Consider the following 56,244-nt stretch of genomic DNA (forward strand, 5'->3'; position numbering starts at 1 on the left):
CGGCCATGCCGCCAGCGCCGGCTGCCGCGCAGCGCCCGCCGGCCCAACCCTTGCGCGCGCCCGGCGCCGCAGCCGTGAGCCGCCCGCCGGCACCGGTTGCGAAGGCGCCCATGCAGCCGCCAGTCCAGTCTCCGGCAGCGCCGGCACGGCCCGCCGCGCAGCCCGCGGCGCGCCAGGTGGAGCCGGAATCCGTGCCGCCCTGGGAGTTGGCGGGTGGCAGCGACGTGCCGCCGTGGGAAGAGCTGCCGCCTGACCTGCCGGTCATAGGCCCCTATGACAGCGATCCTGGCTACCGCGACAGCGGTTTCAACGAACCGGCACCGCCTGCCGCCGCGCCGCGTAACGGCCCGGCCCGGCCGGGCCGGGCACCCGCGCGCGAGGCCGAGCCGGCGCGCGAGGCCGCTCCCGTGCCGTCAGCCACGGCGCCGGCAGAGTCCGCCAAATTCGTCGCCCCGCGACCGCCTGCGGCGGGCGAGGATGGCACCCCGCCGGCCTTCACCGGCGAATGGCCGGTGCTGGCCGCTGGCCTGCCCTTGAAGGGCCTGGCACAGCAGCTGGCCTACCAGAGCGAACTGACCCAGGTGGTCGGGCGCACCTTCCACCTGCGCATCCCGGTCGCGGCCCTGGGCGAGAACGGCGTGTCCGAGCGGCTGCAGCAGGCGCTGTGCGACCACTTTGGCGTGCCGGTGCGCGTGGTCTGCGAGGTGGGCGGGGTTTCCATCACCGCGGCGGCCGCCGATGCCGAGGCGCGCGCCGAGCGCCAGCGCCAGGCCGAGGCAGTGATCGAGGCCGATCCCTTTGTACAGGGCCTGCTGCGCGATTTTGGCGGCCAGATCGTGCCGGGCTCGATCCAGCCGCGCGCCGCCTGATCCGCGGCCTGCGTTTGCTTTACCGAACTACTTTGCCGAATTTCTTACCGAATCCAGGAGCATTCCATCATGATGAAAGGTCAACTCGCCGGGCTGATGAAGCAAGCCCAGCAGATGCAGGAAAACATGAAGAAGATGCAGGAGCAGCTGGCCCTGATCGAGGTCGAGGGCCAGTCCGGCGCCGGTCTCGTCAAGGTGGTCATGACCTGCAAGAACGACGTCAAGCGCGTCACCATCGACCCTAGCCTGCTGGCCGAGGGCGAAGACAAGGACCTGCTGGAAGACCTGGTCGCCGCCGCCTTCAATGACGCCGTGCGCAAGGCCGAAGCCACCTCGCAGGAAAAGATGGGCTCGATGACCTCGGGCCTGCCGCTGCCCCCGGGCTTCAAGCTGCCGTTCTGAACGCCACTGTGAAGGCATCGTCCCCGACCTCGCTGCAGGCACTGGTCGAAGCGCTGCGGGTGCTGCCCGGCGTCGGGCCCAAGTCCGCCCAGCGCATGGCCTACCACCTGCTGCAGCACGACCGCGAGGGCGCGCGCAAGCTGGGCGATGCACTGCGCGGCGCGGCGGACCATATCCGCCATTGCCAGCGCTGCAACACCTTCACCGAGCAGGAGATCTGCGCGACCTGCCTGGACGACCGCCGCGACGCCTCGCTGCTGTGCGTGGTGGAAACCCCGGCCGACCAGGTCATGATCGAGCAGACCCTGACCTACCGCGGCAAGTACTTCGTGCTGATGGGCCGGCTCTCGCCGCTGGATGGCATCGGCCCGCGCGAGATCCACCTGGACAGGCTGCTCGCGCGCGCCACCGAGCCTGAGCTGGGCGGCCCGGTCGGCGAGGTCATCGTCGCCACCAACTTCACCAGCGAAGGCGAGGCCACCGCGCACTACATCGGCGAAATGCTCAAGGCGCGCGGCCTCAAGGTGTCGCGCCTGGCGCGCGGCGTGCCGGTGGGCGGCGAGCTGGAATACGTCGATGCCGGCACCATCGCCCGCGCGGTGATGGACCGCCGCAACCTCTGAGCCCGATCGCGCGGGGCCGGAACGCCCACGTGCCCGCGCGCCGATCACCGGATTCCTCCGCCTACCTGCCTGCCCCATGAACCTGGCCCGCTTCGATCTCGTCACGCTTGGCTTGTTCGTCGCCGTGGCCCGGCAGGGCAGCATCTCGGCCGGCGCGCGCCAGTCGCACCTGGCCGTGGCCGCCGCCAGCAAGCGCATCTCAGACCTGGAAACCGCGGTCGGCGCGCCGCTGTTCTTCCGCCATGCCGCCGGCGTGCAGCTGACCGAGGCCGGCCAGGCCTGCTTCCACCATGCGCTGACCATCCTGCAGGACGTCGAACGCATGGCCGGCGTGATGTCGGACTACGCCTCGGGCGTGCGCGGGCAGGTGCGGGTGTGCGCCAACACTTCGGCGATCACGCAGTTCCTGCCCGACGACCTGGCGTCGTTCATGCAGCGCCATCCCACCATCCGCATCGAGCTGGAAGAACAGAACAGCCGCGACATCGTCGCCGCGCTGATCGAGAACCGCGCCGACGTGGGCATCTTTGCCGACCGCACCCCCGCGGCCGGGCTGATGACGATCGAGTACCGGCAGGACGAGCTGGTCATCATCACGCCGCCCAACCATCCGCTGGCCGCGCGCGGCCCGGTGCACTACGCCGATACGCTGGAATTCGACTTCGTCAGCCTGCCGCAGGAAACCTCGCTGGCCGCCCGCCTGCTGGAAGAGAGCAGCCGGCTGGACCGGCCGTTCCGGCTGCGCATCCAGGTGCGCAGCTTCGATGCCATGTGCCGCATGGTGATGGCCGGCCTGGGCGTGGGCGTGCTGCCGCGCATCGCGGCCGAGCCGCATGTCAAGTCGATGGGGCTGTCGCTGGTGTCGCTGCAGGACGCCTGGGCGCGCCGCTCGCTGCTGATCGGGCTGCGCGACCCGGCCGGGCTGACGGTGTCGGCGCGGCTGCTGATCAGCCACCTGTGCGGGGACCGGGCGCCGTTCTGACGCCCCTGTGCTGAGGCGCCTCCGGAGCCTTTCGCGTTCCGAGAAAGCCCGCTTCTCCGATTGCCGATTCCTGGCGGGCCCCTGCTGGGGCACACTCCGTTCGAACGCAATGTATGACAAGCCAGTCATTGGGCTTGCCGCACTGCAACAAAACACCGCATCGCACGGAGACACCCCATGGCGCAACAGATCCTCGAGGGCATTCGCGTCCTCGAACTCGGACAACTCATCGCCGGCCCCTTTGCCGCCAAGACCCTGGCCGACTTTGGTGCCCACATCATCAAGGTGGAGCCGCCGGGGCAGGGCGACCCGCTGCGCAAATGGCGCATGCTGCATGAAGGCACCTCGGTCTGGTGGGAGGCCCAGTCGCGCAACAAGGAGTCGATCTGCATCGACCTGCGCCAGCCGGAAGGCCAGGCACTGGTGCGCAAGCTGGCCGCCGAGGCCGACGTGCTGATCGAGAACTTCCGCCCTGGCACCATGGAGAAGTGGGGCCTGGGCTGGGATGTGCTGCATGCCGACAACCCGCGCCTGATCATGCTGCGCGTGTCGGGCTACGGCCAGACCGGCCCGAAGAAGGATGAGCCCGGCTTTGCCGCCGTGGCCGAAGCCATGGCCGGCCTGCGCCACCTGACCGGCGAGCCTGGCCGCGCGCCGGTGCGCGCCGGGCTGTCGCTGGGCGACACCATCGCCGGCCTGCACGGCGCCATGGGCGTGCTGCTGGCGCTGTATCAGCGCGACGCGCGCGGCGGCGAAGGCCAGGTCATCGACGTGGCGCTGTACGAGTCGCTGTTCAACCTGAGCGAAAGCCTGCTGCCGGAATACTCGGCCTTCGGCGCGGTGCGCCAGCCCGCTGGCGGCGCGTTGCCGGGGATCGCGCCGTCCAATGCCTACCCCTGCGCCAGCGGCGAATACGTGCTGGTGGCGGCCAATGGCGACGCCATCTTCAAGCGCATGATGCTGGCCATCGGCCGGCCCGACCTGGCCGACGATCCGGCGCTGGCGCAGAACGATGGCCGCGTGAAGCGCGTGGACGAAATCGATGCCGCCATCGCGGACTGGACCCGCACGCAGACGGTGGACTCGGCGCTGGCGGTGCTGCGCGACGCGCAGGTGCCGTCTGGCCGTATCTATACCGTCAAGGACATCGCCGAAGACCCGCACTACCGCGCCCGTGGCGTGATCGAGTCGGTGACCTCGGCCGGCGGGCTCACGGTGGAAGTGCCGGGCGTAGTGCCCAAGCTGTCGGCCAGCCCGGGGGAAATCCATGACCGCGCGCCGACGCTGGGCGAGCATACCGATGCGGTGCTGAAGCAGGCTGGCTTCGATGACGCCGCCATCGCCGACCTGCGCGCGCGCAAGGTGATCGCATGAGCGCCGCCGCCAACCTGCGCGGCCCGGCACGCGTCGAGATCAATGAAGTCGCGCCGCGCGACGGCCTGCAGATCGAGCCGGTGGTGGTGCCGACCGACGCCAAGGTCGCCTTCCTCGACGCGCTGTCGGCCTGCGGCTTTGCCCGCATCGAAGCCACCTCGTTCACCTCGGCCCGCGCCATCCCGGCGCTGGCCGACGCCGAGACACTGATGCACCGCATGCGGCGCCACCCGGGCGTGCGCTATACCGCGCTGGTGCCCAACCTGCGCGGGCTGGAGCGTGCGCTGTCGTGCCAGCCGGATGAGGTCAACCTGGTGATGTCGGCCAGCGAGACGCACAATCGCGCCAACCTGCGCATGACGCGCGAGCAGTCGCAAGCGCAATTGCTGGCGATGATCGAGGCGGCGGGCGCCGCCGGTGTGCCGGTCAACGTGTCGCTGTCGACGGTGTTCGGCTGCCCGTTCGAGGGCGAGGTCGATACCGGCGCGGTGATGGCACTGGCCACCCGCTTTGCCGAGGCCGGCGCGGCCGGCATCACGCTGTGCGACACCACCGGCATGGCCTACCCGAACCAGGTCGCGGCGCTGTGCGAGGCCTTCCAGGCCACGCTGCCCGATACCGGCCTGACCATCCACCTGCACAACACCCGCGGCATGGGCCTGGCCAATGCCCTGGCAGCCTGGCAGACCGGCGTGACGCGCTTCGACGCGGCCGCCGGCGGCCTGGGCGGCTGCCCTTACGCCCCCGGTGCCAGCGGCAACGTCAGCACCGAAGACCTGGTCCATATGTTCGACTGCATGGGCGTCGAGACCGGCGTCGACCTGGGCGCGCTGCTCGACGTGGTGGCCGGCATGCCGGCGCTGGTCGGGCGCGACATCCACAGCCAGCTGCTGAGCGCCGGCCCGCGCCTGCGCACGCACCAGCCGCCGGCCTGGATGGCAGAGCATTTCGCCGGGCAGGCATAGCCGGCACCCAGACAAAAACAACACATCCAACAGATAACGGAGACCCTCATGAAGCAAGCCCTTCAACGCAAGTCCGCCATGCCCGCACGGCGCAAGGCCGTAGCCGCCACGCTGGCGGCACTCGGTGTGGCATGGTTCGCGCCTGTCGCCCTGGCGCAGGACGGTACCTATCCCACCCGTCCGGTGACGCTGGTGGTATCGGCCGCGGCCGGTGGCACCACCGACATCGCGGCGCGCATGATTGCGGAACCGCTGTCCAAGGCGCTCGGCCAGCCGGTGGTGGTGGACAACCGTCCCGGCGGCAACGGCAGCATCGCCGCGCAACTGGTGGCGCGGGCCAAGCCGGACGGCTACACGCTGATGCTGCAGTACTCGGGCTTCCACGTGATCACGCCGCTGCTGGTCAAGAACCTGTCGTGGGACCCGGTCAAGGACTTTGCGCCGGTGGCTAATATCCTGTCGGCGCCGCAGGTGCTGGTGGTGCGTCCGAGCCTGCCGGTCAAGTCGCTGAAGGAACTGGTGGCCTACGCCAAGGCCAATCCGGACAAGCTCAACTACGCCTCGTCGGGCAACGGCTCGCTGCAGCACGTCTCGACCGAGCTGCTGAACCAGATGGCCGGCACGAAAATCACGCACGTGCCCTACAAGGGCACCGGCCCGGCCATGACCGACCTGCTGGGCGGCTCGGTGGACCTGACCATCACCACGCCGCCGCCGCTGATGGCCCATATCGCCGCCGGCAAGCTGCGTCCGCTGGTAGTGACCAGCAAGACCCGCCTGCCCAGCCTGAAGGACGTGCCGTCGGCGCCCGAGGCTGGCTACCCCGACCTGGACGTGTCGTCGTGGTTTGCGATGTACGCGCCGGCCGGCACGCCCAAGCCGGTGATCGACAAGCTGACCGGCGAGATCGAGAAGATCATGCGCACCGAAGCCTTCCGCAAGAAGGCCGAGGACCTGGGCGCCGAGGCCAAGTACATGAACCCGCAGCAACTGGGGCAGTACCAGAAGGCGGAGCTGGCGCGCTGGGGCAAGGTGATCAAGTCCGCCGACATCCACGCGGAATGATGGCGAGGGCTGAGGCAAGGTGATCGAAAGGTAAGGGCGCTAAGCTGGCGGGTTTGCTAGGTGTTGATACCGATGCGGTGCATCGCACCGTCCGGTAGCATCGCAATTTGCCGCACCGCGGCGCGCCCCCTTCGAGCGCATGTTGCCGCAGCGCCAGTCCACACGGGTAGGAGATCTCGCATGTATAACAAAAAATTCTGGAAGCAATTCCTGATCGCGCTGGCGCTGTTCCTGGCCGGCTGGTTCACCTTCGGCCAGGCGCAGGCGCAGGGCAAGCCCGAGAAGACCAAGGTCACCATCGCGGTGGGCGGCAAGAACCTGTTCTACTACCTGCCGCTGACCATTGCCGAGCGCCTCGGCTACTTCAAGGAAGAAGGGCTGGACGTCGAGATTGTCGACTTCGCCGGCGGCGCCAAGGCGCTGCAGGCCGTGGTGGGCGGCAGCGCCGACGTGGTCTCGGGCGCCTACGAGCACACCATCAACCTGCAGGCCAAGGGCCAGCGCTACCAGGAATTCGTGCTGCAGGGCCGCGCCCCGCAGATCGTGCTGGTGGTGTCGAACAAGACCATGCCCAACTTCAAGTCGATCGCCGACCTGAAGGGCAAGAAGATCGGCGTGACCGCGCCGGGCTCGTCGACCAACATGATGGCCAACTTCGTGCTGGCCAAGGCCGGACTGAAGCCGTCCGACGTGTCGTTCATCGGTGTGGGCGCCAGCGCCGGCGCGGTGGCGGCGATGCGTTCGGGCCAGATCGATGCGATGGCCAACCTGGACCCGGTGGTGTCGATGCTGACGCAGAAGAACGAAGTGCGCATCGCCTCGGACACCCGTACGCTCAAGGACACCCAGGCCGTGTTCGGCGGCAACATGCCGTCGGGCTGCCTGTATGCGTCGCAGGCGTTTATCCAGCAGAACCCCAACACCACGCAGGCGCTGACCAATGCCATGGTGCGCGCGCTCAAGTGGCTGCAGAAGGCGGGCCCGTCGGACATCGTCAAGACCGTGCCGGAAAGCTACCTGCTGGGTGACCGCGCGCTGTACCTGGCCGCGTGGGACAAGGTCAAGGAAGCGATCTCGCCGGACGGCACCATGCCGGCCGACGGCCCGCGCACCGCGTTCAACGCGCTGAGCCAGTTCGACGCCGAGCTCAAGGGCAAGCCGGTCAAGCTGGAAGAGACCTACACCAACGCTTTCGTGCAGAAGGCCAACGCCAAGTACAAGTAAGACCCTCGCCGTCGATGCCATCGGCCCGCTGTCCGCAGCGGGCCTTTGCTTTGAAACCTTGACGGCCAATCCATCATCACCCGCCCGCACCGCGCCCCCCGGCGCCGCCACGGCGGGACCGAGACGGTTCACCATGAGCACTCCCGCACTTTCCCTCGACAAGGTCACCTGCACCTTTGTCTCGCGCGATGACCGCAGCCAGCGCTATACCGCGGTCCAGGACGTCACGCTGTCGATCCAGCCCGGCGAATTCGTCTCCGTGGTCGGCCCCACCGGCTGCGGCAAGTCCACGTTGCTGAACGTTGGCGCCGGCCTGCTGGAACCCTCCAGCGGCGAGGTGCGCGTGTTCGGCGAACCCCTGCGCGGCATCAACCGGCGCGCCGGCTATATGTTCCAGACCGAGGCGCTGATGCCCTGGCGCAGCGCGCTGGATAACGTCGTCGCCGGCCTGGAGTTCCGCGGCGTGGCGCGCGCCGAGGCCGTGCAGCAGGGCGAGGAATGGCTGCGCCGCGTGGGCCTCGGCGGCTTTGGCGACCGCTACCCGCACCAGCTCTCGGGCGGCATGCGTAAGCGTGTCGCGCTGGCGCAGACGCTGGTGCTGGACCCGGACATCATCCTGATGGACGAACCGTTCTCGGCGCTGGATATCCAGACCCGCCAGCTGATGGAGAACGAGGTGCTGGAGCTGTGGGCCGCCAAGCGCAAGGCCGTGCTCTTCATCACCCACGACCTGGACGAGGCCATTGCCATGAGCGACCGCGTGGTGGTGCTGTCGGCCGGCCCGGGCACACACCCGATCGGCGAGTTTGCCATCGACCTGCCGCGCCCGCGCGACGTGGCCGAGATCCGCAACCATCCGCGCTTTGTCGAACTGCACGCCGCGATCTGGGACGTGCTGCGCGAAGAAGTGCTCAAGGGCTATGCCCAGCAGCTCAAGGTGGCCTGAGCCTTCCCATCACAACAAGACCTGAATTCACGATGGCATTCCGTAACGACTCCAAGGGCATGCTGCGCGTCTGGCAGCTGCTCGTCCTAGTAGTGATCCTCGGCGTGTGGCATATGGCCACGCGCTCGCAGCAGGTTGCCTTTTTCTTTGGTGAGCCGCTGATGGTGGCGCAGCGCATCTGGAGCTGGTTTATCGTCGATCGCGATATCTACCTGCACCTGGGCGTAACGCTGATCGAAACCGTGCTGGCCTTCGGCATCGGCACGGTGGCGGGGCTGGGCGTGGGCCTGTGGCTGGCGCTGAGCCCGCTGACCTCCGCCATCCTCGACCCCTACGTCAAGGCCATGAATTCGATGCCGCGCGTGATCCTGGCACCGATCTTCGCGGTCTGGTTCGGCCTGGGCATCTGGTCGAAGGTGGCGCTGGCGGTGACGCTGGTGTTCTTTATCGTCTTCTTCAACGTCTACCAGGGCGTCAAGGAAGTGAGCCCGGTGGTGCTGGCCAACGCGCGCATGCTGGGCGCCAACCAGAAGCAGCTGCTGCGCCATGTCTACCTGCCCAGCGCCACCAGCTGGGTGTTCTCGTCGTTGCATACCTCGGTGGGCCTGGCCTTCGTGGGCGCGGTGGTGGGCGAATACCTGGGCTCGGCGCGCGGCGTTGGCTACCTGATCCTGCAGGCCGAAGGCACCTTCGACATCAATACCGTGTTTGCCGGCATCGTGGTGCTGACGGCGTTTGCGCTGGTGCTGGACTGGATGGTCGGCAGGGGTGAGAAGCGGCTGATGAAGTGGCAGCCGCAGAGCGGGGAGACGGAGAAGCTTTGAACTGAAGTGCCGAAGCGAAGGGAAGGGCGGCTGCGGCCGCCCTTTTGCTTTGCCGGCAGCGCTCAGTCTGCGGCGCCTGCCTCAGGCGTATCAAAGCAGACCGATACGGTCAGCCCGCCTCCCGGCGTATCCCCCAGCACCACCGCTGCACCATGCAGCCGCGCGATCTCGCGCACGATCGACAGCCCCAGCCCGGTGCCTTCCACGGCCCGCCCGCTCTCGCCGCGATAGAAGCGCCGGAACACCGCATCGCGCTCTGCCGGCGCGATGCCGGGGCCGTTATCGATCACCTGCAGCCACGGCACGCCGCCGTCCAGCGCCACGCGCACCGTGACCACTGCGCCATGTCCCGCATAGCGGATCGCATTGTCGATCAGGTTGCCCGTCAATTCCTGCAGCAGCTCGGCCTGCCCGGCGACCTCCACCGGCTCTTCCTGCTCGAAGCCCAGGTCGACCTCGCTGCCACGCGCCACCGGCGCCCAGTCCAGTGCCACGCCTTGCGCCAGCGCATCGAGTCGCAGCGGCCTGAGCTTGGGCATATAACCCGCATCAGGCTCCAGTCGCGACAGCGACAGCAGCTGCTGCACGCCCTTGGAGGCATGGCGCACGGTGCCGTGCAGCACCCGCATATGCTCGCGCACGCGTTCGCCGTCGCGCTCGCGCAGCGCCAGCTCGGACTGCGCCTGGATGATCGCCAGCGGCGTCTTGAGCTGGTGCGCGGCATCGGCGAAGAAGCGCTTGCGCGCCTGCACCATGCCGTGGAGCCGGTCCATGTACTGGTTCAGCGCCTGCACCAGCGGTTTCATCTCGGCGGGCAGGTCCTTCTGCTCGATCGGGTCGAGCTGCGTGCCGCGTCGCGCCACCGTGTCCGACAGCCGGTTCAGCGGCCGCAGCCCGCGCCGCACGCCGAGCCAGACGATGCCCAGCGCCAGCGTCACCAGCATCAGTTCCTGCAGCAGCGAGCCGATCAGGATGTCGCGCGCCAGCAGCTGGCGCGGCTCGATGGTCTCGCCCACCAGCACCCACACCAGCCGCGTGCGTGCCGAGCCCACGTCGTGCACCGGCAGCGCCTGGGCCGCCATGCGCAGCGGGTGCTCGCGGAAGACGGTGTCGTAGAACTCGGTGCGGTACAGCCGCAGCGGTGCCTCGGCCGGCATCGGCAGGTCGTCGTAGCCGGTCACGGTGGCACCGTCCTCGTCGCGGATGCGGTAGAAGATGCGCGGGCCGGCCTGGTCGTCGAAGAGTTCCAGTGCCAGGTTGGGCACGTCGACCTGGAGCCGCCCCTCGCGCAGGCGGATGCCTTCGCGCATCGCGCGCAGCGACGCCTCCAGCGTGCGGTCGAAGGCGATATGCGCGGCCGACATGGCGCGCTCATAGGTCAGCCACGCATCGAAGGCGAGCAGGCCCATCAGCGGCAGCAGCAGCCATAGCGACAGCTGCAGGCGCAGGCTGGGCGCCTGTCGTGGGCGCTTCATGCCACCGGCCGCGCTTCGAGCAGGTAGCCCAGCCCGCGCAGCGTGACGATGGCCACGCCGCTGCCGTCGAGCTTCTTGCGCAGCCGGTGCACGTAGATCTCGATCGCATCCGGGTTGACCGATTCGTCGATGCCGAAGATCTTCTCCGACAGCGCCGCCTTGTTCACCGCGCGGCCATCGCGCAGCAGCAGCACCTCCAACACGGCGCGCTCGCGCCCGGTCAGCGGGAGCAGCTCGCCGTGCAGCAGGACGGCACGGCTGACGCTGTCGTAGTGCAGCGGGCCGCAGGCGATCTGCGTGCTCTCATGCCCGTGGGCACGGCGGATCAGCGCGCGGGCGCGCGCTTCCAGTTCGGACAGGTCGAAGGGCTTGGCCAGGTAGTCGTCGGCGCCCAGGTCCAGGCCGCGCACGCGGTCTTCGACTGAGCCGTGCGCGGTCAGGATCAGCACCGGCAGCGGGTTGCGGCGCTGGCGCAGGCGGCGCAGCACTTCCAGGCCATCCAGTCCGGGCAGGCCCAGGTCCAGGATCAGCAGCGCGTAGTCCTGCGTGCTGAGCAGGTTGTCGGCGCTGCGGCCGTCGTGCATGCAGTCGACCGTGAAGCCGGCCTGGCCCAGGGCCTGGCTCAGGGAATTGGCCAGCATCACATTGTCTTCGGCAAGCAGGATACGCATGGGGCAGGGCAGTCAGGCGGCAATACGGAAAAACGGCCGGAACGGCCGAGGCCAGACAGATACAGGGAAGTGTGCCGGCTTAGAAGCTAGGGAAACCACCAACCCCGCTGCGGCGCCGCGCCTGCGAAAAGCCTGCATTCCGAAAGCGAACTGAAAGTGCGCGTCCCCTACCATCCGGCCGGCTAACGATTCACACAACAAGCACAAGCAAGGAGATAGCATGAAGCGTACGGCAATGGCATTTGCAGCGATGGGTCTGGCTGCAGCCGGGTCGGCATCCGCCCAATCGAGCGTGACCATGTATGGCCTGGTGGACGCCGGCATCGAATATGTCAGCCACGCGGGCCCGGACGGCTCGGCGGTCAAGCTGACCTCGGGCGGCAAGAACACCTCGCGCTGGGGCATCCGCGGCAGCGAAGACCTGGGCGGCGGCCTGAAGGCGATCTTCGCCCTGGAAAGCGGCATCGCCATCGACACCGGCAAGCTGGACACCGACAACACGCTGTTCGACCGCCGTGCCACGGTGGGCCTGGCAAGCCGCTACGGCCAGGTGGTGCTGGGCCGCACCTTCACCACGACCTACGACTTCATGCTGCCGTTCGACCCGATGGGCTACGCGCCAGCCTATTCGTGGGCCACCTCATCGACCGCGACCGGCGGCCGCAAGGACGGCCTGTTCTCGCGCGCCTCGAACGCGGTCCGCTATGACGGCAGCTTCGGCGGCCTGAAGCTGGGCGCGACCGTGGCCATGGGCGAAGTGGCGGGGGACTTCAAGAGCTCGTCCAAGTACGCGCTGGGGGTGGGCTACAGCGCCGGCAACTTTGCCGCGGCCGCCACCTGGGACCGCCAGAACGGCGCCGGCAGCAGCACCACGCCGGCCGACAGCACCGACTACATCCAGGGCATCCATGCCGGCGCCAGCTATGATTTCGGCGACCTGAAGCTGTTTGCCGGCTACCGCAACTACAAGCGCACCTTCACCACCGGCGCGGCAACGGACCGCAGCGACATGTACTGGGGCGGCGCCAGCTATGACTTCACGCCGGCCTTCACGCTGTACGGTGCGGTCTACAAGCAGAACATCAAGGGCGGCAACAATGCCGACCCGATCCTGTTCTCGCTGCGCGGCCAGTACGCGCTGTCCAAGCGCACGGCGGCCTACCTGTCGGTGGGCTATGCCGATGCGCGCAACGGGCAGAACGTCAGCGTCTCGCGCGACCTGGTCGGCTTCGCCAACAACCAGACCGGCGTCATGGCCGGCCTGCAGCATCGCTTCTGAGGAAGGGGCGGCCTGAGTGGCCTGAATGGCCGCACCGGCCTGTTGGGAACTGCCCGCCGCCTGGCGCATGGGTGTGCGCCATCCAGGGCGGCTGGCAGCTTGAGGCGCGTTGCCTCAGCCGGGCGCAGGGCGTAGCCGCACGCCTTGCGCCCCTCTTTTACCGACGGGCAGGGCGCGCCGCCGGCGTGCGTGCCGCTCAGGGCACGATCACGATCTTGCCAGTGACCTTGCGCGCTTCCATGTCCTTGAGCGCCTGCGGGGCCTGCTCCAGCGGATAGCGCGCCGAGATATGCGGGCGGATCTTGCCTTCCTTCATCCAGCCCAGCATCTGCGCCATATTGGCCTGGTTGGCCTTGGGCTCGCGCCGAACGAAGTCGCCCCAGAACACGCCCACCAGCGACGCACCCTTGAGCAGCGCCAGGTTCAGCGGCAGCTTTGGGATCTCGCCATTGGCAAATCCCACCACCAGGTAGCGGCCGCGCCAGCCGATCGAACGGAAGGCCGGTTCGGCATAGATGCCGCCCACCGGGTCGTAGATCACGTCCGGGCCCTTGCCGTCGGTCAGTGCCTTGATGCGCTCGCGCAGGTCTTCGGTGCTGTAGTTGATCAGCGCATCGGCGCCATGCTCCTTGCACACCGCCAGTTTCTCGTCGGTCGAGGCGGCGGCGATCACGCGCGCGCCGATGGCCTTGCCGATCTCGATCGCCGCCAGGCCCACGCCGCCGGCCGCGCCCAGCACCAGCATGGTCTGGCCGGCCTTCAGCTCGCCCCGGTCGATGACCGCGTGGTGCGAGGTGCCGTAGGTCAGCGTGAAAGCCGCCGCGGTCTCGAAGTCGATGCCGGGCGGCATCGGCACCACCGACGCCGCCGGCGCCTTGGCCTGGCTGGCGAACGCGCCGTTGCCCAGGTAGGCGATCACCTTATCGCCCGGCTTGACGTGGGTGACGCCTTCGCCTACCGCATTGACCACGCCGGCCAGCTCCGAGCCCGGGCTGAAGGGCAGGGCAGGCTTGGCCTGGTATTTGTTCTGGATGATGAGCACATCCGGGAAGTTGACGGCGGCCGCCTTGACGTCGATGACCACTTCGCCCTTGGCCGGCACCAGGTCGGGCAGGGTTTCGATGGTCAGCGAATCGGGCGGGCCCCAGGCTTTGCACAGTACGGCTTTCATCTTGTCTCCGGTGATGTTGGTGGCATTTCACGCCAGTCAAGCTTATGCGGGCGGGCAGGGCAAGTGTAGCGCAGAAATAGCACGGTCGTTCTGTTCCATGCCCAAGCGATGGAGGTGGTTATTTGCGGCCTGCATACAGCGCCAGAAACGTGCTTTCAGGGCGGCGCGCGGGCCGCTTGCGCGCGCGCGCTCAGGTACAATCGCGCCATGCATATCCTTCTCGCCAACGACGACGGTTATCTCGCGCCGGGACTGGCCGTTTTGCATGCCGCGCTCGCGCCGCTGGGCCGGATCACGGTCATCGCGCCGGAGCAGAACCATAGCGGTGCCTCCAATTCCCTGACCCTGCAGCGGCCGCTGTCGATCTACGAAGCGCGCGAAGGCGTGCAAAAAGGTTTTCGCTTCGTCAACGGAACGCCGACCGATTGCGTGCATATCGCGCTGACGGGCCTGCTGGAAGAAAAACCCGACCTGGTGGTGTCCGGCATCAACCAGGGACAGAACATGGGCGAAGACGTGCTGTACTCCGGCACCGTCGCCGCCGCCATCGAGGGCTACCTGCTGGGCATTCCGTCGATCGCCTTCTCGCAGGTGGACAAGGGCTGGGAGCACCTGGACGCCGCGGCACGCGTGGCGCGCACCGTGGTGGAGCGCATCATCGGCACGCCGCCGGCCGAGCCGTTCCTGCTCAACGTCAATATCCCGAACCTGCCGTTCGAACATATCAAGGGCTACCGCGCCACGCGCCTGGGCAAGCGTCATCCGTCGCAGCCGGTGATCACGCAGGTCAATCCGCGCGGCGACACCAACTACTGGATCGGCCCGGCGGGCGATGCGCGCGATGCCAGCGAGGGCACCGATTTCCATGCAACTGCGGCGGGCTACGTCTCGCTCACGCCGTTGCAGCTCGACCTGACGCACCGCGGGCAGCTCGACGCGCTCGACCAGTGGTTGAAGTAGGCCACCGATCCGCAGTGTCGCGCCCCCGATGAGTTCCACGCCCCGTCGCAACAAGTTTCCGCTGCCGCTCGATGCCGTAGTCGAGCGCAAGCCCGCACCGGCCCGCACTGCCGGCATGCCTGCCGTGGGCACGCCGCGGCAGGCCGCGCCCACGCCCACGCCAGCCAAGCCGCGCCTGCCACGCACCGCCGCACCGGCGCCCGCGCCGGTGCCTGCAAGTGCGGTCGAGCAACGCGCCTCGGCGGCCACCGCAGGCGGCGGCGGCATGGCCTCGGCGCGCGCGCGCGTGGCGCTGGCGGCGCGGCTGCGTGCCGCGGGCATCCGCGACGAGCGCGTGCTGTCGGCCATCGCCACCGTGCCACGCCACCTGTTCGTCGAGCCGGGACTGGCATCGCAGGCGTATGAGGACGCCGCGCTGCCGATCGGCCATCAGCAGACCATTTCCAAGCCGTCGGTGGTGGCGCGCATGATCGAGCTGCTGCGTGAGGGCCTGGCCGCCGACGCGCCGCTGGAGCGCGTGCTCGAGATCGGCACCGGCTGCGGCTATCAGGCCGCGGTGCTGAGCCAGGTGGCGCGCGAAGTCTTCTCGATCGAGCGCATCCGCCCGCTGCACGAGCAGGCCAAGGCGAACCTGCGGCCGCTGCGCGTGCCCAACCTGCGCCTGCACTACGGCGACGGCATGTTGGGGCTGCCCCAGGCGGCGCCGTTTTCGGCCATCATCCTGGCCGCGGCCGGCATGGAGGTGCCCGAGGCGCTGCTTGAGCAACTGGCCATCGGCGGGCGCCTGATCGCCCCGGTGGCGGTGATGCCGCCGGCGGGCGTGCCGGGCCAGACCGTCACGCAGCAGCTGTTGCTGATCGAGCGGCGCAACCGCCATCGCTTTCACAGAACCGCGCTTGAAGCCGTTTTCTTTGTGCCCTTAAAATCGGGCACCATCTGAGTCGAACTATGCACAACATCGTGAAATCGCAATATTTCGCACGCGCCGGACAACTTTTTGCGGCCTCGGCGCTGACGGCCCTGCTGGCCGCCTGCGCCAATTCGCCGATGCCGGCACCCGTGGTTGACCGTACCTCCACTTCCGGTACCACGGCCGCGACGCTGGAACCGGCGCCCCCCGGATACTATCGGGTCAAGCGAGGTGATACCCTTTACCGTATCGCGCTGGAGAACGGCCAGTCGTATCGCGATGTGGCAACGTGGAACAATCTGAGCAATGTGAACCAGATCGAGGTCGGCCAGCTGCTGCGCATCGTGCCGCCGGGTGCCGACGTCAACACTGCGCCTGGCGTGGCCACCATGCCGGTGGCGCCGGGCACGGTGCAGGCGCAGCCGATAGACCAGGCCCGCCCGGCCGCCACGCCGGTGGCCCCGGCTGCGGCCGCTTCGGCGCCCGCGGCAACGCCCGCCGCGCCCGCCGCGGCCGCGGCACCAGTCGCCGATGGCGCGATGAAGCTGGCCTGGCCGGCAACCGGCCAGACGGTCGGGAAATTCGACGACAAGGGCAATAAAGGCATCGATATTGCGGGCAAGAAGGGCGATGCGGTGCTGGCCGCGGACGATGGCCGGGTGATTCACGTTGGCCCCTTGCGCGGCTACGGGAATCTTGTCATCATCAAACACAATGAGACATTTCTTACTGCTTACGGGCACAACGACAAGGTGCTCGTGGCTGAGCAATCCGCGGTCCGAAAGGGCCAGAAGATTGCGGAGATGGGCAACAGCGATACCGACCGGGTAAAGCTTCACTTCGAAGTTCGCAAGAACGGAAAACCGGTTGATCCGATGCGGTACCTGCCGCCACAGTGAGGGTTCATGCCACGCCAGAAAACTGTCTCCTCCGGAACCGTCAGCAGGGCTCGCCGTCCCAAGCAGCCGGAAGTGAAGGCTGGTGTGGCACATCCCGACGCGCGCGCCGATGCCGAAGGCTTCGAGCCTGATCTCGCCGCCGAACTGATTCCCGTGACCGACGAGCCCATCGCCACGTCCGCTTCGGTGGGCCTGCGCGAGGCCGACCTGCTCGCCGACGACAACGAGCGCATCGTGCGCGACGACGAAGAGGACGAGTCGGAAGACGAGGAAGAAGAGAGCGCGGAAAATGGCACCGACGGCGCCGCCCCCGAGCATGATGATTTCCGCACCGTGCTGCATACCGAGCTGGCCGCGGATACCGTCCAGCACTACCTGAACCGCATCAGCATCAAGCCGCTCTTGTCCGCGCCGGAAGAACTGCATTTCTCCACGCTGGCCAAGGACGGCGACTTTGCCGCGCGCCAGGTCATGATCGAGCGCAACCTGCGGCTGGTGGTCAGCATCGCCAAGGGCTACCTCAATCGCGGCGTGCCGCTGCTCGACCTGATCGAGGAAGGCAACCTGGGCCTGATGCACGCGATTGAAAAATTCGATCCGTCGCGCGGTTTCCGCTTCTCGACGTACGCGACCTGGTGGATCCGCCAGAGCATCGAGCGCGCCATCATGAACCAGGCGCGCACGGTCCGCCTGCCGGTTCACGTGATCCGCGAACTCAACCAGGTGCTGCGCGCCAAGCGCCATCTGGAGAAGGGCGGCACCGACGGGCGCGACGCCAGCCTGGAAGACATCGCCCACCTGCTGGGCAAGACGCCGGACGAAGTGCAGGACGTCCTGGCACTCAACGAACATACCACCTCGCTCGATACGCCGTTCGATCTCGATCCCGGCTCGAGCCTCCTGGATTTCCTCTCCGACGAGCACAACGCCGCCCCCGACCAGGAGGTGGCCCACCGCGAGCTGGAAGGGCTGATGAAGCTCTGGCTGGCGCGCCTGTCGGAAAAGCATCGCTATGTGGTGGAGCGCCGCTTCGGCCTCAACCATATCGAGCCCGCCACGCTGGAAGAGCTCGCCGAGGAAATGGGCCTCACGCGCGAGCGCGTGCGCCAGATCCAGCAGGAGGCGCTGGTCAAGCTCAAGCGGCATTTCGCTTCGCAAGGTGTCAGGAAGGACGCCGTTCTATGACCCCTGTGCTGGTATTCGACATCGAGACCATTCCCGATGTTGCCGGCCTGCGCCGTTTGCATGACCATCCCGATGCGATGAGCGACGCCGAAGTCGCCGAGCATGCGTTTGCCGCCCGCCGCGAAAAGACCGGCAGCGATTTTCTCCCGCACTACCTGCAACGCATCGCCGCGATTTCCTGCGTGCTGCGCCGCACGCACCGCGATGGCTCGGCGGTGTTCCACGTCGGCTCGCTGGGTACGCCGGAAGACGGCGAGGCCACGCTGATCCAGAAGTTCTATGAACTGATCGCGCGCTACAGTCCGCAACTGGTTTCATGGAACGGCGGCGGCTTCGACCTGCCGGTGCTGCACTACCGCGGCCTGGTCAACGGTGTCACCGCGCCGCGCTACTGGGAAATGGGCGAGGGCCGCGACGACGACAGCCGCGACTTCAAGTGGAACAACTACATCAGCCGCTACCACATGCGGCACCTGGACCTGATGGACCTGCTGGCCATGTACCAGCCCCGCGCCAGCGCGCCGCTGGATGACCTAGCCAAGCTGTGCGGCTTCCCAGGCAAGATGGGGATGGACGGCAGCAAGGTCTGGCAGGCGTTCCAGGCCGGCCAGCTCGACGAGATCCGCGCCTACTGCGAGACCGACGTCGTCAACACCTACCTGATGTACTGCCGCTTCCAGCTGATGCGCGGCGGCATGTCGCCGCGCGAGTTCGACGTCGAGATGGAATTCGTCCAGGAATCATTGGCCGAGCTGCCCGGCGAGCAGTGGATGGAATACCTGCAGGCATTCCGGCTGCAGCGTCTCACGCCCGAAGCCGAAGACCTCGAAGACTGAGGACGCCGCAGACGCGCCGACACGGATTCACAGATCCAGCGACAGCAGGATCGGCTGGTGGTCCGAGTCGGCCGTATCGGCATCGACCTCGCAGCGCCGGATACGCCCGGCGAGATTCTCCGTCACGAACATGAAATCGCAGGCGAACGGCGCCTCCGGCCATTGCTCCTTGTCGTACAGGGCGCAGGTCGGCGCGTGCGGCTGGCCTGGGTGCATGTGAAGCCAGGCATCGCGCCAGGGCGGCGTGGCATCGTCAAAGGGCTCGAGCACGCGGCGGTAGGCGATATCGTCGGGTTTGCTGTTGAAGTCGCCGCACAGGACGGCCTCGGCCGGGCGCGGCTCGGGCGTGAACGGGCCCGGCCATTTCTCGCTGCGGCCGGGGCGGCGCGCATGGTCGCAGGCTTCGGCGTGCCAGGTGCGCAAGGCTTCGGCCTGCGCGGCGCGCTGGTGTGATGAGTAATACTCCAGGTGCGTGCAGATCACGCGCAGCGGCCGGGTGCCCCCGACTTCGACGGTGGCTTCCAGCGCCACGCGCGGCATCGAGGCGACCTGCGGGTCCGCCGGCCAGGGCAAGGCATGGCGGAAGACTTCGCGCACCGGCAGGCGCGTGGCGATCAGGTTGCCGAACTGCTTGCGCCCTCCGGTGGCGGTGCGGCGGTCGACACCTGGCGCGTAGAGCAGGTGGTAGCCGGGCAGCAAGGCGGTCAACTCCGCCACCTGGTCTTCACCCGGGCTGCCGCGCAGTTCGCCGAACCCGCGCGTGACCTCCTGCAGGCAGATGACGTCGGCGTCGGCAATGCCGCGCAAGGTGTTGACCTGGCGCCCCAGGTCGACATGACCGTCGGCGCCTCGGCCCCACTGGATATTCCAGGAAATCAGTTCCATTTGCTGTCTCCGTTGTATCGTCAGGCTGCTGCCACCGGTGCGGGCCCGGTCTGGCATACAATCCCGCTTTCGCAAAACAATACGTCAGGTTTCGTCTGGTGTCCCAAGCCGTGTCCTCCCCACAAGAAACGCCGGCAGCCCCGGCCGCTGTTGCCGATCAAGGTGCTGCTCCCGCCGCAAAAGAGTCCCGTGTCCGCGCCGACGCTGGTGCCCCCGCGGCCGATCCCGTGGTGTCGATCGACAGCCTCGACATGGAGGCCCGCGGCGTTGGCCGCCTGGTGAACGAGGACGGCACGCCCGGCAAGGTGATCTTCGTCGAGGGCGCGCTGCCCGGCGAGACCGTCAGCTACCGCAGCTTTCGCCGCAAGCCCAGCTACGAGCAGGCCCATCTGGTCGAGGTCCGGCAGGAATCGGTGATGCGCGTGAAGCCCGGCTGCCAGCATTTCGGGGTCTGCGGCGGGTGCTCGATGCAGCATCTGGATTCCCGCGCCCAGCTGGCGATCAAGCAGCGCGTGCTGGAAGACAACCTGTGGCACCTGTCCAAGGTGAAGCCCGACGTGGTGTTCCGCCCGATCGCCGGCCCGGACTGGGGCTATCGCTACCGCGCGCGCCTGACCGTGCGCTACGTGGCCAAGAAGGGCGGGGTGCTGGTCGGCTTCCATGAGCGCAAGAGCAGCTATGTGGCCGACATGACCCGTTGCGAGATCCTGCCGCCGCATGTGTCGGCCATGCTGGTGCCGCTGCGCGAGCTGGTTGGCGGCCTGTCGATCCGCGACCGCATGCCGCAGATCGAGCTGGCCGTGGGGCAGGAAGTCACCGCGCTGGTGCTGCGCATCCTGGAGCCGCTGACCGATGCCGACAAGGACCTGCTGCGCGCCTTCGCCGACCAGCACCAGGTGCAGTTCTGGCTCCAGCCCAAGGGCCCGGATACGGTCTATCCGTTCTACCCGGCCGATGCCGAGCTGGCCTATACGCTGCCGGAATTCGGCATCCGCATGCCGTTCAAGCCGACCGACTTCACCCAGGTGAACCACCAGATCAACCGCGTGCTGATCGGCCGCGCGCTGCGTTTGCTGGACGCGCAGCCGCAGGACCGCCTGCTCGACCTGTTCTGCGGCATCGGCAACTTCACGCTGCCGCTGGCCACGCAGGGCAAGTCGGTGATGGGCATCGAAGGCAGCGAGGTGCTGACTACGCGTGCGCTGGCCAACGCCGAATACAACGGGCTGGCGGCCAGGACCGAGTTTGCATGCCGCAACCTGTTTGAAGTCACGGCCGAGGACATTGCCGCGCTGGGCCGCTTCGACCGCTGGCTGGTCGATCCGCCGCGCGAAGGCGCGCTGGCCGTGTGCAAGGCGCTGGGCGAACTGGCGCAGCAGGGCAGCGATGTGCTGCCGCAGCGCATCGTCTATGTCTCGTGCAGTCCCGCCACACTGGCGCGCGACGCCGGCCTGCTGGTGCACGAGGCGGGCTACCGGCTCGCTGGCGCGGGCGTGGTCAACATGTTCCCGCATACCTCGCACGTGGAGTCGATCGCGGTGTTCGATCGCGGCTGATCGCGGCGGGCGCACCAAAGAAAAACCGGCCATCAGGCCGGTTTTTTCATGCTGCAGGGGAGGTTGCCGTCAGTCGCGGCTGCCGCCGAAGATGCCCAGCAGCGCCAGCAGGTTGACGAAGACGTTGTACACGTCCAGGTAGATCGCCAGCGTGGCGGTGATGTAGTTGGTTTCGCCGCCGTTCACCACGCGCTGCACATCGAACAGGATGTACGCCGAGAAGATGCCGATGGCGATCACCGACACCGTGATCATCAGCGAGGGCAGTTGCAGCCAGATATTGGCGACGCTGGCCAGGATCAGCAGGACCACGCCGACGAACAGGAATTTGCCCAGGCCGGAGAAATCACGCTTGCTGACCGTGGCGATGGTGGCCATCGTGCCGAACACCGCCGCCGTGCCGCCAAAGGCATACATGATCAGCGCCGGCCCGTTCGAGAACTGCAGCGTCGCGCCGATCAGGCGCGACAGCATCAGGCCCATGAAGAAGGTGAAGGCCAGCAGCAGAACCACGCCCATGCTGCTGTTCTTGGTCTTCTCGATGCCGTAGAAGAACCCGAACGCGATGCCCAGGAACAGGATCAGCGACAGGCCGGGACTGCCCGCCATGAAGCTGAAGCCGGTGGCCACGCCGATCCACGCGCCGAGCACGGTGGGGATCATCGAGAGGGCCAGCAGCCAGTAAGTGTTGCGCAAGACCCGGTTGCGAACGACGACGTCAGTGACGGTCGACGCACTGTTGCCGAAACCGTAGGTGTTCAGCTTGTTATCCATGGTGACTCCTGTCTCAAAACGGTGAGGCGCCGGGGCTGCGAGGCTTCGGATGCGAAGATTCGTATGGAACCCGGACGGAACCATCGTCAATGTGGCACCTGGGAGATCGAATTGCAAGGGCGGGGTAACCCAGGAGTCACCTCGCACATGCTTTGCGCCCGTTCGGTGCCGCTCACATTGGATGTTAGCCGGGGCGGCGTGTTCCTGGCATGACAAGGTTGTAATGTGCCCTTTGATCTACTTGGTGCCGGGTTGTGCGGCAAGGGTGGCTCGACACACGCCAGAGCAGGGAAGACCCTCGAAAGGGTCATAGTCTTCGTGCTAGAATCCCACGTTTAATCCATTTGTAACCCCTTCATTTTTCGGAGTTTTTCATGGCGATCGAACGCACCCTGTCGATTATCAAGCCGGATGCCGTGGCCAAGAACGTGATTGGCCAGATCTACGCCCGTTTCGAGGCCGCCGGCCTGAAGATCGTTGCTGCCAAGATGGTGCACCTGTCGCGCGGCGAAGCCGAGCAGTTCTACGCTGTCCACAAGGAGCGTCCGTTCTTCAAGGACCTGGTGGACTTCATGATTTCCGGCCCGGTCATTATCCAGGCCCTGGAAGGCGAGAACGCCATCGCCAAGCACCGCGACCTGATGGGCGCCACCGACCCGAAGAAGGCCGAGAAGGGCACCATCCGTGCCGATTTCGCCGACAGCATCGACGCCAACGCCGTGCACGGCTCGGACGCTGTTGAAACGGCTGCCGTGGAAGTGGCATTCTTCTTCCCGGGCATGAACGTCTACAGCCGCTGATTGTCCGGCGCTGCTGCCAGGACTAGACTGACACCGAAGCTGAGTTTGCCGTCATGAACGCTCTCGTCAACCTGCTCGACCTCGACGCGGACGCGCTCACCGCTTATTGCGGCGAGCTCGGCGAGAAGCCGTTCCGTGCGCGGCAACTACAACGCTGGATCCACCACTACGGTGCCAGCCGCTTCGACGCCATGTCGGATCTCGCCAAGTCGCTGCGCGAAAAGCTCGCGACGCGGGCCGAGATCCGCGCGCCTGCCGCCATCACCGACAACCTGTCGGCCGACGGCACGCGCAAGTGGCTGCTCGACGTCGGCCAGGGCAACGCGGTGGAAACGGTCTACATCCCCGAGGAAACGCGTGGCACGCTGTGCGTTTCCTCGCAGGCAGGATGCGCCGTCAACTGCCGGTTCTGTTCCACCGGCAAGCAAGGTTTTTCGCGCAACCTCAGCACCGGTGAAATCATCGGCCAGCTGTGGATGGCAGAGTTCGCCATGCGCGAACAACTGGGCCGCGGCCCCAAGGATGATCGCGTCATCTCCAACGTGGTGATGATGGGCATGGGCGAGCCGCTGCTGAACTACGACGCCGTCGTGCCGGCCATGCGCCTGATGCTCGACGACAACGCATACGGCCTGTCGCGCCGCCGCGTGACGCTGTCCACCTCCGGCGTGGTGCCGATGATGGACCGACTGTCCAAGGATCTCCCGGTGGCTCTCGCCGTGTCGCTGCACGCGTCCAACGACGCCCTGCGCGACGTGCTGGTGCCGCTGAACAAGAAGTACCCGCTGGCCGAACTGATGGCGGCATGCCGCCGCTATCTGGAATTCGCGCCGCGCGATTTCATTACTTTCGAATACTGCATGCTGGATGGCGTCAACGACGGCGTCGAGCATGCGCGGGAACTGCTGAAGCTTGTGGCCGACGTGCCGTGCAAGTTCAACCTGATCCCGTTTAATCCGTTCCCCGAATCGGGCCTGAAGCGTTCCAACAACGATCAGATCCGGCGCTTTGCGCAGGTGCTGATGGATGCAGGCATCGTGACCACCATCCGCAAGACCCGCGGCGACGATATCGACGCCGCCTGCGGCCAGTTGGCCGGGGAAGTCAAGGACCGCACCCGCCTGGCCGAGCGCGGCAAGTTCGGCAAGATCACGCCACTGGTGCCGGTCACTGCTTCCGGCCAGCCTCGGGAGGTTCGCCCTGCATGATCCGTCTGATCGCTGCGGCCCTGCTGGGGCTGCTGATGTTGTCCGGCTGCCAGTTGCCGCATGCGCCGGCGCAGGATCCCCAGACCGCTTCCGACCAGACCGATGCAAGGCGCCGCGCCGGCATCCGGCTGCAGCTGGCCACCAACTATCTGGAGGCCGGCCAGAACACGGTCGCCCTTGACGAGATCAAGCAGGCCATTGCCATCGATCCGGCGCTCGCCGACGCCTACCATGTGCGCGCGCTGATCTACATGAATATGAATGAGCGGACGCTGGCTGATGACAGCTTCCGCACGGCAGTGTCGATGCGTGCCAACGACGGCGACCTGCTCAACAACTACGGCTGGTTCCTGTGCCAGGAAGGGCGCTACGGCGAGGCCGTGCCGATGCTGCAGCGCGCGATGTCGGCGCCGTCCGCAGGCGGCCCCGCCAAGCCGCTGATCAGCCTGGGTGCGTGCGAGCTGCGCCAGGGCCACAGCGCCGAAGCGGAAAAGAACCTGAAGGCCGCGCTCGGCTACGACCGCAACAACCCGGTGGCCAACACCAACCTCGCGCTGGTCTTCTACCGGCGCGGCGACTTCGCGCAGGCCCGGCAGTATGTCCAGCGCGTCAACAGCAGCCAATTTGTCAATGCGCAATCCCTCTGGCTGGGAGCGCGCATTGCCCACCGTCAGGGCGACAGCCGCACGCAGGATGCGCTTGGGGCGCAACTGCGCAGCCGCTTCCCCGACTCGCGTGAGTTGACCGCCTACGAACAAGGAGCATGGGATGAGTGAGCACGACCGCGCCGCAGGCCAGGCCGTACCGACGCAACAAGTCGGCGGGGGCGCGCACGAAGGAGAACGCGAAGCCGCCGCACGCGAGATCGGCGCAGCGCTGGCGCGCGAGCGCGAGGCGCAGCGGATGTCGGTGGAAGACGTCAGCGCACGGCTGAAGGTGGCTGCAGGCAAGCTGCGCGCGATCGAAGCCGGCAACCTGCAGGCACTGCCCGACGTGACCTTCGCCAAGGGCGTGATGCGTGCCTATGCCCGCATGCTGCATGTCGACATCGACCCGCTGCTGGCACGCTTCCAGCCGCGCCCGGTGGCGCAGGTGGCGGAAATTGCCCGGCAGCGCGAGGGTGGCATCAATGCGGCCTTCGACGACCGCAACCGCTTCCGCTCGGGCGGCAGCGGCGGCCGCTGGGTCTGGCTGGCGCTGGTGGCCGTGTTGGTGGCCGCGGGCGGCTGGTTCGGGCTTGACCATATCCGCGCATGGATCGAAGCGCGCAGCAGCGCTGCCGAGACCGTAACGGCTGAAGCGCCTGCCGTGATCCAGAGCACGGAAGCCGGCACCGTGACGGCGGCGCTGCCGCCGGTCATGGCCGCCAGCGACTCGCCGGCGCCGTCTGCCGAAACCGCTCCGGCCAGTGCCGCGGCAGCCCCCGCGGCTGCGGTGTTGCCCGCAGCCGCCGCCGCTTCCGCGCCTGCCGCTGCCACGGCACCGGCTGCGCCAGCAGGCGAGGGCGAACTGCAGATCCGCTTTGCCGCCGATACCTGGTATGAGATCCGGGACAATAGCGGCAAGATCGTCATGGGCGGTACCGCCAAGGCTGGCCAGACCATGGCCGGTGGCGGCACGGCCCCGTACAAGGTGGTGATCGGCAACGTCAAGGGCGTCGAGTCGCTGACGCGCAATGGCACGCCGGTCGACCTGAAGGCAGCCAACCGCAACAACGTGGCGCGCCTGACGCTGCCCTGACGCGGGCGCAAGGTGCGGCAAGATGCGTCTTTGCAAGGTGGTAACGCTATGAACCAACAGCTCTGTCTCCCGGTCCTGCCCGGTCCGCTGCCGCGCCGCCAGACGCGCCAGGCGCGCGTCGCGTGGGGCGACAATGTCGTGACCATTGGCGGCGGTGCGCCGGTGCGCGTGCAGTCGATGACCAATACGGATACGGTCGATGCCATCGGCACCGCGATCCAGGTCAAGGAACTGGCGCGCGCGGGTTCGGAAATCGTGCGCATCACGGTGAACACGCCCGAGGCGGCCGCCGCGGTGCCGTCGATCCGCGAGCAGCTCGACCGCATGGGCGTGGATGTGCCGCTGGTGGGCGACTTCCACTACAACGGCCACAAGCTGCTGCAGGACTATCCGGCCTGTGCCGAGGCGCTGTCCAAGTACCGGATCAACCCCGGCAATGTCGGCCAGGGCGCCAAGCGCGACACGCAGTTCGCGCAGATGATCGAGATGGCGTGCCGCTACAGCAAGCCGGTGCGCATCGGTGTGAACTGGGGCAGCCTGGACCAGGACCTGCTGGCACGGATCATGGACGAAAACGCCGGGCGCGCCGAGCCGTGGCCGGCGCAGAGCGTGATGATCGAGGCGTTGATCACCTCGGCCATCGATTCGGCGAAGAAGGCCGAGGAAATCGGCCTGCCGGGCGACCAGATCATCCTGTCGTGCAAGGTGTCGCAGGTGCAGGAACTGGTCGCGGTCTACCGCGAGCTGGCACGCCGCTGCGACTACGCGCTGCACCTCGGGCTGACCGAGGCCGGCATGGGCAGCAAGGGCATCGTGGCCTCGACCGCGGCGCTGTCGGTGCTGCTGCAGGAAGGCATCGGCGACACCATCCGCATCTCGCTGACGCCGGAACCCGGCGCGCCGCGCGAAAAGGAAGTGTACGTGGGGCAGGAAATCCTGCAGACCATGGGCCTGCGCAACTTCACCCCGATGGTGATTGCGTGCCCGGGCTGCGGGCGCACCACCAGCACGGTGTTCCAGGAGCTGGCGGCCAGCATCCAGACCTACCTGCGCGAGCAGATGCCGCACTGGAAGACCGCCTACCCGGGCGTCGAGGAAATGGATGTGGCCGTGATGGGCTGTATCGTCAACGGCCCGGGCGAGAGCAAGCACGCCAACATCGGCATCTCGTTGCCGGGCTCGGGTGAATCGCCGGCGGCGCCGGTGTTCGTCGACGGCGTCAAGGTGAAGACGCTGCGCGGCGAGCGCATTGCAGAAGAGTTCCAGGCGATCGTAGATGAATACGTTCGCACGCATTACGGCCCGGGCGCTGCGCGGGCCGACAAAGAAGTGGCAGCCTGAGCCGGACCGGCCGGGTGCCAGCAGACTGACTAGAACAGAATGACGCAATCCGAGAATGTGGCCGCCGAAGGCGGTGCCAAGACCGAACCGAAGGTGCGCCCCGCCAAGGCCCTGCAGGGCGTGAAGGGCATGAACGACATGCTGCCGGCGGACGCGCCGCTGTGGGAGCATTTCGAGAATGCCGCACGCGCCATGCTGCGCGCCTACGGCTACCAGCAGATCCGCACGCCGATCGTCGAGCATACGCAGCTGTTCGTGCGCGGCATCGGCGAGGTCACCGACATCGTCGAGAAGGAGATGTACTCCTTCACCGATTCGCTCAACGGCGAGCAGCTCACGCTGCGCCCGGAAGGCACCGCCGCGGCCGTGCGCGCCACCATCGAGCACAACCTGCTGTACGACGGCCCCAAGCGCCTGTGGTACACCGGCCCGATGTTCCGCCACGAGCGCCCGCAGCGCGGCCGCTACCGCCAGTTCCACCAGCTCGGCGCCGAGGCGCTGGGCTTTGCCGGCCCGGACGTGGATGCGGAAATCATCCTGATGTGCCAGCGCCTGTGGGACGACCTGGGCCTGGTAGGCGTGCGCCTGGAGCTCAATTCGCTGGGGCAGGCCCATGAACGCGCCGCGCACCGCGAACAGCTGATCAAGTACCTGGAAGGCTTCCAGGACATCCTGGACGACGACAGCAAGCGCCGCCTGTACACCAACCCGCTGCGCGTGCTGGACACCAAGAACCCAGCGCTGCAGGAGATGGCGGCCAACGCGCCCAAGCTGATCGACTTCCTGGGCGAAGAGTCGCTGGCGCACTTCGAGGGCGTGCAGCGCCTGCTCAAGGCCAACAACATCCCGTTCAAGATCAACCCGCGCCTGGTGCGTGGCCTGGACTACTACAACCTGACGGTGTTTGAGTGGATCACCGACAAGCTGGGCGCACAAGGCACCATCGCCGGCGGCGGGCGCTATGACCCGCTGATCGCGCAGATGGGTGGGAAGTCCGCGCCCGCGTGCGGCTGGGCCATGGGCATCGAACGCATCATCGAGCTGATCCGCGAAGAAGGCGTGGTGCCCGATGCGGCGGGCTGCGACGTCTACCTGGTGCACCAGGGCGAAGCCGCCGCGCAGCAGGCGATGATCGCCGCGGAACGGCTGCGCGACGCGGGCCTGGACGTGGTGCTGCACGCCAGCCCCGACGGCAAGGGCGGCAGCTTCAAATCGCAGATGAAGCGCGCCGACACAAGCGGCGCGGCCTATGCCGTTATCCTTGGCGAGGACGAAGTGGCCGCCGGAGTGGTCCAAGTCAAGGAACTTCGCCAGCGCGAGCAGGCCGAAGGCGGTGGGCAACAGGCCACCGTGCCGGCCGAAGGCCTGGTCGATTACCTGATCGACGCAATGGTCGGCGCCAGCGAATAAATCGCACGCTGGCCAGCCGGAACACCCCAGTACACGAGTACCCAACCCAACGCAGGTGATTGCCTCGACATGGCTTACGATCTAGAAGAACAGGAACAGCTTGAGAATCTGAAGGCCTGGTGGCGCCAGTACGGCAATGCGCTGACCTGGGTGCTGATCGTCGCGCTGCTGGCGTTTGCCGGCTGGAACGGCTGGAAGTACTGGGAACGCAGGCAGGCCGGCGAGGCCGCGGTGCTGTATGAGCAGGTGCTCAAGGCCGCCGATGCGCGCGACATCGAGCGCATCAAGCGCGCCGCGACCGACCTGGAAGACAAGTACGGCCGCACCGCCTATGGCCAGATGAGCGCGCTGGTAGCAAGCCGCGTGCTGTACGATGCGGGCGACCTGGCCGCGGCCAAGAGTCAGTTGCAGTGGGCCATCGACCACGGCGACGAAGCCTACTCGCACCTGGCGCGCGTGCGCCTGGCCGGCGTGCTGCTCGACGAGAAGGCCTACGACAAGGGTCTGGCGCTGCTCAAGGATGAACCGCCGGCAGCGTTCGTGGCGCTGTATGCCGACCGCCGCGGCGACCTGCTGGCCGCGCAGGACAAGCGCGACGATGCGCGCACGGCCTATCGCAAGGCGCTGGACAAGCTGGGCCAGGACGAGCCGGCGATGCGCCAGATTATCCAGTTCAAGCTCGATGCGCTGGGCACGGCCTGATCCGGCCGCTCCCGAACGCGTGCAAACACCGCATATCCAGCGGATCGTATAAACAGGACCGTAACCCTATGACGTCAGTGCTTTCCCGTGCCGTACATCGCCAGCCCGCCCGCGCAATGACCCGTGCGCTGGTGGCGGTTGCCTGCCTGGCCACACTGGGCGGCTGCTCGCTGTTCAGCAAGGAAAACAAGCACCCGCCCGCCGAGCTCAAGCCGGTCTCGGGCACGCTGTCGGTGCGCCAGGCCTGGAAGGCCGACGTGGGCAAGAGCGGCCCCTATTCGATGCAGCCGGCCGCGGCGGGCAACAACGTCTACGTGTCTTCCAACAACGGCAACGTGATGGCGCTGGAAGGCGCCAGCGGGCGCGTGCTGTGGAAGGCCAAGGCCGACCTAGACCTGACCTCGGGCCCGGGCAGCGATGGCTCGGTGACGGCGGTCGCCGGCGAGAAGGGCGCCATCTATGCCTTTGACGCCAGCGGCAAGCAGATCTGGAAGAAGCAGGTCAACGGCGAGGTGCTGTCGGCGCCGCTGGTCGGCAACGGCCTAGTGGTGGTGCGCACCACCGACACGCGCGTATTCGGCCTGGACGCCGAGACCGGCGAGCGCCGCTGGATCTACCAGCGCTCGCAGACGCCGCTGAACCTGCGTGCGTCGATGGGGATGGTGTTTGCCGGCGACGGCATCGTGATGGGTTTCCCTGGCGGCAAGCTGGGCGTGCTGACGCCGGGCAACGGCGTGTTGCGCTGGGAGAGCGCGGTCTCGTACCCGAAGGGCGTGTCGGAGATCGAGCGCCTGAACGACGTCACCGGCCTGCCGATGGTGAGCGGGCGCCAGGTCTGCGCCACTACCTTCCAGGGCCGGGTGGCCTGCCTGGAGCTGGCCAGCGGCCAGCCGCAGTGGGGCAAGGACTTCTCGTCGCCGAGCGGCCCGGCGCAGGATGACAATGCGATTTACGCCAGCGACGAGCAGTCGGTCGTGCATGCGTTCGACCGCCAGAACGGCAACGAGCGCTGGAAGAACAACGACCTGCGCAACCGTCGCCTGGGCGCGCCGCTGGCCCTGGGCCGCTCGGTGGTAATGGGTGACTTTGAAGGTTATGTACACTTCCTGTCGCGCGAAGACGGCCAGGTCATCGCACGCATGAAGACCGATGGGAGTGCTATCACTGCCGCGCCCGTGATGGCGGGGCAGACCATGGTAATCCAGACCCGCGACGGCGACGTCTACGGTTTCCAGCCTGGCTGACAGGTATCCAATGCGCGCGACCGTACACCTGTCGGTACGGCCAGCGCCGAATCCGGTAGCATGATCCTTAGCGCGGCAATTGCAGCGGGTCCGTTGACCCGGCGCCGCGCCCGACAGGACAAGCGGCAGACCGCGCCCAGGTGGCGCGGCGTGCCGTCGGATCCATTGACTCCGGAGCTACCGGGGGGCGGCGTGCCGGCCCCCGTTTCCGTTTATTGCATGAAACCAGTTATCGCACTTGTCGGCCGCCCCAATGTGGGCAAGTCGACGCTATTCAACCGCATGACCCGATCGCGCGACGCCCTTGTCGCCGACCTGCCGGGCCTGACGCGCGACCGCCATTACGGGGAAGGGCGCATCGGCGAACGTCCGTTCATTGCCATCGATACCGGCGGCTTTGAGCCGGTGGTCAAGGAAGGCATCGTCGCCGAGATGGCCAAGCAGACCAAGCAGGCCGTGGTCGAGGCCGACGTGGTGATCTTCATCGTCGACGGCCGCCTGGGCCTGGCGCCGCAGGACCGCGCCATTGCCGACTACCTGCGCAAGACCGGCCGGCGCATCATGCTGGCGGTCAACAAGGCCGAGGGCATGAAGTACACCTCGGTGGCGGCCGATTTCTATGAGCTGGGCATGGGTGATCCTTACGCGATCTCCGCTGCCCACGGCGATGGCGTGAGCGAACTGGTCGACGAGGCCATCGAGCTCGCGGTCCAGGAGCGCCCCGAGCTGGCCGAAGAGATTTCGGACGAAGGCAAGGGCGTCAAGATTGCCATCGTCGGGCGCCCCAATGTGGGGAAATCCACGCTGGTCAACACGCTGATCGGTGAAGAGCGCGTGATCGCGTTCGACATGCCCGGCACCACCCGGGATGCCATCTACGTGGAGTTCGAGCGCGGCGGCAAGCCCTACACGCTGATCGACACGGCGGGCTTGCGCCGGCGCGGCAAGGTGTTCGAGGCGATCGAGAAGTTCTCGGTGGTCAAGACGCTGCAGTCGATCGCCGATGCCAACGTGGTGATCCTGCTGCTCGATGCGCAACAGGATATTTCCGAGCAGGACGCGCACATCGCCGGCTTTATCGTGGAGTCGGGCCGCGCGCTGGTGGTGGGCGTCAATAAATGGGATGGGCTCGACGGCCATACCCGCGACCGCATCAAGCACGACCTGGAACGCAAGCTGCAATTCCTGAGCTTCGCGAATTTCCATTTTGTCTCGGCGCGCGAGCGTACCGGCATTGGCGCGCTGATGCGTTCGGTCGATGACGCGTTCGCCGCGGCGATGGTCAAGCTGCCGACGCCGCAGCTCACGCGTGTGCTGCAGGAAGCGGTGGAATTCCAGCAGCCCAAGCGGGTCGGCGCATCGCGGCCCAAGCTGCGCTACGCGCACCAGGGCGGCTCGAATCCGCCCATTATCGTGATCCACGGCAATGCACTGTCGGGCGTTGCGGAAACCTACCGGCGCTACCTGGAGAATCGTTTCCGTACGGCATTCAAGCTCAAGGGCACCCCTCTTCGCATCGAATTTCGTACGAACAAAAATCCGTATGCGGACTCGAAGGATTGAGTCCGGAATCGGATCCCTGGCGGGGCAAGTTTTCGTTTGCGTTCGTTTGGAACTGCGGCTAAATTTGCGGTAGCAGGGGGTTCCCTGTGCATTGACGCCGACTTGGTACCGTTTTTGATCTTTTTTCTGGCGCGTTTTTGCGCCGACTGACTTGAACCGGGGACTTCCATCCCCATCATTCATTACTAAACCTATAAATTTGGAGTGTGCCATGAGCAACAAAGGGCAACTGCTACAAGACCCGTTCCTGAACGCGCTGCGCAAAGAGCACGTGCCGGTTTCCATCTACCTCGTCAATGGCATCAAGCTGCAAGGCAATATCGAATCGTTCGACCAGTATGTCGTCCTGCTGCGCAACACCGTGACGCAGATGGTCTACAAGCATGCGATTTCCACTGTCGTTCCTGCGCGCGCGGTCAATTTCCGCGTGGATGACGCCGCCGAGGCCTGATCTCCTTGCGGGCATCGTGCGGGCGCCCCGCGGCGCCGCACCGATGCCCGGCGCCGGTGCGCCATCGCGCCCGGTGCCGCGCGGCCCGGCCGTTGCCTACGCAGCCGCCGCTGCCGCCACGTTCCGCATCATGCGGCGGCCTGTCCCGGCAGGGGCCAGGACAGAGTCCGACATCCGCCCGCCTTCCCCCTGAACCCGTTTTTCCCTGCGCTTTCGCGCCCTCCCTTGGACCCCAGAGCCACTTCCAATACCGCCCCCTCGCGCGCCATTCTCGTCGGCGTCGACTTCGGCAAGCATGATTTCCAGGAAAGCCTCAGTGAACTGGCGCTGCTGACCTCTACCGCCGGCTCGCTGCCGGTGCATACGCTGACGGGCCGCCGCTCGCGGCCGGATCCGGCGCTGTTCATCGGCTCGGGCAAGGCCGAGGAGCTGAAAGAGGCCGCCGACGCGCTGGATGCCGACGTGGTCGTGTTCAACCACGCCCTGAGCCCGGCGCAGCAGCGCAACCTGGAACGCTTCCTGAACCGCCACGTGATCGACCGCACCGGCCTGATCCTGGACATCTTCGGGCAGCGCGCGCAGAGCCACGTCGGCAAGGTGCAGGTGGAGCTGGCGCAGGTCCAGTACCGCGCGTCGCGGCTGGTCCGGGCGTGGAGCCACCTGGAGCGGCAGAAGGGCGGCATCGGCATGCGCGGCGGCCCTGGCGAGCGCCAGCTCGAGCTGGACCGGCGCATGCTGGACGAGCGCGCCAAGCGGCTCAAGTCGGATCTGTCGCGGCTGCAGCGCCAGCACAGCACGCAGCGGCGCGCCCGCGCGCGCAATGACACGCTCAGCATTTCGCTGGTGGGCTATACCAACGCGGGCAAGTCGACGCTGTTCAACGCGCTGACCAAGGCTGGCGCCTATGCGGCCGACCAGCTGTTCGCCACGCTCGACACCACCTCGCGCCGGCTGTTCCTGGATGGCCTGGGCAACGTGGTGCTGTCCGACACGGTCGGCTTTATCCGCGACCTGCCCACGCAACTGGTGGCGGCGTTCCGCGCCACGCTCGACGAGACCGTGCATGCCGACCTGCTGCTGCATGTGGTGGATGCATCGAGCCCGGTGCGCCATGAGCAGATCGAGCAGGTCAACCGCGTGCTGGCGGAAATCAACGCGCTGGACATCCCGCAGATCGTGGTGATGAACAAGATCGATGCCGCGCCCGAGCTGTTGGAGCAGGGCCCGCGCCTGGAGCGCGACGAGGACGGTATCCCCACCCGCGTGTTCCTGAGCGCGCGCGAGGGGCTCGGCCTGGATGCGCTGCGCGAGGCCGTGGTCGAGGTGGCGCAATGGCTGGCCAGCCGCCCGCCCGAGCCGCAACCCTATGATCCGCGCCTGGCCGACGTGCCGCATTACGACAGTGCCGATGATGGCGGCGTGGCTGACGGCAGCGACGACCCCGATGCGGGGGATTCGGGCAGGCTTTAACCCGTCAATTCGCGGTCAATTCGCCGCCAGTTCGCCGGAGCTTATGCCCAACTCCGGTGCGATTGCCGCCGGGATTGCGCGAATTGGCCAAAAGTGGCGCGGATGACTGCTAGAATCCCCCTGTTACAAACTTCCCCGGACCCGTGCACTTCATGCCCCAGTTTCCCCGGAATGCTGATTCGAGCCTGACACCAGGCGGCCGCTTCGCGCTGCGCGCGGGCTGGCAGCGCCTGCGCGCCATCTTCTCGCTGAACGATCCGCGCTGGGGTCGCAACGGTCAGGACGACGACGACAAGAAGGACGGTCGCGACGACAACCGCCAGCAGAACCAGCGTCCGCAGCAGGACGGCGGCCCGCCCGACCTGGACGAGCTGTGGCGCGACTTCAACCGCCGCCTGAACGGCCTGCTCGGCCGCAAGGACAACGGCGGCGGCAACCAGGGCTTTGGCGGCCCGCGCACGCCGGGCAAAGGCTCGGGCGTGGGTGCTGGCGTGATCGTGGCAGCGGTGGTCGGCATCTGGCTGGCCAGCGGCTTCTTCATGGTGCAGGAAGGCCAGACTGCGGTGATCCTGCAGTTCGGCAAGTTCAAGTACGCCACAGGCCCCGGCATCAACTGGCGCATGCCCTGGCCGGTCCAGTCGGCCGAGGTCGTCAACCTGTCGGCCGTGCGTTCGGTCGAGGTGGGGCGCTCCACGTCGATCAAGGACAGCAACCTGAAAGACTCGTCAATGCTGACGCAGGACGAGAACATCATCGACGTGCGCTTTACGGTGCAATACGTGATCCAGGACGCCAGCGAATTCCTGTTCTTCAACAAGACCGACCGCGGAGGCGATGAAGAGCTGGTGACGCAGGCCGCCGAGACCTCGGTGCGAGAGATCGTCGGCCGCAACAAGATGGACGCGGTGCTGTACGAGAGCCGCGAACAGATCGCGCAGCAACTGGCCAAGTCGATCCAGGCCATCCTGACCGCGTACAAGACCGGCATCCGTGTGCTGTCCGTGAACGTGCAGAGCGTGCAGCCGCCCGAGCAGGTGCAGGCCGCGTTCGACGACGTCAACAAGGCCAGCCAGGACCGCGAGCGCGCGATCAGCGAAGGCCAGGCCTATGCCAATGACATCCTCCCGCGCGCCAAGGGTACCGCGGCGCGCCTGAAGGAAGAGTCCGAAGCCTACCGCTCCCGCGTGGTGGCGCAGGCCGAGGGCGATGCCTCGCGCTTCCGTTCGGTGCAGACCGAGTACGCCAAGTCGCCGCAGGTGACGCGTGACCGCATCTATCTGGAAACCATGCAGCAGATCTACAGCAATTCGACCAAGGTGCTGGTGGACGCGCGCCAGGGCAACAATCTCCTCTACCTGCCGCTGGACAAGCTGATGGCGCAGGCCGATGGCCGCGCCGCGCCGCAACCGGGCCAGCCGGGTGCCGCGAGCACGCCGGCACCCGCGCCGGATGCATCGACGGATATCCGTTCGCGCGAATCGCTGCGCAACCGCGACCGCGACTCGCGCTGAGGAGACCGTCATGAACCGACTGATTTCCTTCGCGATTGGCTTTTTCATCCTGCTGGCCGTGGTCTCGTCCATGCTGTTCGTGGTCGACCAGCGCCAGTACGCCGTGGTGTTCGCCTTCGGCGAGATCAAGCAGGTAGTGCGTGAGCCCGGCCTGCACTTCAAGCTGCCGCCGCCGTTCCAGAACGTGGTGTTCATGGACCGCCGCCTGCAGACCATCGACGGGGCCGCCAGCGAGCGTTTCCTGACCGCCGAGAAGAAGAGCATGGTGGTGGACTGGTTCGTCAAATGGCGCATCACCGATCCGCGCAAGTTCTTTGTCGCCTTCGGCGGCAACGTGCGCGGTGCGCAGGACCGCATGACCCAGCGCATCGACTCGGTGGCGCGCGAGGAGTTCGGCAAGCGCACCGTGGCCGACGTGGTTGCCGGCGAGCGCGAGCAGGTGATGCAGGCCATCCGCAACGGCATGAGCGAATACGCCAAGTCGGTGGGTGTGGAGATCCTGGACGTGCGCCTCAAGCGCGTTGACCTGCTGCCCGCGATCAGCGAATCGGTGTACCGGCGCATGGAGGCCGAGCGCAAGCGCGTGGCCAACGAGCTGCGCTCCACCGGTGCTGCCGAGGGCGAGAAGATCCGCGCCGATGCCGACCGTCAGCGCGAAGTGGTGCTGGCCGAGGCCTATCGCGACGCCCAGGTGATCAAGGGCCAGGGCGATGCCAAGGCCTCGCAGATCTATGCCGACGCGTTTGGCCGCGATCCGCAGTTCGCGCAGTTCTGGCGCAGCATGGAGGCTTACCGCAACACCTTCCGCGACAAGCGCGACGTGCTGGTGCTTGAGCCCACCTCCGAGTTCTTCCGCTACATGCGTTCCAGCGGCGGTGCCGCCGCGGCCGCCTCGGGCGGATCCGGGGGCAAGCGCTAGCACCGTCGCTTGTCCGTGTGGCGAATTGACGAAACCCCGGCTTGCCGGGGTTTTGTCCGGCTGGAGCCATCCTCGCTGAGTGATGGCGCGGGCGCGCGGCGCCTGCAATGAAGTTCCTGGTCAGGCACGGGCGCCTTGGGGGCATTGCCTCGAGGCAAACCGAATGACAGAGACGAGATTGACTGAGAAGAGATTCACTATGTCCAACCATTGGCTGCTGCCAGAAAACATTGCCGACGTGCTGCCGTCGGAAGCGCGCAAGATCGAAGAACTGCGCCGCCGCATGCTGGACCTGTTCCGCACCTACGGCTATGAGATGGTGATGCCGCCGATGCTGGAATACCTGGAGTCGCTGCTGACCGGCACCGGCCATGACCTGGACCTGCGCACGCTCAAGCTGGTGGACCAGTTGTCGGGCCGCACCATGGGCCTGCGTGCCGATATCACGCCGCAGGTCGCGCGCATCGACGCGCACCTGCTGAACCGCCCGGGCGTGACCCGCCTGTGCTACGCGGGCAACGTGCTGCATGCGCGCCCGGCGGGTTTCCACGCCACGCGCGAGCCGATCCAGATCGGCGCCGAGATCTATGGCCATGCCGGCCTGGAAGCCGACGTCGAGATCCAGGACCTGATGCTGGCCGCGCTGCAGGCGGCGGGGCTGTCGGATGTCCGCATCGACCTGTGCCATGCCGGCATCCTGGAAGCGCTGCTGGCGGGCCTGCCGTCGATCCGCAAGATCGAGGACGCGCTCTTTGCCGCGCTGGAAACCAAGGATGTGCCGGCCCTGCGCGAACTGACCGCAGGCATGCCGCAGACCGAGCGCGATGCGCTGCTGGCGCTGCCTACGCTGTACGGCGGCGTGGACGTGATCGAGCGCGCCCGCGCGACGCTGCCGGCCAGCCCGGCCATCGGCCGCGCGCTGGATGAACTGGCGGCACTGGCGGTGCAGGTGCGCGGTGCCAGCGTGAATATCGACCTGTCGGATTTGCGCGGTTACCACTATCACAGCGGTGTGATGTTCGCGGCCTATGTTGCCGGCCTGCCCAATTACGTGGCGCGTGGCGGCCGTTATGACAAGGTGGGCGAGGCCTTCGGCCGTGCGCGCCCGGCCACGGGTTTCTCGCTGGACCTGCGTGAAGTGGCGGCGCTGTCGCCCGTGGAAGTGCGCGCCCAGGCGATTTTTGCGCCCTGGGATGCGGATCCGGCACTCCGGGCCGCGATTTCCACGCTGCGTGCGGCCGGCGAGATCGTGATCCAGTCGCTGCCCGGCCATACCCACGAGCTCGATGAGTTCAACTGCGACCGGCAGTTGGTGCGCCAGGACGCCGGCTGGGCCGTGGTGCCGCGCTGACGCTTGGGCGCCGGGCGTGCCCAAAAATCGAGAATCGCCCGGCAACAAGAGTAGAATACGTTTTTAACCTATTGACCAAAGCAATATGTCCGCATCCGCAGTAGGCCAGGGACGCAATGTCGTCGTGATCGGCACCCAATGGGGTGACGAAGGCAAAGGAAAAATCGTCGATTGGCTTACCGACCAGGCAAAGGGCGTGGTGCGGTTCCAGGGTGGCCACAACGCTGGCCACACGCTGATCATCGGTGGCAAGAAGACCATTCTCCGTCTGATCCCGTCCGGGATCATGCGTGACGGCACGGTCTGCTACATCGGCAACGGTGTGGTGCTGTCGCCCGAAGCTTTGTTCCGTGAAATCGAAGAACTCGAAGGCGCCGGCCTGCAGGTGCAGAACCGCCTGCGCATTTCCGAGGCCGCCACGCTGATCCTGCCGTACCACGTTGCCATCGACAAGGCGCGCGAAGCCCGCCGTGGCGCCGCCAAGATCGGCACCACCGGCCGCGGCATCGGCCCGGCCTATGAAGACAAGGTGGCCCGCCGCGCGCTGCGCGTGCAGGACCTGTTCGATCCGCAGCAGTTCGCCGAACGCCTGCGCGAGAACCTGGACTACCACAACTTCATGCTGACCCAGTACCTGGGCGCCGAAGCCGTGGACTTCCAGCAGACCCTGGACGAAGCGCTGGCCTACGCGCCGCGCCTGGCGCCGATGGTGGCCGACGTGTCGGCCGAGCTGTACGCGGTCAATGCCGCCGGCGGCAACCTGATGTTCGAAGGCGCGCAAGGCACGCTGCTGGACGTGGACCACGGCACCTATCCGTTCGTGACCTCGAGCAACTGCGTGGCCGGTGCGGCCGCAGCGGGCGCCGGTGTCGGTCCGGGCCGCCTGAACTACATCCTGGGTATCACCAAGGCCTACTGCACGCGCGTGGGCGCGGGCCCGTTCCCGAGCGAGCTGTACGACAACGACAACCCGTCGCGCCAGGACCCGGTCGGCGTGCGCCTGGCCAACGTCGGCAAGGAATTCGGTTCGGTCACCGGCCGTCCGCGCCGCACCGGCTGGCTTGATGCCGCCGCGCTCAAGCGCTCGGTGCAGATCAACGGCGTGTCCGGCCTGTGCATGACCAAGCTGGACGTGCTCGATGGCCTGGAAACCATCAAACTGTGCGTGGGCTACGAGCTCGATGGCAAGACCGTCGACATCCTGCCGCGCGGCTCTGACGCCGTGGCGCGTTGCGTGCCGGTCTACGAGGAATTCCCCGGCTGGAACGAGTCGACCTTCGGCGTGAAGACGTGGGACGCGCTGCCCGAGCAGGCCCGCATCTACCTAAAGCGCGTGGAAGAAGTGGTCGGCATTCCGATCGACATGATCTCGACCGGCCCGGATCGCGACGAGACCATCCTGCTGCGTCATCCGTACAAGGCCTGACCCGGCAGTAGCACGCCACAAGGCAGCGGCGCCACGAGCGCTGCGGCCCGCCAGAAATAAATCGGCCCGCGCAAGCGGGCCGAGCCATATAGGTCAACCGACCCGACGATACAAAGCGTAAAAAGATGAACCTGCCAACGAACGATGACGAGAACCTGTGGGTCTCCTGGGATGAATACCATCGCCTGATCGCACGCCTGTCGCTGAACGTGCATGAGTCGGGCTGGAAGTTCGACAAGATCCTGTGCCTGGCGCGCGGCGGGCTGCGCGTCGGCGACCAGATGTCGCGCATCTTCGACGTGCCGCTGGCCATCCTGGCCACCAGCAGCTACCGCGAGGCCGCGGGCACGCAGCAGGGCAACCTGGACATCGCGCAGTACATCACCATGACCCGCGGCGAGCTGACGGGCAGGGTGCTGCTGGTCGACGACCTGGTGGATTCGGGCATCACGCTGGAGCGCGTGGGCCGCCACCTGAAGGAGCGCTATCCGGCCGTGACCGAGGTACGTTCGGCCGTGCTGTGGTACAAGGCGTGCTCGAAGGTCGAGCCGGACTACCATGTGACCTTCCTGCCGTCGAACCCCTGGATCCACCAGCCGTTCGAAGAGTACGACACGCTGCGCCCGCACAACCTGGCCGCCTGGCTCAAGCGCGGCAAGCGTGCCAGCCAGGACGACGGCGCGCAGGCCTGATGTGCTTGCGCCGGGGCCTGCCGCTACCGGTGGGCCCCGGCGGCCGGCTTAATAGCCGACCGTGAAACGCTGGCGCGAATGCGCCGGCTTTTCGATCTCATCGAGCATCGCGATGGCATAGTCTTCCATCGAGATCCAGCTCTTGCCTGCTGCGTCGCTCAGCAGGGTTTCCTCGCCAACACGGAACTTGCCAATGCGCTCGCCCGGCTCGAACAGTGCCGAGGGCGACAGGAAGGTCCATTTGATCTGCTGTTCGCCACGGAGCGCGTTGAGAAAGTCGCGGCCTGCGAGGGCCTCGGGCTTGTAGGCGTCGGGGAAATTCGGGGTGTCGACCAACTGCACCCCCGGCGCGACACAGAGGCTGCCGGCACCACCCACCACCAGCAGGCGCGGCACGCCGGCCTGGCGCACGGCCGAGGTCACCTGCTGCGCGTTCAGTTGCGCGAAGCGCGCGCTGCTGATGACCACGTCGTTGCCGGCCAGCGCCGCGGCCAGTGCGGCGCTGTCGGTTGCGTCGACGTCCCTGGTGGTCACGCCGTCGCGAGCGGGCAGTTTGCTGGCGTGGCGCGCAATGGCGGTCACCTGGTGGCCGCGGCGCAGGGCTTCGTCGGTGAGGCGCGTGCCAACGCGGCCGGTGGCGCCGATGATTGCGATCTTCATGGTCACTCCTTCTTTCGGTCAGGTTTGATATGAAACCATCGTGGTTACACATCGGGGCAAAAAAAATCAGCGCTTGCGGCGCTGGTTGCTGCCTTCGACATCGGCGAGCATGCTGGCGATGGTGATGCCGGCAAGGGTATCGTCCATGGCCGCCTGCGCACGGTCTGCGACCTTGCGCAGCGCACCGGTGATCTCGCGCCCGACCGGGCAGGCCGGATTGGGCGCGCTCTGGTGGAGCGTGATCAGCGCGGTGGTTTCCACTACGCGGAACACGTCGAGCAGCGTGATCGACGCGGCCGGTCGCGCCAGCGTGGCGCCGCCGGTGCTGCCCATGGTGGTCGCCACCAGCCCGGCTTCAGCCAGTTGGCCGACCAGCCGCCGGATCAGCGCCGGGTTGGTGCCCACGCTGCCGGCGATCAGCGACGACGGCACCGGCTCGGCCGAACTGGCGAGCAGGGTCAGGATGTGGACTGCCACGGCGAACCGGCTGCTTGTGCTCAACGCTTGTGCTCAGGATGTCAGGTGCAATGTGAAACCATGATAGTTACACATTGTCGGGCATGTCAAGCACGGGCAGGGTACAAAGTGGCAGGAGTACGGGGAGGGAAGGAGGTGATACGCCGATGTGGCAGCCAATGGCCGGTGGAATGCCGGAATCGCCACTGAAGCTGTTACACTCCTCGACATTGCCGTACCGTTGTGGTTCGGCTGCCGCGCGGGGTACGGTGCGCGGTTTCACGGACGGGAAAAAACCCGTACGCTCGCAGTTATGACATCGCGGCATGGCCGCCAAGCAAGGAGTGCAAGTTGCCGGATCTGATGCGCGAAACAGGCGTCAAAAACAAAAAACCCGCAGGGCTTGAAAGCGCTGCGGGTTTTCCGGTGATCTGGTGCCCAGGAGAGGACTCGAACCTCCACAGTGTTGCCACCGCTAGGACCTGAACCTAGTGCGTCTACCAATTCCGCCACCTGGGCAAGTGTCGAAACAACCGAAGCGCTCATTATAGAGGGCGCGAGAATTTTGTCAAATAGTTTCCAGAAAAAATTGAATCAGAACAACTATCCGATCCCCAGCCGGGAAGAAATCCTGGGCGTGTTGAGAACGTCGGGATCCCCCCAGTCGGCCGGCGATATTGCCAAGGCCCTCTCCGTCACGCGCAAAGAGCATGACGGTTTTCAGAAGCGCCTGGCGGCCATGGAGCGCGACGGCCAGATCGAGCTGAACCGCAAGGGCCGCTATGAACTGGCCCATCAGCCGAACTTCGTCACCGGCCGGGTGCAGGGCCACCGCGACGGCTTTGGCTTCCTGATCCGCGACGACGGCGAAGACGACATCTTCCTGCCCGAGCGCGAACTGCAGAAGGCCATGCACAACGACCGCGCGCAGGTGCGCGTGGTCGGCTACGACCGGCGCGGGCGCCCCGAAGGGCAGATCGTCGAGATCATCGAGCGCGCCAACCGTTTTGTCATCGGCCGTCTGCTCAGTGAAGGCGGCGTGCTGGTGGTGGCGCCTGAAGACAAGCGCATCAGCCAGGACATCCTGATCCCGCCCAAGGCGCAGGGCAAGGCACGGGTGGGGCAGGTGGTCAGCGTCGAGCTGATCGAATTCCCCGACCGCTACGTGCAGCCGGTGGGCCGCGTGGTGGAGGTGCTAGGGGACATCGACGATCCCGGCATGGAGATCGAGATCGCCGTGCGCAAGTACGGCGTGCCGCATGCGTTCGCGCCGGCCGCCGCCCAGGAAGCCGCCGCGCTGCCCGACGAGGTGCGCCAGGCCGACCTGGACCACCGCATCGACCTGCGCGACATCCCCCTGGTGACCATCGACGGCGAAGACGCACGCGACTTCGACGATGCGGTCTATTGCGAGCCGGTCAAGATCGGTCGCGCCAAGGGCTGGCGCCTGATCGTGGCGATCGCCGATGTGTCGCACTATGTGCGCCCCGGCACGCCGCTGGACGCGGATGCGCTGGACCGGGCCACCTCGGTCTACTTCCCGCGCCGCGTGATCCCGATGCTGCCGGAGAAGCTGTCCAATGGGCTGTGCTCGCTCAATCCGCTCGTGGACCGGCTGTGCATGGTGTGCGATGCCGTGATCACCGCCAAGGGCGAACTCAAGGGCTATCAGTTCTACCCGGCCGTGATGCATTCGGCCGCGCGCCTGACCTACAACGAGGTCTGGTCGGTGCTGTCCAACACCAAGGGCCCCGAGGCGCACAAGCGCAGCGAGCTGGTGCCGCACCTACAGAACCTGTATGAGCTGTTCCAGGTCCTGCTCAAGGCACGGCGCGCGCGCGGCGCGATCGACTTCGACACCACCGAGACTTATATCGTCTGCAACGCGCAGGGCAAGATCGAGCAGATCCTGCCGCGCACGCGCAACGACGCGCACCGGCTGATCGAAGAGTGCATGCTGACCGCCAACGTATGCGCGGCCGACTTCCTCGAACGCTTCAAGCACCCGGCGCTGTACCGCATCCACGCGGGCCCCAGCGAAGAGAAGCTGAAGAACCTGCGCGACTTCCTGCGCACCGCCGGCCTGTCGCTGGGCGGCGGCGACAAGCCGCAGGCATCGGACTACGCCGAGGTGATGGACAAGATCAAGTCCCGTCCCGACGCGCCGATGCTGCAGACCATGCTGCTGCGCTCGATGCAGCAGGCGGTCTACAGCCCGGACAATATCGGCCACTTCGGCCTGGCGTACGAGGCCTACGCGCACTTCACCAGCCCGATCCGCCGCTACCCCGACCTGCTGGTGCACCGCGCGATCAAGGCGGTGCTGGCGCATACCAAGTACCAGCCGGCGTTTGCGCACGGGACCGAGCTGAATACCGCGATCTCGCCCAAGGCGCGCCGGCTGCAGGCCAAGGACGCCGAGCAGAAGGCAGAACTGACCGCGGCGCGCGCCAAGCGCAACGAGGCCATCTGGGACGAGCTCGGCCTGCACTGCTCGGCCAATGAGCGCCGCGCGGACGAGGCTTCGCGCGATGTCGAGGCCTGGCTCAAGTGCTACTTCATGCGCGACAAGCTGGGCAGCGACTACGCGGGCACCATCAGCGCCGTGACCTCGTTCGGCATCTTCGTGCAGCTCGACGAGCTGTATGTGGAAGGCCTGGTCCACGTGACCGAGCTGGGCAGCGACTACTTCCAGTACGACGAGGCCCGCAACGAGCTGCGCGGCGAGCGCACCGGCATCCGCTACCGCCTGACCGACCGCGTGCGCGTGCAGGTCTCGCGCGTGGACCTGGATGCGCGCAAGATCGACTTCCGCCTGGTGCAGGAGCCGTCGGCGAAAACCCTGCGCGCCCGCGCGGGGGGCACCGAGACCCAGCCGCGCGTGCCTGCCGCCCATGCGGTGCCGGCACGCAAGAAGGGCCGCCAGCTGGCGGCGCTGCTGGGCGGCTCGTCCAAGCCGGAAGAGTCATTCGACGAGACGCTGGACCGTGTGATCGAGGAGCAGCCGGTGTTCGAGGCGGTGATCACGCCGCTCAGGCCGCATGTGAAGACCGGCGGCAAGCCGGCCAAGCACGCGGCCAAGCCCAAGCCCTCGCACCTGGAGAAGCCGCGCAAGCCGGCCTCCAAGTCGCACCAGGCCAAGCCGGCGGGCAAGACGCCGGCCAAGAGCCCGCGCACCCCGCGCAAGCGCTGAAGCCCGCGGCGGCCGCCATGCCGCCGCCTCTCGCCGCCCGGCTGGCTGCCGGGGGCGAGAGGGCGAGTACAATCGCGCCATGGCTAAAAACAAACTCCTGATCGGCTTTCACGCCGTCACCGCACGCCTGCGCCAAGATGCCAAGGGCGTGACCGATGTCTATATCGAATCCGCCCGCCGCGACCGGCGCATGCAGGACTTCGTGCGCCTGGCCGAAAGCCTGGGCGTGCGCCTGCACCCGGTCGATGCCGAGCGCCTGCGCGGCATGGCCGGCACCGACCGCCACCAGGGCGTGGTGGCACGTGCCGAAGACGTGGCACTGGCGCTGAACCTGGATGAACTGCTCGACGGCATCGAAGGCACGCCGCTGCTGCTGGTGCTGGACGGCGTCACCGACCCCCACAACCTGGGCGCCTGCCTGCGCGTGGCCGACGGCGCCGGCGCGCATGCCGTGATCGCCCCCAAGGACCGCAGCGTCGGCCTCAATGCCACCGTGGCCAAGGTCGCCAGCGGCGCCGCCGAGACCGTGCCCTATATCACCGTCACCAACCTGGCCCGCACCCTGCGTGAACTGCAGGAACGCGGCATCTGGGTCATCGGCACCGCCGACGGCACCGAAAAATCGCTGTATGACATCGACTTCAAGGGCCCGACCGCGATCGTGATGGGCGCCGAAGGCGAGGGCATGCGTCGCCTCACGCGCGAAACCTGCGACGAGCTGGTCGGCATCCCGATGGCGGGTGGCGTGGAAAGCCTGAATGTCTCGGTCGCCAGCGGTGTATGCCTATACGAAGCCGTGCGCCAGCGGCGCCTGCCGCGATAAGTCCATGGCCGCTGATTCCGGTCTCCTTGAAATGCCGGGGCTTGAGGAAGCACGCCGGCTGATCGCGGCCGCCGGCAATATCTTCGTGCTGACCGGCGCCGGCATTTCCGCCGAATCCGGCGTGCCGACCTTCCGCGACGCGATGACCGGGCTGTGGGAACAGTTCGACCCGGAAGAGCTGGCCAGCGAGGACGCCTACCGCCGCCAGCCCGCTCTGGTCTGGGAGTGGTACGTGCACCGGCGCGAGCTGGTCGCAGCCGTGCATCCCAACCCGGCGCACCATGCGCTGGTCGCGCTGGCTGCGCAGAAACCTTTCACGCTGGTCACGCAGAACGTTGACGGCCTGCACCAGCGCGCCGGCAGCGCGGGCGTGATCGAACTGCACGGGAACCTGTTCGCCAACAAATGGCTGGACGGGTGCGGACGCTGCAACGAGGCGACCGCGCTGCCGGGCATGCCGCCGCGCTGTAACCTGTGCGGCGCGCTGATGCGTCCGGGCGTGGTGTGGTTCGGCGAGGACCTGCCGCGCGTGGCGCGCTACCGCGCCGAGCATGCGGCGCAACACTGCGACCTGTGCCTGGTGGTCGGCACCTCGGGGCTGGTCTATCCGGCGGCGGGGTTGCCGGGCCTGGCGCGCGAGCATGGCGCGCCGGTGATCGTGGTCAATCTGCAGCCATCGGCGCTGGACCAGACCGCGGATATCGTGCTGTCCGCCGCGGCGGGTGCGTGCCTGCCGCTGCTGTGGCCGCAGCTGGCGCCATCGGCCGGCTGAGCCTCGGGCCCGGGCGTTGCCGCCCGGGCCTGTCTTGCGCTGAACTGGCGCTTATTTTGCAATCCCGCCGATCAGCTTCTCCAGCTTGACCGCATCCGCCGCAAACAGGCGGATGCCTTCGGCCAGCTTTTCCGTCGCCATCGCATCCTCATTCAACTGCCAGCGGAAGGACGCCTCGTCGGCCGCGATGCGGGCGATATTGGCGGCCTGGGCCTGGTCCACCGACAGCTTGTGCGTCACCGGACCCTGGCCGGCGGCCAGCTGCTCGAGCAGCTCGGGGCTGATGGTCAGCAGGTCGCAGCCGGCCAGCGACAGGATCTGCGCGGTGCTGCGGAAGCTGGCGCCCATCACCTCGGTCGGGTAGCCGAACTTCTTGTAGTAGTCGTAGATCTGGCGCACCGAGCGCACGCCGGGGTCGTTGTCGCCGCCGTTGGCGGCCGCGTCCCATTGCTCGCCGGCCTGCTTCTTGTACCAGTCGAAGATGCGGCCGACGAAGGGCGAGATCAGCTGCGCGCCGGCCTCGGCGCACGCCACCGCCTGCACCAGCGAGAACAGCAGCGTCATGTTGCAGCGGATGCCGTCGCGCTGCAGGATCTCGGCCGCGCGGATGCCTTCCCAGGTGGAGGCGATCTTGATCAGCACGCGCTCGCGCGCGATGCCGCGCTGCTCGTACAGCTGGATCAGGTGGCGCGCCTTGGCCACGCTGGCCTCGGTGTCGAAGGACAGGCGCGCATCGACTTCGGTCGACACGCGGCCCGGCACGATCGCCAGGATCTCGCAGCCGAAGGCGATCAGCACGGCGTCCATCACCGCATCGACGCCGCCGTTGCCGTGGTGGTCACGCACGGCCTGCTCCAGCAGGTGGCGGTATTCGGGTTTCTGCACCGCCTTCAGGATCAGCGACGGATTGGTGGTCGCGTCCTGCGGGGTGTACTGCTTCATCAGCTGGAAGTCGCCGGTATCGGCCACCACCGTGGTGAACTGCCTGAGTTGTTCGAGCTGGTTCATGGTCGCTAGTTGGTCTGCTTGAGCGTCTGCAAAATCATTCGCGGGCATCAGGGGGGGCGCAGGTCGCACACGGGTCGCGCACCCGCCACCCCGGCCTGATCCATTGTACCGTCGCCCGCGTGACCTGCCGCCGCAATCCGCTACACTACGCGTTTCCCCCAACGCAATCTGGCTGTTGTCATGACTCAGGATGAACTCAAGGCGCTGGTCGCGCAAGCTGCCGCCGACTACGTGAAGCAGGAAGTGCCCGAAGGAGCAGTGCTCGGCGTGGGCACTGGCTCCACCGCCAATCTCTTCATTGACGCCGTGGCGGCATTCAAGGAGCGCTTCGCCGGTGCGGTGTCGAGCTCCGAGGCGTCCACGCGCCGCCTGCAGCAGCACGGCTTCAAGGTGCTGGACCTGAACGAGGTCGACGAGATCCCGGTGTATGTCGACGGCGCCGACGAGATCGACGCCAGCGGCGCCATGATCAAGGGCGGCGGCGGGGCGCTCACGCGCGAGAAGATCGTGGCCTCGGTCGCGAAGCGCTTTGTTTGCATCGCCGACGGCAGCAAGCTGGTCCAGACCATGGGCACCTTCCCGCTGCCGGTCGAGGTGATCCCGATGGCACGTGCCGCGGTGGCGCGCAAGCTGCAGGCCCTGGGTGGCCAGCCGCGCCTGCGCATGACCAAGGAAGGCGGCATCTACAAGACCGACAACGGCAATGTGATCCTGGACGTGGTCGGCCTGAAGATCGAAGACCCGCGCGGCCTGGAGCAGGCCGTCAACCAGGTGCCGGGCGTGGTCACGGTGGGCCTGTTCGCGCTGCGCGGCGCGGATGTGCTGCTGCTGGGCACCGGCGACGGCGTGCAGCGCACGGACTACTGAGCAAAGTCGTCCGCTACCAAGCAAAAGGGGTGCCTGAGGCACCCCTTTTGTCATTGGCCGGTCCGGTTCAGGACTGCGGCGGCACGTAGCCCTGGGCCTGGTCGGCGCCTTCGCCGAAGAAGTACTTCTCGGTCTGCTTGAGCAGGTACTGGCGCGCGCGCGCATCGGCCATGTTCAGGCGGTTTTCGTTGATCAGCATGGTCTGGTGCTTGAGCCAGCCAGCCCAGGCTTCCTTCGACACGCTTTGCCAGATCTTCTTGCCCAGTTCGCCGGGCAGCGGCGGGAAGTCGAGGCCTTCGGCTTCCTTGTTCAGCTTGATGCATTGGACCATGCGGGCCATGGGGACTCCTTGGTTTGTTTGTCAGGTGCTGAGGCGCTGGCGCTATTGTAGCCAAGCGGGGCCGCCAGCCGCGGCGCGGCGGCAATTGCCCCTACGGCGTCACAGTTTTTTCATCAGCACCATGGACTTGCGCTGCCAGTTGTAGAGCTTGCGCTTGTCCTCGGGCAGGTCGTCGACGTTGGCGTGGACGAAACCGCGCTTCAGGAACCAGTGTTCGGTGCGGGTGGTGAGCACGAACAGCTTCTCCAGGCCGAGCGCGCGGGCGCGGCGCTCGATGCGCTTGAGCAGGCGCTCGCCGTCGCCGGTGCCCTGGGCTTCCTGCGACACCGTCAGGCAGGCCATCTCGCCCATGTTCTCGCGCGGGTAGTCGTAGAGCGCCGCGCAGCCGAACAGCACGCCGTCGTGCTCGATCACCGAGAAGTTGGAGATATCGCGCTCGATCAGGTGGCGTCCGCGCGGCACCAGCGTGCCGTCCTGCTCCAGCGGGGCGATCAGCTGGACGATGCCGCCGACGTCATCGAGCGTGGCTTCGCGCAGGCTTTCCAGGTCGGTGTCGGACAGCATGGTGCCGACGCCGTCGTGCAGGAACAGTTCCAGCAGCACCGCGCCGTCGAGCGAATAGGGGATTAGGTGTGCACGCGGCACGCCGCCCTTGAGCGCCTTGACCAGGTGCTGCAGGTAGTTGGCCACGTCCGGCGGCAGGTGCTTGTTCTGCAGGCGCTCGACCGCGGTGCGCAGCGACATTTCCTGCATCATCTTGCCGACCGGGTCGGGCACGCCCGGCACTTCGGTGATGAAGATCAGCTTGTCGGCCTTGAGCGCGGTGGCGGTGGCGCTGGCCACGTCTTCCATCGACAGGTTGAAGGCCTGGCCGGTGGGCGAGAAGCCCAGCGGCGACAGCAGCACCACCTTGCCGTGCGACAGCGACATGCGCACGGACTCGGCGTCGATCTTGCGCACCAGGCCGGTGTGCTGGTAGTCGGTGCCGTTGACGATGCCGACCGGGCGGGCAGTCACAAAGTTGCCGGAGATCACCGACAGCTGGGCGCCGGCCATCGGCGTATTGGGCAGGCCCTGGCTGAAGGCGGCCTCGATGTCCAGGCGCAGCTCGCCGGCGGCCTCCTTGGCACATTCGAGCGCGGCGTTGTCGGTGACGCGCACGCCATCGACGAACTGTGACTCGACATGGCGCAGCGCCAGCTGTTCTTCCACCTGCGGGCGCGAGCCGTGCACCAGCACGATCTGCATGCCCATGGCGTGCAGCAGCGCGACATCGTTGACCAGCGCATTGAGCACGCCCGACTTGACCAGTTCGCCGGCGAAGGCGATCACAAAGGTCTTGCCGCGGAAGGCATGGATATACGGCGCCACCATGCGCAGCCAGTCGACGAACTGCTGGTGGTCGGGGCCGCTGCGCTCGGGGTCGGCCGCCGTGGGCGCCGGGACGGCGGGCACGGGGGAGGTCGGGGCAGGCGCGGGGAATTCAGCCGCAGGCGGCTCCGCCGGCACGGGGGCGGCGGGTGAGGAGGCAGGCGCCGTCTGCGGCGCGTCGGTTCTGGCGTTCATCCCGCGGATTATAATCCCGGCCAATGTCAGAACAACGCCCCGTCAAGCCTAAACCACCCGCCGCGCCGAGCCAGCGCGCCGGTGCCGGTCAGTCCGCCTCCCCAACCCAGTCCCGGCCGGCCCCAGGCCCGGTCAGGAAGTCGGACGTCCGTCCGCAGCCAGCCGCTGCACGGCCGGCCGGTGAGGCCGGGCAGCGCCCGCCACGCGGTCCCCGCGAGCCGCGGCCGCCGCGTGCGCCAAGGCCGGTCAACCCGCTGCCGCCCATCACCTTCCCGGAGGCCCTGCCGGTCTCCGGCCGTCGCGACGAGATCGCCGCGGCGCTGCTGGCCAACCAGGTGGTGATCGTCTCGGGCGAGACCGGCTCGGGCAAGACCACCCAGCTGCCCAAGATCTGCCTGTCGATCGGGCGCGGCCCGGGGCGCGAGGGTGGGGGGCTGATCGGCCACACCCAGCCGCGGCGCATCGCCGCGACCTCGACCGCCAAGCGCATCGCGCAGGAAATCGGCACGCCGCTGGGCGAGCACGTGGGCTACCAGGTGCGTTTCAATGACACCATGTCGTCGGGGGCGTCGGTCAAGCTGATGACCGACGGCATCCTGCTGGCCGAGACCCAGAACGATCCGCTGCTGCGCGCCTATGACACGCTGATCATCGATGAGGCGCACGAGCGCAGCCTGAACATCGACTTCCTGATCGGCTACCTGCGCCAGATCCTGCCAAAGCGCCCGGACCTGAAGGTGATCATCACCTCGGCCACCATCGATGCCCAGCGCTTTGCCCAGCATTTCGCCGCGGGCGACAAGCCGGCGCCGGTGATCGAGGTCAGCGGCCGCTTGTACCCGGTGGAAGTGCGCTACCGTCCGATCACCGAGGACGTGCCCGCCGGCGCGCCGCGCAGCCCGCAGGCACGCGAGCGCGACCTGTACGATGGCATTGTCGAGGCCGTCGACGAGCTGTGCCGCGTCGGCCCCGGCGATGTGCTGGTCTTCCTGCCCGGCGAGCGCGAGATCCGCGAAGCCGCCGAGGCGCTGCGCAAGCACCACCCGCCGCATACCGAGATCCTGCCGCTGTTTGCGCGGCTGTCGGTGCAGGAGCAGGAGCGGGTGTTCAAGCCGTCCAACGCACGGCGCATCGTGCTGGCGACCAACGTCGCCGAAACCTCGCTGACGGTGCCGGGCATCCGCTACGTGGTCGATACCGGGCTGGCGCGGGTCAAGCGCTACTCGTACCGCAACAAGGTCGAGCAACTGCAGGTCGAGTCGATCTCGCAGGCCGCTGCCAACCAGCGCGCCGGCCGTTGCGGTCGGGTTGCCAACGGCGTGTGCATCCGGCTGTATGAGGAGTCCGATTTCACCGGCCGTCCGCGCTTTACCGACCCCGAGATCCTGCGCTCGTCGCTGGCCGCGGTGATCCTGCGCATGAAGGCGCTGCGGCTGACCGAGATCGAGTCGTTCCCGTTTATCGAGCCGCCGCTGGGCCGCGCCGTCGCGGACGGCTACCAGCTGCTGCAGGAACTGGGCGCGGTCGACGACGCCAACCAGCTTACCGGCACCGGGCGCCAGCTGGCCAAGCTGCCGCTGGACCCGCGCGTGGCGCGCATGATCCTGGCCGCGCGCGAGCACCAGTGCCTGCGCGAGGTGCTGGTCATCGCCAGCGCGCTGTCGGTGCAGGACCCGCGCGACCGCCCGCAGGAGGCGCAGGAAGCCGCCGATCAGGCGCATCGCAAGTTCATGGACGAGAAGTCCGAGTTCCTGGGCTGGGTCAGGCTGTGGAAGTGGTTCGAGGATGCGGTCGCGCACAAGAAGTCCAACCGCCAGCTGCAGGACCAGTGCCGCGCCCACTTCCTGTCGCACCTGCGGCTGCGCGAGTGGCGCGACGTGCATTCGCAGCTGCTGACCACGGTGACCGAGCAGGGCTGGCGCTTGAATGACAGCGAGCCCACCTATGAGCAGGTGCACAAGGCGCTGCTGACCGGCCTGCTGGGCAATGTCGGCTGCCGCATCGAGGATGGCGACGGCAAGGGCCGCGAATACCTGGGCGCGCGCGGCATCAAGTTCCACCTGTGGCCGGGCTCGCTGATCGCGCGCAAGGTCGGGCGCTGGATTGTCGCGGCCGAGCTGGTCGAGACCAGCCGGCTGTTCGCGCGCACGCTGGCGCGCATCGAGCCGGAATGGCTGGAACAGGTGGGCCGCCACCTGCTCAAGGTCAGCTGGAGCGATCCGCACTGGGAAAAGAAGGCGGGCCAGGTACTGGCGCTGGAGCGCGCCACGCTGTACGGGCTGGTGGTCTACCAGCACCGCCGCGTGCATTACGGCCCGATGAACCCGCAGGAAGCGCGCGAGATCTTTATCCGCCGCGCGCTTGTCGAGGGCGAGTTCGATACGCGCCTGCCGTTCTATGCGCACAACCAGCGCCTGGTGCGCGAGATCGAGAACCTGGAGCACAAGTCGCGCCGCCAGGACGTGCTGGTCGACGACGAACTGATCTACGCCTTCTACGATCGCGCGATTCCCGCCGACATCTGCCAGCAGGCCACCTTCGAGCAGTGGTACCAGGCCGAGAGCGTCAGGGACCGCAAGCTGCTGTACCTGAACCGCGACGAGCTGATGCGGCACGAGGCGGCCGGCATCACCACCGACCTGTTCCCCAAGACCATGAACGTGGCCGGGGTGGGCATGGGGCTGACCTACCACTTCGAGCCAGGCAGCCACCGCGACGGCGTGACCCTGACCGTGCCGCTGTACGCACTCAACCAGGTGCGCCAGGAGCGCGCCGACTGGCTGGTGCCGGGCATGATCAGGGAGAAGGTGCACCTGCTGCTCAAGTCGCTGCCGCAGAAGCTGCGCCGCCACTGTGTACCGCTGCCGGAGTATGCCGCGGGCTTTGTCGCGCGCCAGCCGCTTGGCGAGGGCGAGCTGCTGGATGTGCTGATTGCCGATATCCGCGAGCAGACCGGCACCATGGTCAAGCGGGCCGACTTCAAGCTGGAAACGCTGCCCGCGCACCATACGATGAACTTCAAGGTGGTCGACGAGCACGGCCGCCAGCTTGAGATGGGCCGCAACCTGGCCCAGTTGCGCGCCGAGCTGGGCGGGCAGGCGCAGCAGTCGTTCCAGCGGGTGGCCGCGCAAGCCGCGGCACAGGCGGCAACCCTGGCCCCGGAGCAGGCGGCGCCGCTGGCCGCGGCCGAGCCCGGCAAGTACGAGGGCCTGACCGGGTGGACCTTCGGTGAGCTGCCCGAGCTGCTGGAGATCCGCAAGGGCAGCCAGACCCTGTTCGGCTACCCCGCGCTGGTCGACCGCGGCACGCACTGCGACGTGGAAGTCTTCGACGACCCGCAGGAAGCCGCCCGCGTCCACCACCTGGGGCTGCGCCGGCTGTTTGCGCTGCAGCTGCGCGAGCAGGTCAAGTTCATCGAGAAGAACATCCCGGGCCTGCAGCAGATGGCGATGCAGTACATGACGCTGGGCACGCAGGAGATGCTGCGCGAGCAGATCGTGATGCTGGCGCTGGAGCGTGCCTGCATGCAGGCGCCGCTGCCGCGCAACGAGGCCGAGTTCAATGCGCGCAAGGACGAGGGCCGCACCCGGCTGTCGCTGCTGGCGCAGGAGATCGCGCGGCTGGTGGGGACCATCCTGGCCGAGTACGCCGGGCTGCCGCGCAAGCTGCTGCAGGCCAAGCCGTTCGCCGGGCCCCATGCGGACATGGAAGCGCAGCTCGGGCGGCTGATGGGCAAGCGCTTTGTCGACGAGACCCCGTACACGCAGCTGGTCCATTTCCCGCGCTACCTGAAGGGCATCGCCATGCGGGTGGACAAGCTCAAGGGCGACCCGGCGCGCGACACGCAGCGCACGCAGGAGATGGCGCCGCTGGTGCAGCAGTGGCAGCGGGCCGAAAAGCAGCTGCGCACCCAGGGCCGCGGCGGCGAGGACGCGCGGCTGGAGGAATTCCGCTGGATGCTGGAGGAGCTGCGCATCGCGCTGTTCGCCCAGGAGCTGCGTACACCGGTGCCGATGTCGGTCAAGCGGCTGCAGAAAGTGTGGGAATCGATGCAGCGCTGAGCGCCGGCGCGGGGCGGAATGCCGGGGCGAACCGCAAATGGTCGCTCCGGCGCAACAATCTGCCAAAATCTTGATGGGCATCAGTCGGGCTGTCAGCGGATTCTCATGCTCAACCGTTAGAATCGCCGGTTCAGTCTTCTTCTGGCGGGTTTTATGTTTGCGCTGCAGTTCGCATTGCGTCGTGTTGTAGCTGGTGGTTTCACGGTGGGCGCCCTGGCGCTGGGCCTGCTGGCCGCACCGGCATCGGCGGAAGTGGTGGTGATTCTGAATTCGGGTGATGCAACCGTCACGCTGATCGACAAGGATACCCAGAAGGTGCTGGAGACCTTCCCGATCGGCAAGGAACCGCACCACCTGATCGCCACGCCAGACGACAAGTCGCTGATCATTGCCAACGCGGTCGGCAATGACCTGGTGTTCCTGGACCCGGTCTCGGGCAAGGTCCAGCAGCGCGTGCCCAATGTCGACGACCCGTACCAGATCGGCTTCTCGCCGGATCAGAAGTGGTTTGTCGCCACCGGCAACCGGCTCGACCGTGTCGACCTCTACCGCTGGGACGGCAAGGCGCTGAAGCTGGCCAAGCAGTTCCCGCTGGCCAAGACCCCGAGCCATATCGCCTTTACCGCCGACAGCCGCATCGCCTTCATCACGCTGCAGGACTCCAATGAGGTGGTAGCCATCGACCTGGTCACGCAGAACGTGATGTGGCGCATGGAAACCGGCTCGGCGCCGGCGGGCATCTGGGTCACGCCGGACCAGAAATACCTGCTGGTCGGCATGACCGGGGCCGACTACGTGGCCGTGATCGACTGGCGCACGCGCACGGTGGTCAAGCAGATCCAGACCGGCAAGGGCGCGCACAACTTCCGCGCGGTCGGCGACAAGCGCCATCTGTTCCTCAGCAACCGGGTCACCGGCAGCATCAGCATCATCGACCAGCAGACGCTGACCAAGGTCGGCGATATCACCGGCCTGCCGCCGGGCCCGGACGACATGGAGCTGACCGCCGACGGCAAGACGCTGTGGGTAACCTTCCGCTGGGCGCGCTCGGTCGGCCTGGTCGACGTGGCCAGCCGCAAGCTGGTCAAGACCGTGCGCGTCGGGCGCTCGCCGCACGGCATCTATTTCCGCACGCGCGCGCCGCTGTATTGACCAGGCAGGGCAGGGACCATGGACGACACCAGGGCATCGCGATCCGGACGGCTGGGCAAGCTGCTGGCCGCGCTGGCGCTTGCCTGCGGCCTGCCGTCCGCGCTGCAGGCGGCTGATGCCGCCCAGCCTGCCGCCAAGGCGTGCCCGGCCGGCACGCTCTACCTGACCTTCGACACCGGCAGCATGAGCCAGGCGCAGCTGATCGCCGACACGCTGCGCCGCCACCATATCCGCGCCACCTTCTTCCTGGCCAATGAGCCGACCGTGCGCCAGGACAGCTCGCTGGACCCAGCCTGGGCGCCATACTGGAAGACGCTGGTGGCCGACGGCCACGCCTTCGGCACGCATACCTTCGACCATGTCTACCTGCGCAGCGTGCGCGCCGGCCATGTGACCATGCGGCCGCAGTTCGGCGCGCAGGCGGGCAAGGACATGGCCATGGACGCGGTCGGCTTCTGCCAGGAGCTGCGGCGCAGCGCCGACGCTTTCCATGCCATGACCGGCGCCGCCATGGTGCCGCTGTGGCGCGCCCCGGGCGGGCGCACCGCACCGCAGACGGTGCAATGGGCCGAGCAGTGCGGCTTCCGCCACGTCGGCTGGGCGCCGGCGGGGTTCCTGGGCGATGAGCTGTCGTCCGACCGCTATCCCAACGCGGCGCTGCTGGAGCGCGCGCTGGCCAACCTGCGCGACGGCGATATCACCATGGCGCACCTGGGCATCTGGTCGCGCAAGGATCCGTGGGCGCCTGGCGTGCTGGAGCCGCTGCTCGCCGGTCTTGAGCGCAAGGGATTCTGTTTCGCGACGCTGCGCGAGCACCCGGCCTACCGCGACTGGATCGCCATGCCGCAGGCGGTGGGACAAAAGGAGGGCAGGCGGTAATGTGGGAGACGCTGAACGGCTGGATCGGCCAGGTTGAGGGCACGCTGTTCCAGGACGTGGTGCTGCCCGTGGTCTACGACCTCGGGTTTGGCCGCTATGCCGAGGAAGCCTTCACCGGCACCGAATGGCTGCTGGTGGGCCTGGTGCAGATCGTGGTGATGGCATTGATCCTGGGGCCGCTGGAGAAATGGCGCCCGGTCGAGCCGGTATCCGACCGCGCCGCCATCCGCACCGATATCTTCTACACGGTGATCCACCGGCTCGGGCTGTTCCGGCTGGCCATGTTCTTCCTGCTGGCGCCGCTGACCGACGCCCTGGAAGGCGACCTGCGGCTGATGGGCTGGCACCGCATCAATGTGGAAGACTGGTGGCCGGGCGTGACCTCGGTGCCGCTGGTCAGCTTCTTTGTCTACCTGCTGCTGTTCGACATCCTCGACTACTGGTACCACCGGCTGTCGCATTCGTTCCGCTGGTGGTGGCACCTGCATGCGGTGCACCACAGCCAGCGCCAGATGACGCTGTGGAGCGACAACCGCAACCACCTGCTGGACGACATGCTGCGCGATCTGGTGTTCGCGCTGGTGGCGCTGGGCGTGGGCGTGGAGCCGTCGCAGTACGTGCTGCTGGTGGCGTTGTCGCAGCTGCTGCAGAGCCTGCAGCATGCCAATGTGCGGCTGAACTTCGGCGCCATCGGCGAGCGGCTGCTGATCTCGCCGCGCTTTCACCGCACCCACCACGCCGTGGGCATCGGCCATGAGGCCGAA

The 56,244-nt window shown here is 67.2% G+C and carries 50 protein-coding genes, 1 tRNA gene and 1 pseudogene (1 of these 52 only partly in view); 41 read left to right on the top strand and 11 right to left on the bottom strand.

Annotated elements, in window-relative coordinates; translation table 11 throughout:
- The 10 genes and pseudogenes from AC3WL8_RS24440 to AC3WL8_RS24485 all read left to right on the top strand — a co-directional run.
- A pseudogene (locus AC3WL8_RS24440) lies at window positions 1-869 on the top strand (DNA polymerase III subunit gamma/tau); the annotation flags it as partial.
- Between the two features lie 69 nt (window positions 870-938).
- Complete coding sequence (locus tag AC3WL8_RS24445; protein WP_013957243.1) at window positions 939-1,271, top strand: YbaB/EbfC family nucleoid-associated protein; 333 nt, start codon at window positions 939-941, stop codon at window positions 1,269-1,271.
- An 8-nt stretch (window positions 1,272-1,279) separates the two neighbouring features.
- Window positions 1,280-1,894, top strand: a complete 615-nt coding sequence (recR, locus tag AC3WL8_RS24450; RefSeq protein ID WP_013957242.1) for a recombination mediator RecR — start codon at window positions 1,280-1,282, stop codon at window positions 1,892-1,894.
- A 76-nt stretch (window positions 1,895-1,970) separates the two neighbouring features.
- On the top strand, window positions 1,971-2,876 hold the full coding sequence (locus AC3WL8_RS24455; RefSeq protein ID WP_013957241.1) for a LysR family transcriptional regulator: 906 nt from the start codon (window positions 1,971-1,973) through the stop codon (window positions 2,874-2,876).
- A 177-nt stretch (window positions 2,877-3,053) separates the two neighbouring features.
- Window positions 3,054-4,250 carry a CaiB/BaiF CoA transferase family protein gene (locus AC3WL8_RS24460; protein WP_013957240.1) on the top strand — a complete coding sequence of 399 codons (1,197 nt, stop codon included), beginning with the start codon at window positions 3,054-3,056 and terminating at the stop codon, window positions 4,248-4,250.
- Window positions 4,247-5,215: a hydroxymethylglutaryl-CoA lyase gene (locus AC3WL8_RS24465; RefSeq protein ID WP_211979883.1), complete on the top strand. Its 969-nt coding sequence runs from the start codon at window positions 4,247-4,249 to the stop codon at window positions 5,213-5,215. The genes AC3WL8_RS24460 and AC3WL8_RS24465 overlap by 4 nt, the downstream gene beginning before the upstream one ends.
- Window positions 5,216-5,263: 48 nt before the next feature.
- The gene (locus AC3WL8_RS24470; RefSeq protein WP_492379014.1) at window positions 5,264-6,280 is read left to right on the top strand and encodes a Bug family tripartite tricarboxylate transporter substrate binding protein; all 1,017 of its coding nucleotides are present in this window, start codon (window positions 5,264-5,266) and stop codon (window positions 6,278-6,280) included.
- A gap of 180 nt (window positions 6,281-6,460) precedes the next feature.
- Entirely contained in the window at window positions 6,461-7,504 is a 1,044-nt protein-coding gene (locus tag AC3WL8_RS24475; RefSeq protein ID WP_013957237.1) for an ABC transporter substrate-binding protein, read from the top strand.
- A gap of 133 nt (window positions 7,505-7,637) precedes the next feature.
- Window positions 7,638-8,450, top strand: a complete 813-nt coding sequence (locus AC3WL8_RS24480; RefSeq protein ID WP_013957236.1) for an ABC transporter ATP-binding protein — start codon at window positions 7,638-7,640, stop codon at window positions 8,448-8,450.
- 32 nt (window positions 8,451-8,482) lie between these two features.
- Window positions 8,483-9,274: an ABC transporter permease gene (locus AC3WL8_RS24485; RefSeq protein WP_492379015.1), complete on the top strand. Its 792-nt coding sequence runs from the start codon at window positions 8,483-8,485 to the stop codon at window positions 9,272-9,274.
- A 62-nt stretch (window positions 9,275-9,336) separates the two neighbouring features.
- Here AC3WL8_RS24485 and AC3WL8_RS24490 read toward each other — a convergent pair whose 3' ends face one another.
- Window positions 9,337-10,749 (bottom strand): sensor histidine kinase, encoded by a 1,413-nt coding sequence (locus AC3WL8_RS24490; RefSeq protein ID WP_492379016.1) that lies wholly within the window; start codon window positions 10,747-10,749, stop codon window positions 9,337-9,339.
- A complete protein-coding gene (locus AC3WL8_RS24495) occupies window positions 10,746-11,420 on the bottom strand; it encodes a response regulator (protein WP_013957233.1) in 675 nt (224 codons plus the stop codon). The genes AC3WL8_RS24490 and AC3WL8_RS24495 overlap by 4 nt, the downstream gene beginning before the upstream one ends.
- Before the next feature lie 220 nt (window positions 11,421-11,640).
- Between AC3WL8_RS24495 and AC3WL8_RS24500 the strand changes: the two genes are divergently transcribed.
- Entirely contained in the window at window positions 11,641-12,699 is a 1,059-nt protein-coding gene (locus AC3WL8_RS24500) for a porin (RefSeq protein WP_153953635.1), read from the top strand.
- A gap of 196 nt (window positions 12,700-12,895) precedes the next feature.
- Here AC3WL8_RS24500 and AC3WL8_RS24505 read toward each other — a convergent pair whose 3' ends face one another.
- Window positions 12,896-13,870 carry an NADPH:quinone oxidoreductase family protein gene (locus tag AC3WL8_RS24505; RefSeq protein ID WP_010814246.1) on the bottom strand — a complete coding sequence of 325 codons (975 nt, stop codon included), beginning with the start codon at window positions 13,868-13,870 and terminating at the stop codon, window positions 12,896-12,898.
- A gap of 207 nt (window positions 13,871-14,077) precedes the next feature.
- Between AC3WL8_RS24505 and surE the strand changes: the two genes are divergently transcribed.
- From surE to AC3WL8_RS24530, 5 genes are read left to right on the top strand one after another with little or no spacing between them, the layout of a single operon-like run.
- Window positions 14,078-14,830, top strand: a complete 753-nt coding sequence (gene surE / locus AC3WL8_RS24510) for a 5'/3'-nucleotidase SurE (protein ID WP_013957231.1) — start codon at window positions 14,078-14,080, stop codon at window positions 14,828-14,830.
- Window positions 14,831-14,858: 28 nt separating this feature from the next.
- On the top strand, window positions 14,859-15,770 hold the full coding sequence (locus AC3WL8_RS24515) for a protein-L-isoaspartate(D-aspartate) O-methyltransferase (RefSeq protein ID WP_492379017.1): 912 nt from the start codon (window positions 14,859-14,861) through the stop codon (window positions 15,768-15,770).
- An 8-nt stretch (window positions 15,771-15,778) separates the two neighbouring features.
- A complete protein-coding gene (locus AC3WL8_RS24520; protein ID WP_013957229.1) occupies window positions 15,779-16,639 on the top strand; it encodes a peptidoglycan DD-metalloendopeptidase family protein in 861 nt (286 codons plus the stop codon).
- Window positions 16,640-16,645: 6 nt separating this feature from the next.
- The gene (gene rpoS / locus AC3WL8_RS24525; protein WP_013957228.1) at window positions 16,646-17,824 is read left to right on the top strand and encodes an RNA polymerase sigma factor RpoS; all 1,179 of its coding nucleotides are present in this window, start codon (window positions 16,646-16,648) and stop codon (window positions 17,822-17,824) included.
- The gene (locus tag AC3WL8_RS24530) at window positions 17,821-18,660 is read left to right on the top strand and encodes a 3'-5' exonuclease (protein ID WP_013957227.1); all 840 of its coding nucleotides are present in this window, start codon (window positions 17,821-17,823) and stop codon (window positions 18,658-18,660) included. The genes rpoS and AC3WL8_RS24530 overlap by 4 nt, the downstream gene beginning before the upstream one ends.
- Before the next feature lie 27 nt (window positions 18,661-18,687).
- Here the strand turns inward: AC3WL8_RS24530 and AC3WL8_RS24535 are convergent, their stop codons facing one another.
- A complete protein-coding gene (locus AC3WL8_RS24535; protein WP_211979879.1) occupies window positions 18,688-19,545 on the bottom strand; it encodes an endonuclease/exonuclease/phosphatase family protein in 858 nt (285 codons plus the stop codon).
- 227 nt (window positions 19,546-19,772) lie between these two features.
- Between AC3WL8_RS24535 and rlmD the strand changes: the two genes are divergently transcribed.
- Complete coding sequence (gene rlmD / locus AC3WL8_RS24540) at window positions 19,773-21,101, top strand: 23S rRNA (uracil(1939)-C(5))-methyltransferase RlmD (RefSeq protein WP_371827423.1); 1,329 nt, start codon at window positions 19,773-19,775, stop codon at window positions 21,099-21,101.
- A 69-nt stretch (window positions 21,102-21,170) separates the two neighbouring features.
- Here rlmD and AC3WL8_RS24545 read toward each other — a convergent pair whose 3' ends face one another.
- Entirely contained in the window at window positions 21,171-21,875 is a 705-nt protein-coding gene (locus tag AC3WL8_RS24545) for a Bax inhibitor-1/YccA family protein (RefSeq protein ID WP_013957224.1), read from the bottom strand.
- Window positions 21,876-22,249: 374 nt separating this feature from the next.
- On the opposite strand from AC3WL8_RS24545, the gene ndk reads away from it, so the two are divergent.
- The 16 genes from ndk to AC3WL8_RS24625 all read left to right on the top strand — a co-directional run bounded on the left by ndk (window position 22,250) and on the right by AC3WL8_RS24625 (window position 39,703).
- Window positions 22,250-22,675, top strand: a complete 426-nt coding sequence (ndk, locus tag AC3WL8_RS24550; protein ID WP_211979877.1) for a nucleoside-diphosphate kinase — start codon at window positions 22,250-22,252, stop codon at window positions 22,673-22,675.
- Window positions 22,676-22,728: 53 nt separating this feature from the next.
- Window positions 22,729-23,883, top strand: a complete 1,155-nt coding sequence (rlmN, locus tag AC3WL8_RS24555) for a dual-specificity RNA methyltransferase RlmN (protein ID WP_013957222.1) — start codon at window positions 22,729-22,731, stop codon at window positions 23,881-23,883.
- Complete coding sequence (gene pilW, locus AC3WL8_RS24560; RefSeq protein WP_013957221.1) at window positions 23,880-24,659, top strand: type IV pilus biogenesis/stability protein PilW; 780 nt, start codon at window positions 23,880-23,882, stop codon at window positions 24,657-24,659. The genes rlmN and pilW overlap by 4 nt, the downstream gene beginning before the upstream one ends.
- Window positions 24,652-25,623, top strand: coding sequence for a RodZ domain-containing protein (locus AC3WL8_RS24565; protein ID WP_211979876.1), 972 nt, complete (start codon window positions 24,652-24,654; stop codon window positions 25,621-25,623). Before pilW ends, AC3WL8_RS24565 begins: the two co-directional genes overlap by 8 nt.
- Window positions 25,624-25,671: 48 nt before the next feature.
- Window positions 25,672-26,964 carry a flavodoxin-dependent (E)-4-hydroxy-3-methylbut-2-enyl-diphosphate synthase gene (gene ispG / locus AC3WL8_RS24570; RefSeq protein WP_013957219.1) on the top strand — a complete coding sequence of 431 codons (1,293 nt, stop codon included), beginning with the start codon at window positions 25,672-25,674 and terminating at the stop codon, window positions 26,962-26,964.
- Window positions 26,965-27,003: 39 nt separating this feature from the next.
- Window positions 27,004-28,374: a histidine--tRNA ligase gene (hisS, locus tag AC3WL8_RS24575; RefSeq protein ID WP_492379018.1), complete on the top strand. Its 1,371-nt coding sequence runs from the start codon at window positions 27,004-27,006 to the stop codon at window positions 28,372-28,374.
- A 69-nt stretch (window positions 28,375-28,443) separates the two neighbouring features.
- A complete protein-coding gene (locus AC3WL8_RS24580; RefSeq protein WP_114132549.1) occupies window positions 28,444-29,076 on the top strand; it encodes a tetratricopeptide repeat protein in 633 nt (210 codons plus the stop codon).
- A 68-nt stretch (window positions 29,077-29,144) separates the two neighbouring features.
- The gene (gene bamB / locus AC3WL8_RS24585) at window positions 29,145-30,320 is read left to right on the top strand and encodes an outer membrane protein assembly factor BamB (RefSeq protein WP_013957216.1); all 1,176 of its coding nucleotides are present in this window, start codon (window positions 29,145-29,147) and stop codon (window positions 30,318-30,320) included.
- A gap of 219 nt (window positions 30,321-30,539) precedes the next feature.
- Entirely contained in the window at window positions 30,540-31,883 is a 1,344-nt protein-coding gene (der, locus tag AC3WL8_RS24590; RefSeq protein ID WP_035816329.1) for a ribosome biogenesis GTPase Der, read from the top strand.
- A 211-nt stretch (window positions 31,884-32,094) separates the two neighbouring features.
- The gene (gene hfq, locus AC3WL8_RS24595) at window positions 32,095-32,334 is read left to right on the top strand and encodes an RNA chaperone Hfq (protein ID WP_010809431.1); all 240 of its coding nucleotides are present in this window, start codon (window positions 32,095-32,097) and stop codon (window positions 32,332-32,334) included.
- A gap of 225 nt (window positions 32,335-32,559) precedes the next feature.
- Window positions 32,560-33,804, top strand: coding sequence for a GTPase HflX (gene hflX / locus AC3WL8_RS24600; RefSeq protein WP_211979875.1), 1,245 nt, complete (start codon window positions 32,560-32,562; stop codon window positions 33,802-33,804).
- A 152-nt stretch (window positions 33,805-33,956) separates the two neighbouring features.
- The gene (gene hflK / locus AC3WL8_RS24605; RefSeq protein WP_013957213.1) at window positions 33,957-35,315 is read left to right on the top strand and encodes an FtsH protease activity modulator HflK; all 1,359 of its coding nucleotides are present in this window, start codon (window positions 33,957-33,959) and stop codon (window positions 35,313-35,315) included.
- A gap of 10 nt (window positions 35,316-35,325) precedes the next feature.
- The gene (gene hflC / locus AC3WL8_RS24610; protein ID WP_211979874.1) at window positions 35,326-36,234 is read left to right on the top strand and encodes a protease modulator HflC; all 909 of its coding nucleotides are present in this window, start codon (window positions 35,326-35,328) and stop codon (window positions 36,232-36,234) included.
- A gap of 199 nt (window positions 36,235-36,433) precedes the next feature.
- Window positions 36,434-37,585, top strand: coding sequence for an ATP phosphoribosyltransferase regulatory subunit (locus AC3WL8_RS24615; protein ID WP_013957211.1), 1,152 nt, complete (start codon window positions 36,434-36,436; stop codon window positions 37,583-37,585).
- Window positions 37,586-37,670: 85 nt separating this feature from the next.
- A complete protein-coding gene (locus AC3WL8_RS24620) occupies window positions 37,671-39,011 on the top strand; it encodes an adenylosuccinate synthase (protein WP_013957210.1) in 1,341 nt (446 codons plus the stop codon).
- A gap of 125 nt (window positions 39,012-39,136) precedes the next feature.
- Complete coding sequence (locus AC3WL8_RS24625) at window positions 39,137-39,703, top strand: phosphoribosyltransferase (protein WP_010809437.1); 567 nt, start codon at window positions 39,137-39,139, stop codon at window positions 39,701-39,703.
- Between the two features lie 48 nt (window positions 39,704-39,751).
- On the opposite strand, the gene AC3WL8_RS24630 is transcribed toward AC3WL8_RS24625, so the two are convergent.
- The 3 genes from AC3WL8_RS24630 to AC3WL8_RS24640 all read right to left on the bottom strand — a co-directional run bounded on the left by AC3WL8_RS24630 (window position 39,752) and on the right by AC3WL8_RS24640 (window position 41,338).
- Window positions 39,752-40,363 (bottom strand): NAD(P)-dependent oxidoreductase, encoded by a 612-nt coding sequence (locus tag AC3WL8_RS24630; RefSeq protein ID WP_211979873.1) that lies wholly within the window; start codon window positions 40,361-40,363, stop codon window positions 39,752-39,754.
- Window positions 40,364-40,429: 66 nt separating this feature from the next.
- A complete protein-coding gene (locus AC3WL8_RS24635) occupies window positions 40,430-40,864 on the bottom strand; it encodes an Rrf2 family transcriptional regulator (protein ID WP_013957208.1) in 435 nt (144 codons plus the stop codon).
- A 387-nt stretch (window positions 40,865-41,251) separates the two neighbouring features.
- Window positions 41,252-41,338, bottom strand: a tRNA-Leu gene (locus tag AC3WL8_RS24640).
- A gap of 70 nt (window positions 41,339-41,408) precedes the next feature.
- Between AC3WL8_RS24640 and rnr the strand changes: the two genes are divergently transcribed.
- The 3 genes from rnr (at window position 41,409) to AC3WL8_RS24655 (ending at window position 45,607) form a co-directional block, all read left to right on the top strand.
- Entirely contained in the window at window positions 41,409-44,012 is a 2,604-nt protein-coding gene (gene rnr, locus AC3WL8_RS24645) for a ribonuclease R (RefSeq protein WP_041227994.1), read from the top strand.
- 79 nt (window positions 44,013-44,091) lie between these two features.
- On the top strand, window positions 44,092-44,835 hold the full coding sequence (gene rlmB / locus AC3WL8_RS24650; RefSeq protein WP_010809441.1) for a 23S rRNA (guanosine(2251)-2'-O)-methyltransferase RlmB: 744 nt from the start codon (window positions 44,092-44,094) through the stop codon (window positions 44,833-44,835).
- A gap of 4 nt (window positions 44,836-44,839) precedes the next feature.
- On the top strand, window positions 44,840-45,607 hold the full coding sequence (locus AC3WL8_RS24655) for an SIR2 family NAD-dependent protein deacylase (protein ID WP_049800565.1): 768 nt from the start codon (window positions 44,840-44,842) through the stop codon (window positions 45,605-45,607).
- A gap of 51 nt (window positions 45,608-45,658) precedes the next feature.
- On the opposite strand, the gene tal is transcribed toward AC3WL8_RS24655, so the two are convergent.
- On the bottom strand, window positions 45,659-46,615 hold the full coding sequence (tal, locus tag AC3WL8_RS24660; RefSeq protein ID WP_013957205.1) for a transaldolase: 957 nt from the start codon (window positions 46,613-46,615) through the stop codon (window positions 45,659-45,661).
- 180 nt (window positions 46,616-46,795) lie between these two features.
- Here tal and rpiA point away from each other — a divergent pair, with 180 nt between their 5' ends.
- Window positions 46,796-47,482: a ribose-5-phosphate isomerase RpiA gene (rpiA, locus tag AC3WL8_RS24665; protein ID WP_013957204.1), complete on the top strand. Its 687-nt coding sequence runs from the start codon at window positions 46,796-46,798 to the stop codon at window positions 47,480-47,482.
- A 67-nt stretch (window positions 47,483-47,549) separates the two neighbouring features.
- Here rpiA and AC3WL8_RS24670 read toward each other — a convergent pair whose 3' ends face one another.
- Together AC3WL8_RS24670 and argA are read right to left on the bottom strand one after the other, a co-directional pair.
- Window positions 47,550-47,822, bottom strand: a complete 273-nt coding sequence (locus tag AC3WL8_RS24670; RefSeq protein WP_010809445.1) for an oxidative damage protection protein — start codon at window positions 47,820-47,822, stop codon at window positions 47,550-47,552.
- A gap of 99 nt (window positions 47,823-47,921) precedes the next feature.
- Window positions 47,922-49,388 (bottom strand): amino-acid N-acetyltransferase, encoded by a 1,467-nt coding sequence (gene argA, locus AC3WL8_RS24675; protein WP_013957203.1) that lies wholly within the window; start codon window positions 49,386-49,388, stop codon window positions 47,922-47,924.
- Between the two features lie 23 nt (window positions 49,389-49,411).
- On the opposite strand from argA, the gene hrpA reads away from it, so the two are divergent.
- The 4 genes from hrpA to AC3WL8_RS24695 form a co-directional block, all read left to right on the top strand.
- A complete protein-coding gene (gene hrpA / locus AC3WL8_RS24680) occupies window positions 49,412-53,449 on the top strand; it encodes an ATP-dependent RNA helicase HrpA (protein ID WP_153953629.1) in 4,038 nt (1,345 codons plus the stop codon).
- A 153-nt stretch (window positions 53,450-53,602) separates the two neighbouring features.
- Window positions 53,603-54,601: a YVTN family beta-propeller repeat protein gene (locus AC3WL8_RS24685; protein ID WP_153953628.1), complete on the top strand. Its 999-nt coding sequence runs from the start codon at window positions 53,603-53,605 to the stop codon at window positions 54,599-54,601.
- An 18-nt stretch (window positions 54,602-54,619) separates the two neighbouring features.
- Window positions 54,620-55,480 (top strand): polysaccharide deacetylase family protein, encoded by an 861-nt coding sequence (locus AC3WL8_RS24690; RefSeq protein ID WP_013957200.1) that lies wholly within the window; start codon window positions 54,620-54,622, stop codon window positions 55,478-55,480.
- Window positions 55,480-56,244 carry the 5' portion of a sterol desaturase family protein gene (locus tag AC3WL8_RS24695; protein WP_013957199.1) on the top strand. Its footprint extends 210 nt past the window's final position, so the window shows 765 of its 975 coding nt (coding positions 1-765); it begins with the start codon at window positions 55,480-55,482; the stop codon falls past the right edge of the window. The genes AC3WL8_RS24690 and AC3WL8_RS24695 overlap by 1 nt, the downstream gene beginning before the upstream one ends.

Source organism: Cupriavidus sp. FW305-F7, assembly GCF_058782875.1.

Excerpts from the sequence above, each read along its gene's own strand:
- AC3WL8_RS24545 (WP_013957224.1), bottom strand. The coding sequence starts at position 21,875 with ATGGATAACAAGCTGAACACCTACGGTTTCGGCAACAGTGCGTCGACC.
- AC3WL8_RS24690 (WP_013957200.1), top strand. The coding sequence starts at position 54,620 with ATGGACGACACCAGGGCATCGCGATCCGGACGGCTGGGCAAGCTGCTG.
- AC3WL8_RS24620 (WP_013957210.1), top strand. The coding sequence starts at position 37,671 with ATGTCCGCATCCGCAGTAGGCCAGGGACGCAATGTCGTCGTGATCGGC.
- rlmN (WP_013957222.1), top strand. The coding sequence starts at position 22,729 with ATGAACGCTCTCGTCAACCTGCTCGACCTCGACGCGGACGCGCTCACC.
- AC3WL8_RS24580 (WP_114132549.1), top strand. The coding sequence starts at position 28,444 with ATGGCTTACGATCTAGAAGAACAGGAACAGCTTGAGAATCTGAAGGCC.
- hflK (WP_013957213.1), top strand. The coding sequence starts at position 33,957 with ATGCCCCAGTTTCCCCGGAATGCTGATTCGAGCCTGACACCAGGCGGC.
- hflC (WP_211979874.1), top strand. The coding sequence starts at position 35,326 with ATGAACCGACTGATTTCCTTCGCGATTGGCTTTTTCATCCTGCTGGCC.
- AC3WL8_RS24625 (WP_010809437.1), top strand. The coding sequence starts at position 39,137 with ATGAACCTGCCAACGAACGATGACGAGAACCTGTGGGTCTCCTGGGAT.
- AC3WL8_RS24485 (WP_492379015.1), top strand. The coding sequence starts at position 8,483 with ATGGCATTCCGTAACGACTCCAAGGGCATGCTGCGCGTCTGGCAGCTG.
- AC3WL8_RS24565 (WP_211979876.1), top strand. The coding sequence starts at position 24,652 with ATGAGTGAGCACGACCGCGCCGCAGGCCAGGCCGTACCGACGCAACAA.
- surE (WP_013957231.1), top strand. The coding sequence starts at position 14,078 with ATGCATATCCTTCTCGCCAACGACGACGGTTATCTCGCGCCGGGACTG.
- AC3WL8_RS24460 (WP_013957240.1), top strand. The coding sequence starts at position 3,054 with ATGGCGCAACAGATCCTCGAGGGCATTCGCGTCCTCGAACTCGGACAA.
- AC3WL8_RS24480 (WP_013957236.1), top strand. The coding sequence starts at position 7,638 with ATGAGCACTCCCGCACTTTCCCTCGACAAGGTCACCTGCACCTTTGTC.
- AC3WL8_RS24470 (WP_492379014.1), top strand. The coding sequence starts at position 5,264 with ATGAAGCAAGCCCTTCAACGCAAGTCCGCCATGCCCGCACGGCGCAAG.
- hfq (WP_010809431.1), top strand. The coding sequence starts at position 32,095 with ATGAGCAACAAAGGGCAACTGCTACAAGACCCGTTCCTGAACGCGCTG.
- AC3WL8_RS24495 (WP_013957233.1), bottom strand. The coding sequence starts at position 11,420 with ATGCGTATCCTGCTTGCCGAAGACAATGTGATGCTGGCCAATTCCCTG.
- AC3WL8_RS24530 (WP_013957227.1), top strand. The coding sequence starts at position 17,821 with ATGACCCCTGTGCTGGTATTCGACATCGAGACCATTCCCGATGTTGCC.
- rpoS (WP_013957228.1), top strand. The coding sequence starts at position 16,646 with ATGCCACGCCAGAAAACTGTCTCCTCCGGAACCGTCAGCAGGGCTCGC.
- AC3WL8_RS24520 (WP_013957229.1), top strand. The coding sequence starts at position 15,779 with ATGCACAACATCGTGAAATCGCAATATTTCGCACGCGCCGGACAACTT.
- AC3WL8_RS24670 (WP_010809445.1), bottom strand. The coding sequence starts at position 47,822 with ATGGCCCGCATGGTCCAATGCATCAAGCTGAACAAGGAAGCCGAAGGC.
- AC3WL8_RS24615 (WP_013957211.1), top strand. The coding sequence starts at position 36,434 with ATGTCCAACCATTGGCTGCTGCCAGAAAACATTGCCGACGTGCTGCCG.
- der (WP_035816329.1), top strand. The coding sequence starts at position 30,540 with ATGAAACCAGTTATCGCACTTGTCGGCCGCCCCAATGTGGGCAAGTCG.
- AC3WL8_RS24455 (WP_013957241.1), top strand. The coding sequence starts at position 1,971 with ATGAACCTGGCCCGCTTCGATCTCGTCACGCTTGGCTTGTTCGTCGCC.
- hrpA (WP_153953629.1), top strand. The coding sequence starts at position 49,412 with ATGTCAGAACAACGCCCCGTCAAGCCTAAACCACCCGCCGCGCCGAGC.
- hisS (WP_492379018.1), top strand. The coding sequence starts at position 27,004 with ATGACGCAATCCGAGAATGTGGCCGCCGAAGGCGGTGCCAAGACCGAA.
- AC3WL8_RS24515 (WP_492379017.1), top strand. The coding sequence starts at position 14,859 with ATGAGTTCCACGCCCCGTCGCAACAAGTTTCCGCTGCCGCTCGATGCC.
- ispG (WP_013957219.1), top strand. The coding sequence starts at position 25,672 with ATGAACCAACAGCTCTGTCTCCCGGTCCTGCCCGGTCCGCTGCCGCGC.
- ndk (WP_211979877.1), top strand. The coding sequence starts at position 22,250 with ATGGCGATCGAACGCACCCTGTCGATTATCAAGCCGGATGCCGTGGCC.
- AC3WL8_RS24445 (WP_013957243.1), top strand. The coding sequence starts at position 939 with ATGATGAAAGGTCAACTCGCCGGGCTGATGAAGCAAGCCCAGCAGATG.
- AC3WL8_RS24685 (WP_153953628.1), top strand. The coding sequence starts at position 53,603 with ATGTTTGCGCTGCAGTTCGCATTGCGTCGTGTTGTAGCTGGTGGTTTC.
- AC3WL8_RS24655 (WP_049800565.1), top strand. The coding sequence starts at position 44,840 with ATGGCCGCTGATTCCGGTCTCCTTGAAATGCCGGGGCTTGAGGAAGCA.
- pilW (WP_013957221.1), top strand. The coding sequence starts at position 23,880 with ATGATCCGTCTGATCGCTGCGGCCCTGCTGGGGCTGCTGATGTTGTCC.
- AC3WL8_RS24465 (WP_211979883.1), top strand. The coding sequence starts at position 4,247 with ATGAGCGCCGCCGCCAACCTGCGCGGCCCGGCACGCGTCGAGATCAAT.
- bamB (WP_013957216.1), top strand. The coding sequence starts at position 29,145 with ATGACGTCAGTGCTTTCCCGTGCCGTACATCGCCAGCCCGCCCGCGCA.
- tal (WP_013957205.1), bottom strand. The coding sequence starts at position 46,615 with ATGAACCAGCTCGAACAACTCAGGCAGTTCACCACGGTGGTGGCCGAT.
- argA (WP_013957203.1), bottom strand. The coding sequence starts at position 49,388 with ATGAACGCCAGAACCGACGCGCCGCAGACGGCGCCTGCCTCCTCACCC.
- AC3WL8_RS24500 (WP_153953635.1), top strand. The coding sequence starts at position 11,641 with ATGAAGCGTACGGCAATGGCATTTGCAGCGATGGGTCTGGCTGCAGCC.
- rlmB (WP_010809441.1), top strand. The coding sequence starts at position 44,092 with ATGGCTAAAAACAAACTCCTGATCGGCTTTCACGCCGTCACCGCACGC.
- AC3WL8_RS24475 (WP_013957237.1), top strand. The coding sequence starts at position 6,461 with ATGTATAACAAAAAATTCTGGAAGCAATTCCTGATCGCGCTGGCGCTG.
- AC3WL8_RS24505 (WP_010814246.1), bottom strand. The coding sequence starts at position 13,870 with ATGAAAGCCGTACTGTGCAAAGCCTGGGGCCCGCCCGATTCGCTGACC.
- AC3WL8_RS24490 (WP_492379016.1), bottom strand. The coding sequence starts at position 10,749 with ATGAAGCGCCCACGACAGGCGCCCAGCCTGCGCCTGCAGCTGTCGCTA.
- rpiA (WP_013957204.1), top strand. The coding sequence starts at position 46,796 with ATGACTCAGGATGAACTCAAGGCGCTGGTCGCGCAAGCTGCCGCCGAC.
- AC3WL8_RS24535 (WP_211979879.1), bottom strand. The coding sequence starts at position 19,545 with ATGGAACTGATTTCCTGGAATATCCAGTGGGGCCGAGGCGCCGACGGT.
- AC3WL8_RS24630 (WP_211979873.1), bottom strand. The coding sequence starts at position 40,363 with ATGAAGATCGCAATCATCGGCGCCACCGGCCGCGTTGGCACGCGCCTC.